The 57671-nt window shown below is 57.5% G+C and carries 55 protein-coding genes and 2 pseudogenes (2 of these 57 only partly in view); 33 read left to right on the plus strand and 24 right to left on the minus strand.

Annotated features, from left to right (window positions below; all coding sequences use genetic code 11):
- A protein-coding gene (locus FEJ81_RS19485; RefSeq protein WP_138246942.1) for an RNA-guided endonuclease TnpB family protein crosses the window boundary here: on the minus strand, positions 1-198 show its 5' end (the start). It extends 1038 nt beyond the left edge of the window; the window shows 198 of its 1236 coding nt (coding positions 1-198); it begins with the start codon at positions 196-198; its stop codon lies beyond the left edge, outside the window.
- A gap of 58 nt (positions 199-256) precedes the next feature.
- On the opposite strand from FEJ81_RS19485, the gene FEJ81_RS24275 reads away from it, so the two are divergent.
- The 9 genes from FEJ81_RS24275 to FEJ81_RS19525 all read left to right on the plus strand — a co-directional run bounded on the left by FEJ81_RS24275 (position 257) and on the right by FEJ81_RS19525 (position 5387).
- A complete protein-coding gene (locus tag FEJ81_RS24275) occupies positions 257-391 on the plus strand; it encodes a hypothetical protein (protein WP_267877942.1) in 135 nt (44 codons plus the stop codon).
- Between the two features lie 70 nt (positions 392-461).
- Positions 462-956: a hypothetical protein gene (locus tag FEJ81_RS19490; RefSeq protein ID WP_138246943.1), complete on the plus strand. Its 495-nt coding sequence runs from the start codon at positions 462-464 to the stop codon at positions 954-956.
- A gap of 192 nt (positions 957-1148) precedes the next feature.
- Positions 1149-1508 (plus strand): winged helix-turn-helix domain-containing protein, encoded by a 360-nt coding sequence (locus tag FEJ81_RS19495; RefSeq protein ID WP_138246944.1) that lies wholly within the window; start codon positions 1149-1151, stop codon positions 1506-1508.
- Positions 1508-1771 carry a DUF7521 family protein gene (locus FEJ81_RS19500; protein ID WP_006111121.1) on the plus strand — a complete coding sequence of 88 codons (264 nt, stop codon included), beginning with the start codon at positions 1508-1510 and terminating at the stop codon, positions 1769-1771. The genes FEJ81_RS19495 and FEJ81_RS19500 overlap by 1 nt, the downstream gene beginning before the upstream one ends.
- Before the next feature lie 114 nt (positions 1772-1885).
- Positions 1886-2608 carry an SCO family protein gene (locus FEJ81_RS19505; protein WP_138246945.1) on the plus strand — a complete coding sequence of 241 codons (723 nt, stop codon included), beginning with the start codon at positions 1886-1888 and terminating at the stop codon, positions 2606-2608.
- A 1-nt stretch (position 2609) separates the two neighbouring features.
- Entirely contained in the window at positions 2610-3197 is a 588-nt protein-coding gene (locus FEJ81_RS19510; RefSeq protein ID WP_138246946.1) for a TlpA family protein disulfide reductase, read from the plus strand.
- On the plus strand, positions 3194-3856 hold the full coding sequence (locus tag FEJ81_RS19515; protein WP_138246947.1) for a cytochrome c biogenesis CcdA family protein: 663 nt from the start codon (positions 3194-3196) through the stop codon (positions 3854-3856). Before FEJ81_RS19510 ends, FEJ81_RS19515 begins: the two co-directional genes overlap by 4 nt.
- A gap of 117 nt (positions 3857-3973) precedes the next feature.
- The gene (locus FEJ81_RS19520; protein ID WP_049904808.1) at positions 3974-4732 is read left to right on the plus strand and encodes a TrkA C-terminal domain-containing protein; all 759 of its coding nucleotides are present in this window, start codon (positions 3974-3976) and stop codon (positions 4730-4732) included.
- Positions 4733-4847: 115 nt separating this feature from the next.
- Positions 4848-5387, plus strand: a complete 540-nt coding sequence (locus tag FEJ81_RS19525; protein WP_006111116.1) for a DUF2243 domain-containing protein — start codon at positions 4848-4850, stop codon at positions 5385-5387.
- Positions 5388-6351: 964 nt separating this feature from the next.
- Here the strand turns inward: FEJ81_RS19525 and FEJ81_RS19535 are convergent.
- The gene (locus tag FEJ81_RS19535; RefSeq protein ID WP_049904806.1) at positions 6352-7275 is read right to left on the minus strand and encodes a sulfite exporter TauE/SafE family protein; all 924 of its coding nucleotides are present in this window, start codon (positions 7273-7275) and stop codon (positions 6352-6354) included.
- A 331-nt stretch (positions 7276-7606) separates the two neighbouring features.
- Between FEJ81_RS19535 and FEJ81_RS19540 the strand changes: the two genes are divergently transcribed.
- A complete protein-coding gene (locus FEJ81_RS19540; protein WP_006111113.1) occupies positions 7607-7978 on the plus strand; it encodes a thioredoxin family protein in 372 nt (123 codons plus the stop codon).
- Positions 7979-8013: 35 nt separating this feature from the next.
- On the opposite strand, the pseudogene FEJ81_RS19545 reads toward FEJ81_RS19540, so the two are convergent.
- Positions 8014-9793: pseudogene (locus FEJ81_RS19545) on the minus strand (carbamoyltransferase family protein).
- Between the two features lie 63 nt (positions 9794-9856).
- Positions 9857-10078, minus strand: a complete 222-nt coding sequence (locus FEJ81_RS19550) for a hypothetical protein (RefSeq protein ID WP_138246949.1) — start codon at positions 10076-10078, stop codon at positions 9857-9859.
- Here FEJ81_RS19550 and FEJ81_RS19555 point away from each other — a divergent pair.
- Positions 10067-11917: a multicopper oxidase family protein gene (locus FEJ81_RS19555; protein ID WP_006111112.1), complete on the plus strand. Its 1851-nt coding sequence runs from the start codon at positions 10067-10069 to the stop codon at positions 11915-11917. The two genes, FEJ81_RS19550 and FEJ81_RS19555, sit on opposite strands and share 12 nt — an antisense overlap.
- A 105-nt stretch (positions 11918-12022) precedes the next feature.
- Here FEJ81_RS19555 and FEJ81_RS19560 read toward each other — a convergent pair whose 3' ends face one another.
- The 3 genes from FEJ81_RS19560 to FEJ81_RS23455 form a co-directional block, all read right to left on the minus strand.
- The gene (locus tag FEJ81_RS19560; protein WP_049904792.1) at positions 12023-12430 is read right to left on the minus strand and encodes a helix-turn-helix domain-containing protein; all 408 of its coding nucleotides are present in this window, start codon (positions 12428-12430) and stop codon (positions 12023-12025) included.
- A 101-nt stretch (positions 12431-12531) separates the two neighbouring features.
- Entirely contained in the window at positions 12532-13569 is a 1038-nt protein-coding gene (locus tag FEJ81_RS19565) for a sulfite exporter TauE/SafE family protein (RefSeq protein ID WP_006111110.1), read from the minus strand.
- Positions 13570-13716, minus strand: coding sequence for a DUF7512 family protein (locus FEJ81_RS23455; protein WP_175416495.1), 147 nt, complete (start codon positions 13714-13716; stop codon positions 13570-13572).
- Positions 13717-14053: 337 nt separating this feature from the next.
- Here FEJ81_RS23455 and FEJ81_RS19570 point away from each other — a divergent pair, with 337 nt between their 5' ends.
- Positions 14054-14899: a universal stress protein gene (locus FEJ81_RS19570; RefSeq protein WP_006111108.1), complete on the plus strand. Its 846-nt coding sequence runs from the start codon at positions 14054-14056 to the stop codon at positions 14897-14899.
- A gap of 40 nt (positions 14900-14939) precedes the next feature.
- On the opposite strand, the gene FEJ81_RS19575 is transcribed toward FEJ81_RS19570, so the two are convergent.
- Positions 14940-15596 carry a helix-turn-helix domain-containing protein gene (locus tag FEJ81_RS19575; protein ID WP_049904791.1) on the minus strand — a complete coding sequence of 219 codons (657 nt, stop codon included), beginning with the start codon at positions 15594-15596 and terminating at the stop codon, positions 14940-14942.
- 110 nt (positions 15597-15706) lie between these two features.
- Between FEJ81_RS19575 and FEJ81_RS19580 the strand changes: the two genes are divergently transcribed.
- From FEJ81_RS19580 to FEJ81_RS19600, 4 genes are all read left to right on the plus strand, one after another.
- Complete coding sequence (locus tag FEJ81_RS19580; protein ID WP_229504801.1) at positions 15707-17062, plus strand: heme-copper oxidase family protein; 1356 nt, start codon at positions 15707-15709, stop codon at positions 17060-17062.
- A 1129-nt stretch (positions 17063-18191) separates the two neighbouring features.
- Positions 18192-18626, plus strand: a complete 435-nt coding sequence (locus tag FEJ81_RS19590) for a thioredoxin family protein (protein WP_138246951.1) — start codon at positions 18192-18194, stop codon at positions 18624-18626.
- Between the two features lie 110 nt (positions 18627-18736).
- The gene (locus tag FEJ81_RS19595) at positions 18737-19276 is read left to right on the plus strand and encodes a DUF1684 domain-containing protein (protein ID WP_138246952.1); all 540 of its coding nucleotides are present in this window, start codon (positions 18737-18739) and stop codon (positions 19274-19276) included.
- Positions 19277-19421: 145 nt separating this feature from the next.
- Complete coding sequence (locus tag FEJ81_RS19600) at positions 19422-20576, plus strand: cobalamin-independent methionine synthase II family protein (RefSeq protein WP_138246953.1); 1155 nt, start codon at positions 19422-19424, stop codon at positions 20574-20576.
- A gap of 57 nt (positions 20577-20633) precedes the next feature.
- On the opposite strand, the gene FEJ81_RS19605 is transcribed toward FEJ81_RS19600, so the two are convergent.
- The 5 genes from FEJ81_RS19605 to FEJ81_RS19625 are packed head-to-tail and all read right to left on the minus strand — an operon-like array spanning position 20634 to position 27161.
- Positions 20634-23705, minus strand: coding sequence for a PAS domain S-box protein (locus FEJ81_RS19605; protein WP_138246954.1), 3072 nt, complete (start codon positions 23703-23705; stop codon positions 20634-20636).
- A gap of 58 nt (positions 23706-23763) precedes the next feature.
- Complete coding sequence (locus tag FEJ81_RS19610; RefSeq protein ID WP_138246955.1) at positions 23764-24933, minus strand: inorganic phosphate transporter; 1170 nt, start codon at positions 24931-24933, stop codon at positions 23764-23766.
- Positions 24934-24986: 53 nt separating this feature from the next.
- The gene (locus FEJ81_RS19615) at positions 24987-25448 is read right to left on the minus strand and encodes a DUF6691 family protein (protein WP_324618341.1); all 462 of its coding nucleotides are present in this window, start codon (positions 25446-25448) and stop codon (positions 24987-24989) included.
- 1 nt (position 25449) lies between these two features.
- Entirely contained in the window at positions 25450-25962 is a 513-nt protein-coding gene (locus FEJ81_RS19620; RefSeq protein WP_138246956.1) for a YeeE/YedE family protein, read from the minus strand.
- 5 nt (positions 25963-25967) lie between these two features.
- Entirely contained in the window at positions 25968-27161 is a 1194-nt protein-coding gene (locus tag FEJ81_RS19625; RefSeq protein WP_138246957.1) for an MBL fold metallo-hydrolase, read from the minus strand.
- Positions 27162-27405: 244 nt separating this feature from the next.
- On the opposite strand from FEJ81_RS19625, the gene FEJ81_RS19630 reads away from it, so the two are divergent.
- The 3 genes from FEJ81_RS19630 to FEJ81_RS19640 are packed head-to-tail and all read left to right on the plus strand — an operon-like array spanning position 27406 to position 28490.
- A complete protein-coding gene (locus FEJ81_RS19630) occupies positions 27406-27651 on the plus strand; it encodes a sulfurtransferase TusA family protein (protein ID WP_138246958.1) in 246 nt (81 codons plus the stop codon).
- Entirely contained in the window at positions 27651-28241 is a 591-nt protein-coding gene (locus FEJ81_RS19635) for a DsrE/DsrF/DrsH-like family protein (protein WP_138246959.1), read from the plus strand. The genes FEJ81_RS19630 and FEJ81_RS19635 overlap by 1 nt, the downstream gene beginning before the upstream one ends.
- A gap of 3 nt (positions 28242-28244) precedes the next feature.
- On the plus strand, positions 28245-28490 hold the full coding sequence (locus FEJ81_RS19640; RefSeq protein WP_138246960.1) for a HalOD1 output domain-containing protein: 246 nt from the start codon (positions 28245-28247) through the stop codon (positions 28488-28490).
- 386 nt (positions 28491-28876) lie between these two features.
- Here the strand turns inward: FEJ81_RS19640 and FEJ81_RS19645 are convergent, their stop codons facing one another.
- The 3 genes and pseudogenes from FEJ81_RS19645 to FEJ81_RS19655 form a co-directional block, all read right to left on the minus strand.
- Positions 28877-30550 (minus strand): transposase, encoded by a 1674-nt coding sequence (locus tag FEJ81_RS19645; protein ID WP_138246961.1) that lies wholly within the window; start codon positions 30548-30550, stop codon positions 28877-28879.
- Between the two features lie 270 nt (positions 30551-30820).
- Positions 30821-31108 carry a hypothetical protein gene (locus tag FEJ81_RS19650; RefSeq protein WP_138246962.1) on the minus strand — a complete coding sequence of 96 codons (288 nt, stop codon included), beginning with the start codon at positions 31106-31108 and terminating at the stop codon, positions 30821-30823.
- A 192-nt stretch (positions 31109-31300) separates the two neighbouring features.
- Positions 31301-31634: pseudogene (locus FEJ81_RS19655) on the minus strand (site-specific integrase); the annotation flags it as partial.
- 901 nt (positions 31635-32535) lie between these two features.
- Between FEJ81_RS19655 and FEJ81_RS19665 the strand changes: the two are divergent.
- A complete protein-coding gene (locus FEJ81_RS19665; protein WP_229504802.1) occupies positions 32536-33204 on the plus strand; it encodes a nucleotidyltransferase family protein in 669 nt (222 codons plus the stop codon).
- A 69-nt stretch (positions 33205-33273) separates the two neighbouring features.
- On the opposite strand, the gene FEJ81_RS19670 is transcribed toward FEJ81_RS19665, so the two are convergent.
- Positions 33274-33507, minus strand: a complete 234-nt coding sequence (locus tag FEJ81_RS19670) for a DUF2061 domain-containing protein (protein ID WP_138246963.1) — start codon at positions 33505-33507, stop codon at positions 33274-33276.
- A 367-nt stretch (positions 33508-33874) separates the two neighbouring features.
- On the opposite strand from FEJ81_RS19670, the gene FEJ81_RS19675 reads away from it, so the two are divergent.
- Complete coding sequence (locus FEJ81_RS19675; RefSeq protein WP_138246964.1) at positions 33875-34333, plus strand: CoxG family protein; 459 nt, start codon at positions 33875-33877, stop codon at positions 34331-34333.
- A 111-nt stretch (positions 34334-34444) separates the two neighbouring features.
- Here the strand turns inward: FEJ81_RS19675 and FEJ81_RS19680 are convergent, their stop codons facing one another.
- The 3 genes from FEJ81_RS19680 to FEJ81_RS19690 form a co-directional block, all read right to left on the minus strand.
- Positions 34445-35866 carry a UbiD family decarboxylase gene (locus tag FEJ81_RS19680; protein ID WP_175416497.1) on the minus strand — a complete coding sequence of 474 codons (1422 nt, stop codon included), beginning with the start codon at positions 35864-35866 and terminating at the stop codon, positions 34445-34447.
- Between the two features lie 167 nt (positions 35867-36033).
- Positions 36034-37032: a TAXI family TRAP transporter solute-binding subunit gene (locus tag FEJ81_RS19685; RefSeq protein ID WP_138246966.1), complete on the minus strand. Its 999-nt coding sequence runs from the start codon at positions 37030-37032 to the stop codon at positions 36034-36036.
- A gap of 116 nt (positions 37033-37148) precedes the next feature.
- Positions 37149-37706: a UbiX family flavin prenyltransferase gene (locus FEJ81_RS19690; protein ID WP_138246967.1), complete on the minus strand. Its 558-nt coding sequence runs from the start codon at positions 37704-37706 to the stop codon at positions 37149-37151.
- 343 nt (positions 37707-38049) lie between these two features.
- Between FEJ81_RS19690 and FEJ81_RS19695 the strand changes: the two genes are divergently transcribed.
- Positions 38050-39951, plus strand: a complete 1902-nt coding sequence (locus FEJ81_RS19695; RefSeq protein WP_138246968.1) for a TRAP transporter permease — start codon at positions 38050-38052, stop codon at positions 39949-39951.
- Positions 39952-40077: 126 nt separating this feature from the next.
- Here the strand turns inward: FEJ81_RS19695 and FEJ81_RS19700 are convergent, their stop codons facing one another.
- From FEJ81_RS19700 to rdfA, 3 genes are all read right to left on the minus strand, one after another.
- Positions 40078-40959 carry an amidohydrolase family protein gene (locus tag FEJ81_RS19700; RefSeq protein ID WP_138246969.1) on the minus strand — a complete coding sequence of 294 codons (882 nt, stop codon included), beginning with the start codon at positions 40957-40959 and terminating at the stop codon, positions 40078-40080.
- A gap of 3 nt (positions 40960-40962) precedes the next feature.
- The gene (locus tag FEJ81_RS19705) at positions 40963-42909 is read right to left on the minus strand and encodes an archaea-specific SMC-related protein (protein ID WP_138247170.1); all 1947 of its coding nucleotides are present in this window, start codon (positions 42907-42909) and stop codon (positions 40963-40965) included.
- A 64-nt stretch (positions 42910-42973) separates the two neighbouring features.
- Positions 42974-43588 carry a rod-determining factor RdfA gene (gene rdfA, locus FEJ81_RS19710; RefSeq protein WP_138246970.1) on the minus strand — a complete coding sequence of 205 codons (615 nt, stop codon included), beginning with the start codon at positions 43586-43588 and terminating at the stop codon, positions 42974-42976.
- 292 nt (positions 43589-43880) lie between these two features.
- Here rdfA and FEJ81_RS19715 point away from each other — a divergent pair, with 292 nt between their 5' ends.
- The 8 genes from FEJ81_RS19715 to FEJ81_RS19750 all read left to right on the plus strand — a co-directional run bounded on the left by FEJ81_RS19715 (position 43881) and on the right by FEJ81_RS19750 (position 53919).
- Positions 43881-45170 (plus strand): benzoate/H(+) symporter BenE family transporter, encoded by a 1290-nt coding sequence (locus FEJ81_RS19715; RefSeq protein ID WP_138246971.1) that lies wholly within the window; start codon positions 43881-43883, stop codon positions 45168-45170.
- A gap of 47 nt (positions 45171-45217) precedes the next feature.
- On the plus strand, positions 45218-46093 hold the full coding sequence (locus tag FEJ81_RS19720) for a DUF6282 family protein (RefSeq protein WP_175416498.1): 876 nt from the start codon (positions 45218-45220) through the stop codon (positions 46091-46093).
- Between the two features lie 70 nt (positions 46094-46163).
- Positions 46164-46577, plus strand: a complete 414-nt coding sequence (locus tag FEJ81_RS19725) for a PaaI family thioesterase (protein ID WP_138246973.1) — start codon at positions 46164-46166, stop codon at positions 46575-46577.
- A 70-nt stretch (positions 46578-46647) separates the two neighbouring features.
- Positions 46648-48222, plus strand: a complete 1575-nt coding sequence (locus FEJ81_RS19730) for a class I adenylate-forming enzyme family protein (RefSeq protein ID WP_175416499.1) — start codon at positions 46648-46650, stop codon at positions 48220-48222.
- A 24-nt stretch (positions 48223-48246) separates the two neighbouring features.
- Complete coding sequence (locus FEJ81_RS19735) at positions 48247-49131, plus strand: FAD binding domain-containing protein (RefSeq protein WP_138246975.1); 885 nt, start codon at positions 48247-48249, stop codon at positions 49129-49131.
- The gene (locus FEJ81_RS19740; protein ID WP_138246976.1) at positions 49128-49757 is read left to right on the plus strand and encodes a (2Fe-2S)-binding protein; all 630 of its coding nucleotides are present in this window, start codon (positions 49128-49130) and stop codon (positions 49755-49757) included. Before FEJ81_RS19735 ends, FEJ81_RS19740 begins: the two co-directional genes overlap by 4 nt.
- A complete protein-coding gene (locus FEJ81_RS19745; protein WP_138246977.1) occupies positions 49754-52204 on the plus strand; it encodes a xanthine dehydrogenase family protein molybdopterin-binding subunit in 2451 nt (816 codons plus the stop codon). Before FEJ81_RS19740 ends, FEJ81_RS19745 begins: the two co-directional genes overlap by 4 nt.
- 125 nt (positions 52205-52329) lie before the next feature.
- The gene (locus FEJ81_RS19750; protein ID WP_138246978.1) at positions 52330-53919 is read left to right on the plus strand and encodes an AMP-binding protein; all 1590 of its coding nucleotides are present in this window, start codon (positions 52330-52332) and stop codon (positions 53917-53919) included.
- Between the two features lie 25 nt (positions 53920-53944).
- Here the strand turns inward: FEJ81_RS19750 and FEJ81_RS19755 are convergent, their stop codons facing one another.
- Positions 53945-55012, minus strand: coding sequence for an XdhC family protein (locus tag FEJ81_RS19755; protein ID WP_229504803.1), 1068 nt, complete (start codon positions 55010-55012; stop codon positions 53945-53947).
- A 288-nt stretch (positions 55013-55300) separates the two neighbouring features.
- Here FEJ81_RS19755 and FEJ81_RS19760 point away from each other — a divergent pair, with 288 nt between their 5' ends.
- The 3 genes from FEJ81_RS19760 to FEJ81_RS19770 form a co-directional block, all read left to right on the plus strand.
- Positions 55301-56455 (plus strand): thiolase family protein, encoded by a 1155-nt coding sequence (locus FEJ81_RS19760; protein WP_138246980.1) that lies wholly within the window; start codon positions 55301-55303, stop codon positions 56453-56455.
- On the plus strand, positions 56452-56811 hold the full coding sequence (locus FEJ81_RS19765) for a Zn-ribbon domain-containing OB-fold protein (protein WP_138246981.1): 360 nt from the start codon (positions 56452-56454) through the stop codon (positions 56809-56811). Before FEJ81_RS19760 ends, FEJ81_RS19765 begins: the two co-directional genes overlap by 4 nt.
- Positions 56812-57199: 388 nt before the next feature.
- A protein-coding gene (locus tag FEJ81_RS19770) for an IS5 family transposase (RefSeq protein WP_138246982.1) crosses the window boundary here: on the plus strand, positions 57200-57671 show its 5' portion. 359 nt of this gene lie beyond the right edge of the window; 472 of the gene's 831 nt are visible here — the first part of the coding sequence; it begins with the start codon at positions 57200-57202; its stop codon lies off the right edge, out of view.

Consider the following 57671-nt stretch of genomic DNA (forward strand, 5'->3'; position numbering starts at 1 on the left):
GAGCGCGTCCTTAGCGTAGGACGTGAGTGTGTAGGGCGTAACGACGTCGTTGACCGCCGTCTGCGTATCTGCACCACTCTCGAAGGCGTCCGAGAGAGCGCGTCGATAGGTCGCCACGGTACGCTCGAGCCGTTGCTCTTTACCCGTTGTAGGCGGAGCGAGCGTGGCTTCGAGCGTTTTCGTGGCGGTCGCCGTCACGACTACGAGTACGGGAGAGTAATAGTTAAAGCTAACTAAAAACTAACCATGTGTGTAGATGCCCAACCTGAACATCGAAGTAGACCAAGACGAGTACGACCGCCTGAGAGAAATCAAAGACGCGCACGGCCTCACCTGGAAAGGGGTGCTTCTCCAAGGTGCGAAATCGTTGGACACCGAGGGGCCGTTGTAGGGCGAGTCGAGACACGAACGAACGCGATTCCTCCCCGTCCCAAGGGACGGGGTTTCCTCGCTACCGCCAGATGACGGCATACGACTTCGTCCGATCGATCCGGTCGGATCGGCGAGCGATGCTGTGGGGAACGGCCGCCGGAATCGGCGTGTTCCTGCTGTTCGGCCTCGTCACCGGCCTCGTCCCAAATCCGCTGTACGTTCGGATGGTCCCGCGGACGCCCGTCGATTACATGTTTCTGACGCTGACCGCACTGCTTGCGGGCGTCTACGCCGCACAGCGACTGGCGACCGAGGCGGCCGATCCCGACCTCGAGGGTAACGACGAGAGCGAGGCCGACGGCGCGAGTAGCGAGGACCGCTGGATGCTCGGCGGTCTCGTCGGCGGATTCCTGGCGGTCGGTTGTCCGATCTGTAACGTTGCCCTGCTCGCCCTGTTCAGTTCGTCCGCGCTCATGACGTACTTCGATCCGTTACGACCGGCCCTCGGCGCGCTCTCCGTGACGATTCTGGCGGGACTGATCTACGCTCGCCATAGGCGGGCGTGTCCGGCCTGCACACCGTGATGCGTTCGTCAACGTGGTCCGTGCGCTCGAGGCGTTCTGGTTCGACGTCGTCTGGTTACCGCCGGGAGACGAAGCGGACGACGACCGTCAGTAGTCACGACTGCTACCGGAGTGTGGGTACAAGACAGTGACGACGATTTGCTGAGTCGGGGAATCGTGGCCTATTTGGTACTGAACGACGGGGTCTATCGTGTGCAACACGGAGGCTCCTCGGACTCGGCGGAAATCTTCCAGATCCTCGCGGACGAGTACGCACGGAAGATACTCCTCGCCGCGGACCACGGGCCGAAGACCGCGAAAACGCTCAGCGAGGAGTGCGACGCCTCGCTCACGACGATCTATCGGCGAGTGTCGACGCTGCAGGACCAAGACCTCATCAAGGAACGGAACACCGTCGATTCGGACGGCTCCCATCGAAGCAAGTTCCAAACGTCGCTCGAGGAACTCCACGTCGATATCACCGACGGTCAGCTCTCGCTGACGCTGGAGACCCGCGACGAACTCGCTGACAACTTCACGTCCCTCTGGAGCGATCTCCGGGGTGACGACTGATGGAAGCGTCGTTCGTGATCGCCAAACTGTTCACGTTCGTGCTGAGTCTCGGCGTCGCGTATCTGGCGTATCACGGCTATCGGCGCAGCGGTCAGACGCCGATGCTGTACGTCTCCGGTGGATTCGTCTTCATCGGTGCCGGCGCGATCTGCGAGGGACTCATCTACCACGTGTTCGGAACGACGATCGCGTCCGCCGCCCTCGTGCAGGCGGCCATCGTCTCGAGCGGGATGGTGCTCGTTCTCATTTCGTTGACGAAGTGATCTCGCGAACTCCCGAGCGGCATTCGCGCTCCTCGTTCATCCTCGCCGCTGTCCCTTTTTCCGACTCGGGGAATCGTCGTACTGGATTTACGATTCCCACCGAAACGTGGACGTATGAATCGGCGTCTCTGGCTCCGATCGATCGCCGCCTCGAGTGTCGCTACCACCGCGGGCTGTCTGGATACCCTCTCGAGTGACGAGGGACAGGCAGACGACAGCGACGGTAGTGAACGGGAGCGTGCCGACGGAGCGGTTCTCGGCCCACCGGAGCAAGATCTGAGCGAGTCGTCGCATCCGAGCTACGGCGACGACGTTCCGTCGGTCGAACTCCCCAACCCACTGACCAGTGAAACCGTCTCGACGGACCAGTTCGAGAGCGACCGGGCCGTTTTGATGACCTTCTTTTATACGTCGTGTCCCGATGGGATGTGTCCGGCATTGATACTACGACTCCGCCGTGCACAGGAAGCCGCTGCTGCCAACGGGTACGGTGACGATGTCCAACTGCCCGCAATGACGTTCGACCCGGAACGAGACACGGAAGACGCGCTTCGAACGTTCGCCGGTCAGCAGGGAGTCGATCTCGAGGCCGGGAACTGGGACTTCCTCAGACCGGAGCGGTACGAAACAGCGAAGGAGATCTTAACAGACCAAATCGGATTGCCGCTCAAAAAGATCGATGCCGAGAAGTACGATTCGCTCGAGTATCAGTTCCCCCACTATAATTTGATCTTGCTCGCGAACGAGCGGGGGATCGTCGAGCGAGCGTATCCCCGGGGGGCAACGGTCGAGATCTCACGGGTAGTCGACGATCTCGAAACGGTGGTGTCAGCGTAAGATGCGCAGGCGAGATATCCTCGCCGGAGTCGGCAGTCTGGGTACGATCGGTGGCGCAGGAGCGCTGGCGATACGCGGTCCACCGTCGTTCGGAGATGGAACAGACGAAACCCAGAGCGAGAATTCGGATGGAACAGGATCTCCGGACACCGAACCGCTCACGATCGAGACGATCGATGCCCCGGGAAGCGAAGCCGGCGAGGTCCGTGTTCCGGCGTCCGACCGACCCACGTTCATCGATTTCTTCGGCACGTGGTGTCCGCCGTGTATCGAGCAGATGCCTGCACTTGCGGCGGCGAACGATCGCATCGGTGACGACGTGCTGTTCATCTCGATCACGAGCGAAGCGATCGGGCGATCAGTGACGAAAGCAGAACTAGTCGACTGGTGGGAGAAACACGACGGGAACTGGTCTCTCGGCCTCGATCCGACTGCGGAACTGACTGCACGGTATCTCGCGGGCGGCTATCCCTCTGCGGTTGCGATCGATACGTCCGGTCGCGTCCAGTGGTCGGACACCAGAGTCAAAACGGCGGACGAACTCGTGGCGGGGATCGAACAGGCGCTCAAGATGAGGACGGACGCGTGATCGACGCACCGCTCCTGTCGACGGTCGTCTTCGCACTCACTGCCGGCGTCGCGACCTTCTTTAGCCCCTGTGCGTATCCGCTGTTGCCCGGGTACGTCGGGTTCTACGTCAGCCGGACGGACGGCGACGCATCACTCGGTGGGGCGACGACCCGCGGTATCGCCGCAGGCGTTGGCGTTCTGGGAACGCTCGCAGCCCTCATCGGGGTGACGTTCGTAATCGGTCAGCAGACGCTATCGAACCTCACGATCTTCGAGTCGCTCGTCGGCGGACTACTGGTGATCTTCGGCGCGCTCGTTCTCGCCGGTCGCGCCCCCTCGCTGTCGATTCCGCTTCCGAAGCGGCGGTCGAGTATCTTCGGATTCGGACTCTTCGGTTCGGGGTACGCGCTCGCTGGGGCCGGTTGCGTCGCGCCCGTCTTCCTCGCGGTCGTCGCCCGCTCGCTATCGCTGCCGACCGAGGCGGCGGCGCTCGTCCTGATGACCTACGTCGGTAGCGTCGTCGCCCTGATGATCGCGGTGACGGTCGCGACCGGAATGGGGCTGGTTGCGAGTGCAGGTCGGTTCGCGGCCTACTCGGGACCCCTCAAGTGGCTCGCCGGAGGCCTGATGATCGTGGCTGGAGCCGGACAGCTTTATCTGGCGCTCGTTGTCTATTAGCACGATTTCATCATTTAGAACAACTCGTGTAACTCACGGTCAGTACAGTCTGCTAAGATGGCGATCCCGTTGAATGGAGACTGCGTATTTTTACAGTTCTCTGTAGGACACCATCTTATGGTAGCGACCAATCAAATCCTGTCCGTTTTCATCATCTTTGCCCTCGCACTACTGGTGGTTCGGATCGGAGCGATTGCGCTTCGAATGACTGGTCTCTCACCGGACGTGGCCACATTTCAGTCAGCATCGGCATTTTCGGGAGCGGGGTACACGACCGAAGAAGCAGAGTTTACGGTCTCAGAGCCGAGCAGACGAACTATTGTCATCTGGCTCATCCGAATCGGAAGTATCGGGGTTGTGAGTGCGCTTGCGTCGGTCCTTCTATCGTTCATCAACGCTGAGGGCGAGGACTTTCTTACCCTCATCTACGTTATCAGTGGGATTGTCGGGATTATTCTTCTCGCTCATAGCCAGCTATTAAATCGAGCAGTAACGCCAGTTATCGAATGGACACTTGACCAGACGACGGATCTTGCCATCCAAGATTACACGAAGGTACTTGGTCTTCAGAGTGAATATCGCATTGCTGAAGTTGAGGTCAACGATGATGAATGGTTGGCAAATGATACGGCCAGAGGATTGAATCTCTCTGACGAAGGCGTGATCCTGCTTGGGGTTGAGCGAAATGGTGACTATATCGGTGCCCCCGGTCCTGATACAGAGATCCAACCGGGAGATACCGTTGTCCTCTATGGGAAAGAAGATCGATTACAGGAACTTGCAGACCGAGATGGAGGGGATGTTAAAGCACACAAGGAGGCACGTGACGAACATGAGAACATCCTTGCTGAACAAGAACAAATCATCGATCAGTAAGCACACGTAGTTACCGTTCTGTACAGATGGTTACGAAAATGATCTCAAAGTACGAGGTTAAATTCACGTTCGCAATAACTCAGAACTTTCTGTGTTGGTAGTAAGCGCAAATACGATGAGCAATCATCCAGACACCACGCGTGATCAGACCCAGAATACGGTGACTCAACGCGCGCTAATCGCGGCAGGAGTATTCGGATTTGGATTCAGCGGGTTAATTGACGTACTCGTTTTGCACCATATCCTCCAGTGGCATCACTTGGTTTCTGGAATCTATCCAATGTACACGCTGGACGGCCTTGAGACAAACATCCTTGCAGATGGGCTGTTCTCACTTGCGATGTTAATTATTATGGGAGTCGGGGCCGGCCTTGTGTGGCAGTCTGAGCGACGAACTGTTGTTCCGTTGGCCGTCCAACCGCTGGCTGGTGCTGCTCTCATCGGTCTCGGCGTGTTCGATGTCTATGACGCCTTCATTGACCACGCTCTGTTAGGCCTTCATCAGCCAGTCGGTCCTGGCGGGAAATCCTTGTCTTGGGGTGGTCAGTATAACCCTCATTGGATAGTGGTCAGCCTCCTCTTCATCACTGCGGGGTACTACGTCTATAGAACGGGGATACAGAATCGTAGTGGCGAGCGGGAAGAAGCCACATAATTTGTCTGCAATTTCATACTCATGTTTGTTCTACGTATCCTCTCAATGCTTGGGCTTCTGTTATACGGAAGTCCGTTACATGGTCCTCCGCAAGCGCCACCGCCACCAGTCCCCCATTGGGTCGTACTGCTCGTTGTTGTTCCTATCCTTTGGCTTGTCATCGGTGGTACAGTACTAATGATCGATTGGCTGTTACGACAGTTCTGAAAAGTAGGGACGTGAACAGGACTCATTGAAATGTTACTGTTCCGGTCACGTCGAAGCACAGCAATATGTTCGTATACGTAATTGCTGTTCGTAGAGGGCAAGGACATACCGGTGTGAGTAGCTATTTCTCAAATTAGGGATTTAAGTTATGTTCACTACTTAACCGCTTCTCCTCCTACTTGTAATTCGCAACTGGCGCAATATTGTTGTTCATTATTTTGGACACCTACGTGTATGGGAATTGAGCCTATTAATAGGAAACTACTACCAGTAGCCGCGATGAACGCTTGTTGCCCCGAATGCGACAGTGGACTGGGTGAACTGGTCGAAAAATACGCTGTGGAAGAGGTTGCAAAAGCGAGTTTCCAGTGCCGAAGCTGCGAACACGAATGGTCGGTTATATTGTAGCTCCTTCTCAAACCCATTTTGTTTTTATTCCTCGTGCATGATTTCGGCGACCGCATCAATATCGAGGTTTTGGAGAGGCATGTCTCTGCCAATTGTGTATTCTGATATTTGCCCACAGTCGTAGCACTCAAGGACGAAATCTGTCTTATGAGCCATCATCCGTGCGTTTTCCTGTCTTTCACAGCTAGGGCATGAAAGCCAATCCCGAAACGTGTATCCCATATCTCTCTCAAACGTGTCTATCTATCATGGTTTTAGGGGGTGCATTCGATATACACACGTACTTACCGGATCAAGTGCTCCAGTTTCAGGTGCCGTATTGCACACTAAACCCGTATTCCAACGACTGTTAGAAGAACAGCGCCGGCACGGAGTTCCGGAAGATGTTGAGCGAGATAACGAACAGGAGTCCGACGACGAACCAGTTGAACGCGCGCTCGTCGAACTCGAGGCGTCGGAGATACGTCCCCACCAGCAGGCCGACGATCGTGACGACGGCGATCACCGACCCGAGCCAGAGCCGGTAGGTCGTCAGGAGATCGGTGAACAGCGCCATCTGTATGATACGAACCGTAAATATCGTTCCGAGAACCATTGCCAACCCGCCGATGTATCGCTCGGCATCCCGCTCGAAGGTATGGAAGTACGCCGGGAGCAGCGGCCCGAGATTCGCGAGAGCGAGCAGGAAGCCTTGGGAAAACCCAGCCATACCGAGGGCGACTGGGTGGTGTGCTTCCTCGACCGTGACGAAGTTCTGTACGACCTGAAAGACAACGTAACTGAGGAGGACGAGTCCGATAACGAAGGGGACGAGCGGTCCGGCGCTGTACGTTGCCAACGCTGCGACGCCGATAATAGTCCCAATAACGGCGAGCAATAGGAGCGACCACTCCTCGCGAACGAACGACCGCCCCGTTCCGGTTTCCGCGATCTGGAACATATTGAGCATCCACGGGGGAATCGCCAAGACGACGACGGCGACGGTCGGATCGATCACCGTCGCGAATATCGGTGTCATGATGAGCGAGTAGCCAAAGCCGGTCATTCCCTTGACGATGCCAGCGACAATCGCGACCATGCTCAGTACGGCGAGCAATCCGACTGAAAGTTCGGACTGAACGCCCCGTCCGGCGTTCTCGAAACCCGGGAAGAAGACGATCGAGGCGACGAGAACGGTCAGCGTCGCGCCGACCATCGTCACCTCGCGGTACTGAAACTCGAAGAGATTGGTGAAGAACTGTTCGACATCGACTGTATTTTCGGGAGCACTCATACTAGTTCGAAGGCGCATCTCGACCCTCGAGATCACCGTTTCGATGACATCGGTCGGCCATCCGTATTCCACTGTGCTATTCGGCGAGATTTATCGAAGCTCGAGTTACCGGTAATCTGGCAAATCGTCAGATTAGTCCTTCTCGAACTTGTCTCCAGGGATAACTCAAGAAATAGCTCTGTCGTCTATAGGGGCAATATTAGCCATCAATTTTCCGATCGTCGGTACGCAGTCATCACCATCTTCATCTGTGGATCGATCGACCGATTGCACAATAGTATTGTGCCCATTATGCAAAACACTGATACCCATTCGGACCCTAGCAGTCGTGATGAGCAAACCCACACCCTCAGAGCTGACCGGTGACGGCCGCGCGACCCACAAACCCGTCCAGTTACACGATATGGCGGACTACGACGACTTACTCACGGCACACGACCTCGTCTTGCTCGAGTTCGTCACGTCCGGCTGTGGAATCTGCGCGTCGATGGAGCCGGTGCTCACTGGAGTCGCGCGCAGCGCACCTGGCGTCGTGGCGACGGTGAACGCCGGTCTCGTTCCGGATCTCGCCACCGAGTTCGGCGTCCAGAGCGTCCCGACGCTCGTCGTCCTGCGCGACGGCGACGAAGTCGCCCGCCTCGACGACGGGTTCCAGAGCACTGAAACGCTCGTGGACGTCCTGGAGACACACGCGGCGCGCTAACGTCGCCGACGACTGTCCCAAGGACGGTCTCGCTGCTACTGCTGTATCGGGTCCAGCGCGTCTTCCGAACGGAGTGATAGGGCCGACCGCCGATCAGTTTTCGTCACGTCCTTTTCGACCACGAGGTCCTCGAGGACGAGCACGTCAAGTCCCATTCCGTAGAAGTCCTTGATCGCCTGTGTCGGCGTCTGGACGATCGGTTCGGCGTGATCGTTGAACGAGGTGTTGAGGACGACCGGCACGCCGGTGATGTCGGCGAACTCGGAGATGAGCCGGTGATAGCTCGGGTGATGGTCCTCGCGAACGGTCTGAGGGCGCGTCGAGTCGTCGGCCGGATGCAAAACGGCCTCAAGTTCGTCGGTTCTCTCAGGACGGATGTCGTAGGCATCGATCATGAACGGCGCCGAACCGCCGTCGATGAGGTACTCCTCGACGGCCGACTCGAGCAGCGAGGGAGCGAACGGGCGCCACTCCTCGCAATGTTTGACAAACCGATTCACTCGATCACGGGACTCGGCGGTGCGCGGATCGGCGAGGATGCTCCTGGCACCGAGTGCCCGCGGCCCCATCTCCATCCGGCCTTGGAACCAGCCAACGAGGTCGCCGTCGGCAAGCCGTTCGGCGACGTACCGCTCGAGGTCGTCCGGTTCCCCGTACTCAGTTTGTTCGTCTTGAGGGTCGAACGAATCTCCTCGGTTTCGTATTGGGGACCGAGGTAGACATCGGTCTGGCGGTCGACGGCCGACGGTGGCTGTCCCGTCCATCCCGCACCGAGCGCGAGCCCCGCATCGTTGGCGACCGGCTGGACGAAGACGTCGTCGACGTATGGTGACTCACGAACGCGCTTGTTCAGCTTGCAGTTCAGCGCGACACCACCGGCGAGTGCGACGTTCGCCGTGCCCAACTGATCGACGGCTGTCTCCGCGATGTCGACGACTGTCTCCTCGAGCAGATTCTGAGCAGTGTACGCGAGGTCTTTCTCCCACTGGTCGAACTCGCCGGGCGTTTCGTTTCGAGGACGGCCAAACGCGTCCTCGAGGGTTTCGATGCCGTGGCCGGTTCCCCAGCGCTTCGTCAGTTCGGTGACGTCGTAATCGGCGCCTGTGTCGATCAGCCCGCGTAGGACGCCTTCGATCTCTGGATTGTCCTCGCCATAGGGTGCCAGCCCCATCACTTTCCCCTCGCCGTTGAACATCCGGTAGCCGAGGAACTCCGTGACGACCGCGAAGAAGAGCCCGAGACTGTTCGGGTGTTCGTAAGTGTACGCGCGTGTCAGGCCCTCGTCGCCGCGCCAGACGACCGTCGAGTCGTACTCACCTTTCGCGTCGACCGTGAGGACAATCCCCTCGTCGAACCCGACGGATGGAACGCGCTCGCAGCGTGGCAGCGGTGATGCGGAATCGTCTCGATCGGCGGCACCGGCGAACCGATCGACTCGAGGCGGTTCTCGATCTGTCGGGTCGGAACGAACCGGCTCCGAACCTGCGTGACGAGCGTCTGTTCGAGTGCGGAGAATTTTCGTCCGATTCCGGGCGCTCGGATCGCGTCGGAAACGTAGTGTGAAGCGATCTCGCCCCGGAGCTGCGGCTCGTACGGGAGGAGGATCCGATTCAGGTCCGGAAGGGACAGGTTTCGATGGTCGAGACACGCCCGGATCGCGTGTTTGGGAAACGTATCCGTCGCGTGTTTGTCCCGCGTGTATCGCTCTTCCTCGACGCCGAAGACGGGCGTCCCATCATCGAAGAGAACGGCGCTCGGGTCGTGCTGGCCGTAAAGCCCGGTCGCCGGTTTGAACGCGAGTTGGTAGTCAGTCATGGCTCGTGAAAGTTGCGTACTGTAATCCAACCCTGGAGACGGCAAAACGACGCTGACGATTTGCTAACCTAGCAAATCGTCGACGACGTAGTCGTATTCGTCGTCACTCTGGTACTGGTCCACTCTCTCACGGATCTCGACGCGGTCGGGCACTCTGCTCGAGACCCCGCCCAGCACGATGCCCGCGAGGCTCTCGACGATGTCTCTTCTTCCGATTCCTACTGCATCGGAATCGACCGGTCCTGCATATACGGACCATTCATAGGCAGAGCTATGGGAAATCACACTGGACCGTCCAGACCGAGTGTCTCGCGCCGCGAGCTCTGCATCGCAGCCGGGGCCGCGGGTATCTCGGCTCTCGCAGGCTGTTCGACGGGGAATACGAATTCATCCCGAGCGGGGAACGCGACGACGATAACGGACCACTCGTCGCCGGACCTCGAGAAGTGGGTCGACGAGGTCCCCCGGCCGAGCGTCGCGGAACCGTCCGGAACGAAGGATGGACGCCCTCGCTACGAGATAGCAATGGGCGAGGTCGAACAGAAGCTACACCGCGATCTCCCGGCGACGACCGTCTGGGGCTACGACGGGCAGTTCCCAGGCCCAACGATCGAAGCCGAGCAGGGCGAACCGATCTACGTCCGCTGGACGAACGACCTTCCGGACGAGCATCTCCTGCCCGAAGACACGACGATTCATAGCGACCTCATTCCGTACGATACGCCGGGCGTACGGACCGTAACGCATCTTCACGGCGGAAACGTCGAGTCCGAGAGCGACGGTCATGCACAGGCGTGGTTCACTCGAGACTTTCAGGAGACGGGCCCCGAGTTCGAGAAGAAAGACTACTACTATGTAAACGACCAGCCGCCGGCGACGCTGTGGTATCACGACCACTCGCTCGGCATTACGCGATTAAACGTCTACGCCGGGCTCGCGGGGTTCTATCTCTTGCGGAGTGACCACGAACGGAGCCTCGGTCTGCCCGAGGGCGAGTACGAGATCCCGCTCGTCCTGCAGGATCGGAGTTTCGAGAGGGATGGATCGTTGTTCTATCCAACGGCCATCTCGGACGAGAAAGGCGGCAGCGACGAGTCACACCCCGATCCGAGTATCGTTCCGCAGTTCTATGGCGACACGTCGGTCGTCAACGGGAAGGCCTGGCCTCGGCTCTCCGTCGAACCCAGATCGTATCGGTTCCGGCTCCTCAATGGGTCGAATAGCCGATATTATTCCCTCCAATTCCGCCGGTACGACGAATCGCCGGGCGAGACTGATGGAGACGGACCGTCGTTCGTCCAGGTCGGGAACGACGGCGGCCTCCTCTCGACGCCGGTCGAGATCGGCGATCGCCTCGAGCTCGGCGCTGGCCAGCGCGCCGACGTCGTCGTCGACTTCTCCGAATCCGCCGGCGAGACGCTGCTGCTCCACAACGACGCGCCCGCTCAGTATCGCGGCAAGACGGGTTTGGGGGACGACGACATCGTTCCGCTCCCCGAGATCATGCTCGTGGACGTGAACGAGGCCGGAGATTCACAGGATGCTACTGAGCTCCCCGACGAACTCACTCGTGTTCCGGACATTTCCATCGATTCGGTCGACAACGAGCGATACCTCACGCTCAACGGCGGCGCGACCGACGACTACAGCCGACAGCTCTACTTGCTCGGAACTGCTGAAGAGCCGGACGGTCTCAAAATCGACGCCCCCGTGACCGAGGAACCTGCGCTCGGTGACACCGAGATTTGGAGTTTCGCTAACCGAAGTGGGATGTCCCATCCGATGCATCTCCACCTCGTGCACTTCCAGATGGTAGGACGACAGTCGATCGGAGACTACGATCCAGACGAGGACGAGCTCGACCTCGAGGCGCTCGAAGCACCCAAGCCGTACGAACGAGGGTGGAATGACGTGATCACCGTCGATCCCGGTGAAATAGTCCACGTAATCGTCCACTTCGGGGGGCACGACGGACTATTCAACGATCAGACGGGCACGTACATGTGGCACTGTCACATGCTCGAACACGAGGACCATGACATGATGCGGCCGTTCACCGTCTTACCGAACGATGGTAGGGGCGCCGATAGCGACGACGTCGACGATTCTACTACCCAGCGCTGAAGCGGTGGGCTCGTCGGGGGACTCCCGTCAGCGAAACGACCTAAAAGCGGTTCGAGGAGAATGAAAGTACGGACGAGAGCGAAGAGAGTAGCGGCCGGAAGACGATTAGCTCTGTGCGGGCATCTCGATGTCGGCCTCTGCGTGTTCGTACTTGTCCTCGAACTCTTGGATGAGCTGCCCCATCTTCGCGTACCAGTCATTGAGCTTTCGCTGCATGTCGTTCGCGATCTGGGTCGGATCCGTCGGGTAGTAGACGTGGTAGTAGCCGCCCTGCTCGTAGTTGATCTGCTCCTTCTGGATGAATCCGCTCTGGAGCAGGCGCTGGATCGATCGGTACGCGGTCGAGCGCTCGCGGTCGACCCGCTCGGCGACCTCGTCGATCGTCAGCGCTTCCTCGCTCTCGACCATCACGCGGAAACAGTCCTTATCGAGTTGCTTGAGTCCGTGAATGCACTCCAAGAGCCCTTCGCACTCCATGTCCTGCTGCAGTTGTTCCGCCATCGAATTAGCCATTGTACTACTAGCCGATAGGGACCGCGTCGGTATAAGGGTTGTGTGAATATTGTGCAATCTCGATGAGCCGATACCAAACGGGATGAGTGGCGTCTACAGCGTCAGTCTGCGGACGTCGCGGACGCGTTCGACTGGGCACGCATCGTCGTGATCGTGCTGTAGATCACGGCCCCGCTGACCATGAACGCCGAGAGCAGGATCAGCACGAAGCTGGCCGTATTCAGCACGTCCATCCCGAGGTAGTCGCCCGCCTGACGGAACGCGACGGCGATCGAACCACCGACCAGCATCAGCCCGAAGTAGATCTTGATGTCATCTTCGTCGACGATGCCGGTCGCGGCCGAGCCGATCCGGGCGCCGAGCGCGCTCCCCGCAAGTAGCGGTGCGACGATCGAAAGGTCGACGCCACCGTTGAGTCCGTAGGTGAACGCGCCGAAGCCGCCCGAGAAGACGATCTCGAAGAGGTCGGTCCCGACCGCGACGGGAACCGGGACGCCGATCAGGTAGACCATCGCGGGCATCTTGATGAAACCGCCACCGACACCCAGGAAACCCGACAGCAGACCCGTGGCGAACGCGACGACCAGAATCAACCAGAGCGAGACCTGGATCCCGCCGGCAACTGTCATCATCGGCGGGATACGGTAAGACTGAATCCGCTTCGCGAGGGGTGGAATCGCGTCCGGATCGATCTCCCCGTCGGACTCGTGGTGGCTCCCACTCGAATCGTCTCCGCCGTCGTTTACGAGCGCATTTCGGGTGACGAACAGCCCGACCGCACCCAACAGGACGACGTACGTGATGCCGATGGCACCGCTGGCGAGTCCCAATTCCTCGAGATAGTACACTATCCGACTCCCCACCTCGATACCGCTCGTCGTCCCGACGATCATCAGTCCGCCAAGTTTGTAGTCGACCTGGCCGAGGTCGCGGTGTTTCAGCGTCGCGATCATGGCCGTCCCGAAGACGAAGGCCATGCCGCTCCCGACGGCGACTCTGGCGGGATACCCCATCACGAGTAACGCGGGCGTGACGAGGAACGAGCCGCCCATTCCGAAGAAGCCGAATAGGACGCCGACCATGAAGCCGAAGCTTACGAACAGTGCGAGCGTCATCAGGGCGATTCCGAATAGCTCCATCTATGCGCGTGTGATTTTCTCGACGATCGGCGCTGCGACTCGCTCGAGCGCGCCGTACCCGACGTAGAGAACGAACGCCTCGAGGAGGACGACGCCAACGAGGACGCCTGACTGTACTGCTGACGAATACGCTGCGAGGTCGATCATCGATACCGACCTCCGTCGCCCGATTGTGTGCGGAGCATAGGTTTCTACTCGGTATCGTCTATCCGGAGGACGGATATAACACTTTTGGGAATTCCGCACAATATTACTGCAGTCTATCTCACGGCTATCCAACGAGAATATTCCAGTAAGTTATACGGAGCCGAGGAACGAACCGACGAAGACTCCTTCCGCTGGCGCGCGGTCGGAACGCGGTGTCAGCGGATTCGTGACGAGACGGAGTCGGCGTCGCGATACCTACGGATCGGTTACGACTGATAATTCGGAGTAGGTATTGGTTTGCACAAACAATATTATGCGTCCGAAGCCTACGACCGGTATGATAGCGATCTGTGCGACCGATCTCTCGGCCGCCAGCGAGGCGACGATCGAGAGCGAGACCTGTCTCGAGTGTCTCGGCCGAATCGGTGTCGAGGAGATCCACCTCGTGACCGTGATCCCGTCGAACGTCCACGCGGGGATGCCCGGTATCGACTTCGCAGCGCGACGCGAGCAAGCGCTCGATCGCTATCGCAGCGTTATCGAAGACGCGGACTTCGACGTCGAGGCACACGTCGTTCGCGGGACGCCTCATCGACGCATCAACGGGATCGCAGAGGCGGTCGGCGCTAGCCTTACAGTCATCGGCTCGCGCGGAAAGAGTCCGCTTGAGAACCGCGTTATCGGATCGACTGCACGCAATCTCGCGCGGACGACGATCGTCCCACTGCTGGTCAACCGGATCGAACGCGGGGCGGACGAGCCAGCCGTCGTTCGCGAACACCTGTTTCGGCGGATGCTGTTCGCGACGGACTTCTCGGAGAACGCCGAGCGGGCGTTCGAGGCGTTCTCGTACCTCCGTCACGCGACGCAGGAGGCGACGCTAGTCCACGTTGAAACGCCGAAGGATCCGGCGCTTCCAGAGGGCGCCGACCCCGAAGCGCGACTGGCGGAGTTGGCGACCAAACTCGAGGACTGGGAGATCGAGACGCGAACGGCGGTCCATCAAGGTGATCCGGCGGACGAGATTCTCGCTGCGGAAGTCGAATACGAACCGACGACGATTCTCGTCGGCTCGCGCGGTCACAGCAGGCTCCGCAGACTCTTGCTCGGGAGCGTCTCCGAAGATATCGTCGCACGGGCGGACGGCAACGTTATGCTCGTACCGCCGGATCGAACGGCGTAACACGAGGGCGAACCGTCGGCTCACTCGAGCGTGAACCGGTTCACCGATCGTGAGAGATGGAGTCGACGCGTTCGTCGGCAAACCAGTGTGCGATCGCGCTCTCCGCGCGATGCAGGACATCGCTACAGGTCGACTTGGTCACACCGAGCGCCGACGCGATGTCCGTCAGCGTCGCCTCGCGGGGAACGTCGTAGTACCCCGCCTCGAGAGCGGTGCGGAAGACCTCGAGCTGCCGATCCGTCAACAGATTCTCTGCGTCGCTCGCGGCGACGGCGTGTACGTACTCGATGTGGTATTCAATACCACGCTCATCGAACGCGTCGCCGAGCATCGATAACCGGTCCGCACTCGTCGTCAGTTCCCAAGTCACCACGCCGTCTTCGACCGCAAACGGCGTCTCCATTGGAACGCCGGCCTGCTGCATGGGAACGAGCAGTGACGGATTCGATGTCTCGACCTGCAGGAGTGCGGTCTCGTCGTGCTTCCAGAGCAACTCGAGGTCCCGGATATCGCTCCGCTCGTCGATCGCGGCGAGTATCGGGACTGGATTCGACGCCGCCAGTTCGATGACACCGATTGCGACGTCCGATCCCGGCAGCACTGAACTGACTCGAAACGTAGTGTCGGGATAGGCCGTCGAAATCTCGTGGATCCAGAGCGATTCGGGGAGTTGGACGGTGAGTTTCGCCCGTGGCATCAGTATTGATGGTTGGCAGTCGAACATCGTAGCATACGCTTCGAACATGTTCGAAGCAGCCTGCAATATTCGCGACAACGGATACACAGCGGCCGATCAAACGAACGTGTATGGCTGATACGGATCCGTGCGACCCACGTCCAAGCGACTCCGAACACCGATCCACCCGGCGGACGGCTGATGGACCGACGCTCACTCTGACGCCGTTTCACGTTGCTGGCATCGCCTTCCTGTTTGTCGGTTTCGCGCTCGCTCTCTATCAGGGCCTTCAAGCGTTCGAACTCGTTCCGCAGGTGTCGTGGATCACGTGGACGCACATCCACTTCGTTACGATCGGCGCGTTCACGCAGTTGCTCTTCGGCACGCTGCCACAACTGACGGCGCGGAAACTCGAGCAACCGGGACCGTCAGCAACGGCTATCAAAGCCGGTTTTCTCGGATTGAACGGCGCCGTACTACTCGCCTGGTACGGTCGTGCCTTTGGCGAGCCGCTGTGGTTCGACATCGGTCTTGGGACGATCTGGCTGCTCACGGGCTGGCTGTTCGCCGTCGTTCTCCTGATGGTACGCAGAAGCGACGGCGGGCGAGCGCGCGACCCGACCATTGGCTTTTACCTCCTCTCACCGTTCGTCTACCTGATCGGGCTCACGTTCGCGTTCGGACTGTACAGCCACGGCTGGGACGTCCCCGGCGGCTGGTACGGACTCCGGGAGGCACACGTCCACGCCAACGCGTGGGGGTTTCTGGGCCTCGCGGCGATCGGCACGCTGTACGATCTCTTTCCGCGGCTCGTGGACGCGGAGCTATACAGCGACCGCCTGAAACGATACTCGTTCCCGCTGTTTGCACTCGGTATCGTCCCGCTCGTCGTCGGACCGGTGCTCGGCATGGGGAAGACGGTGACCGCGATCGGACTAGTACTGTACGCCGCCGGCTATGTTCTCTATATTTACACGCTCGCTCAAACCTACCGGGCCGGCACGCCGAGCGGGACAGCGCTCTCGGTGCTCGTCGCCCAGCTGTGGATCCTCAGCCCAGCGAGTTTCGCCCCGTTCATCTTGTTCAGCATGCCACTCGGTATCCCCGACCCGTGGATCGAGACCGGCGCATTGCACTTCCTTTTCATCGGCTGGGCGCTTCCAATCGCGCTCGCGGGCTCGCTGCTCGTCGCCCGCACTCTCGAGTGGCCCCACGGAACCGCTCGAGGTGACGGCGGAGACAGCCGCGTCGACGGACTCGTCCCCGCGAAGCGTCTCCCGTCGGCCGTCGGACCGAAGTCCGTCCTCGCCTGGAACCTCGCGGTCCTCGCCGTCGGGATCGGCTTCTTCTATCAGGACCAGTCGTGGTCGGCGCTACTGTACGGCTCGGGATTCACTGTCCTCCTCTCACTCTGGGGGTACTATCTGCTGAAGATCGTCGAACAGCGGTGGTCAGCCCGCGCGCAGACGTCGTCAACTCGAGTGTGATTTCCGGACTCGACGAGAAAAGCGTTGTATACACCGTCGTCGGGATATCGCGTTCAAAGCCGCTCACAGTCAGCGGCCTGCGCTATTCTGAGTTCTCGCCGAGTGACCGTGTTTCATCAACATCGCTCGGCTGTAGTTGGCGAACGAGATTCAGGTGCATGAGATGTAGGTGCATCCCGATACCGTACAATATTAGTCCCAATCCGACGAAAATGAGCGGAAGGAGTATCGATTCAATTGCCTGAGAGACACTCTCAAGATTCGCCGGCAGAACGCCTATAATCGTCAAGAGAAATGCGCTCACGATCACAAGGTAGCCGACACGGACTGCGCGGGGAGTAGTTTCCTATCTGCTGAATCCGATTCTCGATCTCGTCATTAGTGGGAGTCGATTTCTCGGAAGTCATAGCCACGTGTGAGCGACTAGTGGGTTCGGTGGAATAATTGTTCAACTTGCAGCCATCGGTCGACCGTTTCACACGATCAGCAATCAGAGGGGCAGGTTGCGTACAGAAACGCTGGATTGCGATCACCTCAGCAATCACCGTCTGCCCAGCTCTGTCGCAGCATCCGCCAAACCTCCGTCTTCAAAAGTGGCGATTGTCACACAGCGATGGTCTCGTCTCAAACACCGGACCTCAGATCACTGCAAGAGACTTCTGATCGTTCCGGTTTTCTCGTGACGGACAGCATGTAATGCTAGTCCGCCGTGAATGTTTGCGTTCTCGTCTCTTCACTAGCCGGGTACACTTTCTATATCTCGGCCCGACTACGCTATGGCGATCGCCTCTCGAGTCGGAAACGGTCGCGGAGATGCACCGTCGGCAGTTCACCAACGACAAACGGAATGGGAGGTGGTGCGAGACGCGACGAAGCGGTCTTGGGTCACCGCAGCAGCCACGAGAGCGGTCGATACGGTACTTCACTACCCGATCAAACGGGCGGTGTCAACGCCGTGGTATGGTTCATTACTGGACTCGAGGACGATCTGTTCCCGGTCTGCTCAGCCCGAACGATGTGAGAGTCGGCCGGCGATCCGCGACGAGACCAGTGCGAGTCCAAACCGGCCATATTATATTGTAGTTGGTTCACAAAACCGTTATTGCTGTGGAAACCGTACCGTCGATCGATGAGCGACTCCGCAAACGACGAACGCCAACGGATCCGTGAACAGAAGAAGCGAGAGCTGCAGGAACGTCTCGAGAACGGCGGGGGCCTCGGTGCGGCCGACAGGGAGAGCACCGCACCCGACGAGCCAATCGCGATCACAGGCCAGGGTCACCTCGACGAGGTCGTCGGAGAGCACGACGTTGTCCTCGTGGACTGTTACGCCGACTGGTGTGGCCCCTGTCAGATGATGGAGCCGACGATCGAGGCTCTCGCCGCGGAGACCGACGCCGCCGTCGCGAAGGTCGACGTCGACGCTCACCAGCAGATCGCCCAGCAACTGGGCACTCGCGGCGTCCCGACGCTCGTCCTCTACGCCGACGGCCAGCCGGTCGAGCGGATGGTTGGCGTCCAGGACCGCGGAACGCTGGAGGGGCTAATCGAGCAACACGCGTAGTGACGCACCTGCCGAGGCCACGGCAGTCGATAGTGATTATCTGAACAGCGTCCTGGTCCGACCTAAATACGGGGACCGGCGACACGACCACGACACACTGACCTTCAGCCATGACCACCGATTGGCGGCGAGCGATCGAGACGCAACGGGAAAGGAAAGACCGGTACTTTGGCGGCGACCCGCACTCGCCGATTCAGTCGGACAAGCGCGAGTCGTTCGACGGCCTCGAGTATTACCCGATCGACGAGGCATACCGGTTCGAACTGCTGCTGCACGAGTACAACGACCCTGAACCGGTCACCGTCGGGACGAGCACCGACGGCGAGCGGAAGTATCTTCGGTGGGGCGAGTTCCGATTCACCGTCGACGGCGAAGACATCACACTGCAGGCCTACAAGGCGGATCCGGACGACGATCGGCTCTGGGTCCCGTTCCGAGACGCGACCAGCGGCGACGAGACCTATGGCGCCGGTCGGTACCTCGACCTCGAAGGCGACGCCCACCGAACGGGCGACGAAAACTGGATCCTCGACTTCAACGAGGCGTACAATCCGACGTGCGCGTACTCGGATCGGTACGAATGCCCGCTCCCGCCGACGGAAAACTGGCTCGAGGTCCCGATCGAGGCCGGCGAACAGGCGTACCACTGACGATGATTCCGGACTAATTCGGCGCCCTCGACGGAATTTCGCTGTTTTCGAACGTCGTAGGCGCTATCGAACCACCGTGACCGTCGATCGTGAGAATACCACCAGTTATATTATCTACTGAAACTATTACTCACAAGAGTACCCCATGACGACCACTGAAGACCGAATCCGAACGACGCACATCGGGAGCCTTCCCCGCCCGCCGGCGCTTCTCGACCTCCTCGAGGCGCGTCAGAACGACGAACCGGTCGACGAGGACGAGTGGAACGAAACCGTCGCAGAGGCCACGCGGGCCGTCGTCGAGCGACAGGACGATGTCGGGCTCGACGTCGTCAACAACGGCGAACAGTCACGGGTCTCGTTCAACTGGTACGTTGCGGACCGTCTGAGCGGGATTGACGGGAAGCGCGAGCAGGAGCTCTGGGCGGACCTCCAGGAGTTCCCCGAGTACGCCGAGGAGACGTTCAAGACGGATGTCATCGATCTCTCGATGCAGCCCGTCGTCGACGGTCCCATCGAGTACACCGGCCACGGGGAAGCCGAGGATGAACTCGAGGAGTTCCGAGACGCGCTCGAGACCGTCGACGCCGACTTCGAGGGGACGTTTATGACCTCGGCGTCGCCGAGCATCGTCGCAACCACGCACGTCAACGAGTACTACGACAGCTACGAGGAGTTCCTCTTCGCCGTCGCGGACGCGATGCAAGCGGAGTACGAACTGGTCGCCGAGACCGGAACGACCCTTCAGATCGACGCGCCCGAACTCCTCACCATCGGCCAGACGGCGGCCTACGCGGACGAACCGCTCGAAGAGATCAGAGCAGCCACGCGCCTCCACGTCGAGGCGCTCAACGAGGCCCTCGAGAACGTCCCCGCCGAGCAGGTCCGCCTCCACACCTGCTGGGGGAGCTACGAGGGCCCCCACCACCTCGACGCGGACCTCGTTGACCTCCTGCCGGAGATCTACGAGGCCGACATCACCGGACTGAGCGTCGAACAGGCCAACCCCCGTCACCAGCACGAGTACCGCGCGTTCGCCGAGCAGCCGCTTCCCGACGGCTGGACGCTGATGCCCGGCGTCGTCGACGTCAAGACGAACATCATCGACCACCCGGAGACGATCGCGGACCGCCTCGAGCGCGTCGCGGACGCGGTCGACGAGTCGACGCCGATCGTCGCCGCGCCCGACTGCGGCTTCGGCACGCAGGCCGGCCTCGGCATGGTCGACCCCGAGATCGCGTGGGCCAAACTCGAGGCGCTCGTCGAGGGCGCCGAGATCGCGACCGAGCGCGTCTACTGACGGCCGCCTCTTGGGCCGCCGGGTGGAAGCCCGTCCGGTGAGCGGTCCGCTCGCGTCTCACGCGAGCGGAAGCGTGAGCGAGAACGTCGATCCCTCACCGGGTTCCGACTCGACCCAGATGCGGCCGCCGTGCCGTTCGACGATCCGCCGAGCGAGGGTCAGTCCCATCCCGGTTCCCTCGTGTTCCTCGTGCGTGTGCAAGCGCCGGAAGATCTCGAAGATCCGGTCCTGATCGTCGGGGTCGATCCCGATTCCCTCGTCCCGAACCGAGAGTAAGCACTGCCGTCCGCGCCGTTCCGTCTCGATATCGATTCGGGGCCGCTCGTCGCCGCTATACGTGATCGCGTTGGTGACGAGATTCTGAAGTACCCGTCGCAACTGACTGGCGTCGCCGCGAACGGTCGGCAACGATTCCGCCGTGATCTCCGCGCCGGTCTCCTCGATCCGGAACTGCAGGTCGTCGAGGACCTCGTCGAGCAGTTCGTCGAGGTCGACCGACTCGAACGACTCCCCTTGCGTATCGACCCGGGAGTATTCGAGCAGCCCATCGATCATCTCCGTCATCCGTTCGGCGCCGTCGACGGCGAACTCGAGGAACTCTGTCGCCTCCCCGTCCAGGTCGTCGCCGTAACGGCTCTCGAGCAGTTGCAAGTAGCTCGAGACCATCCGCAGCGGCTCCTGTAGATCGTGGCTCGCCGCGTAGGCGAACTGCTCTAAGCGCTCGTTCGATTCCTCGAGTTTCCGTTTGTACTCGTCGCGCTCGGTGACGTCGACCGCGACGAGCATCCCCGCGAACACGTCGCCATCGTCGTCCCTGACAGGAACGATGTGGACGTTCCAGATGTGATCGCGAAACGAGACGTCCGTTTCGGTCGATTCACCGCCGAAGACGGACCGGAGCGCCGGCTCGAGTTCGGTGACGAGTTCGTCGGGGTAGACGTCGTGGATCGTCTTTCCCTCGAGTTCCTCGGGGGGAAGATCGATCTCGTCGAGGATTTGCCCGTCCGCGAAGGTATACCGGAGTTCCTCGTCGAACATCGTGATCACGCCGTTCGGGAAGCTCTCGACCAGCGTCCGGTAGCGCCGTTCGCTCTCCTCGAGCCTGCGTTGATACGCGAGCCGCTCGGTGACGTCCCTGACGACGCCGATCCGGCGGTACGTCCCGGATTCGGCGACGTGGGTCGTCACCGCCGTTTCGGTGGGGACCGCCTCGCCGTCGGCCGTCTGGATCGTTGCCTCCAGTTTCGTCGCGCTCGACTCGTCGGCGACGGCTTGAGCGCGTTCGAGTACCTCGTCGTCGACGACAAGCGACTCGCGTGCGCCGAGCAGTTCCTCGCGGTCGTAGCCGGTCAGTTCGGCGAACGCCCGATTGACGACGGTGAATCGGCCCTCGTCGTCGACCGTGTAAACGCCGTCGTCGATCGCCTCGATGATCGTTCGATACTTCTCCAGTTTCCGCTCCCGTTCTTTCTGCGCCGTGACGTCGGCGTCGATTCCGACGATGTGCTGGACCGTCCCGTCGTCGTCGGTGACTGGGACCGCCCGGGCGTGAATCCACCGCTGCTCGCCGTTCGGTCTGACGATCCGAAACTCCTCATCGAACCGCCCGTCCGGCAGTGCGGTGTAGGCCTCGCGGACCCGGTCTCGGTCCGCCGGGTGGACGAGTTCGAGCCACGAGAGCCCGTCGTCGTACAGGTTTTCGCGGTCGTGTCCGAAGACGTCCTCGTAGGCGGGGTTCGCGTAGACGTACTCCGCGGGGTCCGCGTCGGTCAACCAGATGACCTCCTCGAGGTGTTCGCTGAGCGTTCTGAATCGGCGTTCCTGCTCTCGAAGCGCCGCCTCCATCCGGTTGCGCTCGGTTACGTCCCGGACCACACCGATCCGCGTTTCGTCGCCGTCCTCGTCCAGAATAACGAATCGATTCTCGACCGTCCGGGTCTCGTCCGGACCGGCGTCGATCGTCTCCTCGAACATCGGTGGTTTCCCCTCGCTTCCGTCGCTCCACTGTTCGGCCTCGATGGAGGCGAACTCCTCGCCGAACACCGTCGAGGCGTGTCGCCCCTGCAGTTCCGCCCGCGAGAACGGGGTCAGGTCGGCGAACGAATCGTTGACCAGTTCGAACCGACGCTCCTCGTCGAGAACGTAGATGCCCTCGTGGGCCGTTTCGACGACCGTTTCGTACCGCTCGAGCTCTCGACTACGCTCGAACCGATCGGTGATGTCCTCAATCGCGAAGACGACGCCGTCGATTTCGTCGTTGTCACCGTCGGAGAGCGGCGCGCCGCTGATCGAGAGCCACACCCGCTGACCGTCCGGCCGCAAGACCCCGCTGACCTGATCGAACACCGGTTCGCCGGACTCGAGGATCCGGGAGAACGGCAACTCCGCCGACGAAAGGGAATGGCCGTCGGGACCGATCTCGTCCCACTCGGGATCGTCGAACCGCAACTCGTCGATCCGCTCTTTGCTACGACCGAAGATTTCTTCGGCGCGATCGTTTGCGAAGCGCATCTCGCCATCGGTATCGACGATCGTGATGCCGATCGGACTCGTTTCGACGATCTTGTCCTTGAGGGACGCCTCCGCGTCTCTGCGCCGGTTCGCTCGCTCCCGATCGACGACCGAACCGAGGACGTTCGCGACGCTCTGGACAAACGCCGCGTCCGAGTCGTCGAACGCGTCCGTCGTCGTGTAGATAGCGAGGACGCCCCACGGCCCCTCTGTCGAGCCGATACTGGCGCAGATGACGCTGCTGATCGTCCGGTCGGGGAGAAACGGCGGCCGGTCGAACTGATCGCTGGTTTCGAGGTCGACGACGACGGGGTCGTCCGCCGTCAGCGCCGTTCCGTGTGCGGTATTGCGACCGGATGCAGTCGTCTTCGTTCCGATGCGATCGTCGTCGATCCCGTTTCCGCCGCGGATCAGGAACCGATTGTCGCCCGGAGCCGATTCGAGAACGGTCGCGAACTCGGCCTCGAGTACGTCACTGACCGCCGTGACGGCGCTGTCGATCAACTCGTTCGGATCGTCCGTGTCGAACGCCCGGCGACCGAGGTCTGCAACGAGCCTCTGCTGTCGGATAGCAGCGTCCGCCGTCGAGTTCCCATCCGAACGAGGAGAGGGTGTCATTGTCCGTGCTAGAAAGGCGAAGCAGTATAAGGCCACCTTCTCGAACGGGACGGTGCCGTCACCGAACGACGAGCATCGATACGTAGCCGAGCCCGAACGCGAGGACGAACGATCCGATCCAAGCGGCGACGGTGAATCCCAGCTTTCGGGGGCTGACGCCGTCTCCACCGGCGACCGCGAGTCCGCTGCCGATGATCGCGCTCACGATGATCTCGTTGAACGAGACCGGTACCCCGAGCAGGACCGCGGTCTGTGCGATGAGAAACGAGGGGACGAGCGTCGAAATGGATCGTCGCGGTCCCAGCGACGCGTACTCCTGCGAGATTGACTTGATCATTCGGGGCGCACTCGTCCACGAACCGACGAGGATCCCGACGCCGCCGCCGAGCAACACCACGATCGGTGACACCGTCGGCAGCTCCTCGAGCAGCGGGAACAGTGGTCCAACGGCCAGTCCGACCTGACTCGCACCTGCCGAGAACGCTACGAGCGCACCGAGCGAGAGCAGGAACCGGCGCAGCCCGCCGGCCTCGTCGCGACCGACGTCCCAGCGAACGACAGTCGCGGCGATGGTCCCGAAGCCGAGGGAGATTACGATCGTGGCGGCGACGCCGTCGACGGGAACCAGCGTGGTCCCGGCGGCAGCGAGTGTTCCCCCGACCGACGCGAGGAACGAGAACTCGAGGTTCGCAACCACGACGCCGACGATCCCGGCGAGAATCGGAACGGTGACGTCCTCAGGAGCATCAGCTCGCGGGAGGATACTGGCGAGACCGTAGGCGATTCCCCCGCCCACGAACGGCGTGAGTATCCAGACCGCGCCGATTTCGGCGTACTTCCCCCAGGCCGGATCGCCGCCGAGCGCGAGGCCGACGCCGACGACCGACCCAGTCACGGTGAACGCAGTCGCGATCGGATATCCCGTGTAGATCCCGATCGCCATCAGCCCGGCGCCGATCAGCAAGACGACGATGACGCCGCTGACAGGAAGGCTGATTCCGTCGACGAGGCCGCTGCCGACGGCTTCGGAGACACTTCCGCCCTGTGTCACCGCGCCAGCGAAGCCGAGAATGCCGACGAAAAACGCCGCACGCATTGTGGAAATAGCGTTCGCACCGACAGCCGGGGCGAACGGGGTCGCGCCGCTCGAGCCGGCGCCGATGACCCACGCCATGAAGAGGCTCGCGACCGCGGCCGCTGCGAACAAGAGTATCGTTGTGGGTTCCATCAGTGCGCGAAAATCCTCCGTCTCAGTTCTCGAAACACGAAATTCGAACGGTGTTAGTCGGCACTCGCCGGGCTGGAGTCGGCCGCGGCACGCTTGCTGCGCCAGACCCCCTGCAGGTAGGCGCCGGCGAACATGCCGACGAGCGCCCACAGGATGGCGACGTTTCCGATCCCGAGGCTGGCGTAGGCCGCGCCGGGGCAGATCCCCGAGAGCCCCCAACCGACACCGAAGATCCCGCCGCCGATCAGGACGTTTCGATCGAACGATTTCAGCCGTCGACGGTACACGTCACCCGTCAGCGGTGCGCTGTCGCGAATCCGGGGCATGATCGCGAAGGCGATCCCGGAGACGATCGCGGCGCCAAACATGACGAACGGCAGGCCGAGGTCGTCGAACTGGAGGAAGTCCAGCACGACTTCCGGCCGGGCCATGTGGCTGTACGCCAGTCCGAAGCCGAAGATCAGGCCGCCGACGAGGATCAGCGGCATGAACAACGGATGACGATTCCGGGTCACGTTATGGACTCACCCCCACTGCCTGGACGATCTGAGCGGTGACTATCGCGACCGTCAGGAACGTGATCACGCCGACGATTGACGTTTTCGAGGCCGAGCCGACGCCGCAGACCCCGTGGCCCGACGTACAGCCCTTCCCGACGCGTGTCCCGATCCCAACGAGGACGCCACCGAGCAGGAGCCGCCAAGGCTGGACGTCGGTCGTCCACGTCCCGCCCTGCCAGAAGACGGCGTAGACCGCCGCTCCCAGAATGATTCCGAGCGTGAAGACGATGCGCCAGTCTCGAGAGGCGCGGTACTGCTTGAACCGCGACTGATCCGAGACGTACGACAGCGTCGACTCGAGGAACGTACTCGCGCCTGCGGCGATCCCCGTCCCGAGATAGATGACGACCGCGCCGAGGCCGACGAGCAGTCCACCGATAGCGTACCGGGAGATGCCGTTGGGGAACGGCTCGGCGGGCACTATCTGACCCGGGGCGGCAAGTTCGGCGAACAGTGCGATCTCGATCACGGTGATCAGTCACCCGCCAGCGACTCTTGGCTGGCCGCGCAGTTGTTCGGGCCGAGCTCGAGTTCGAACGCTTCCTTGTCGTTGGCCTCCTGCTGTCCGAGGTTCGTGAGGATGATATCCTCGTAGTTGGCCGGACGGGGCGGCATATCCGAGAGGATCAGCTCGACGAACTCGTCTTCGTCCATCGTTAGAGCGTCCATCTCTTCTTCGAGTTGGTTGATCGGTGCCGTATAGGTGCCATCGTCGGCGGGATCGGCGGAGTCACTGAAGTGAGCCCCGCCGACGAGCGTGTCGTTAGGCAGGGTCAGCACGCGCTCCTGCAGCGACTCGTAGAGCTGGCGTGCGGCGTCTTCTGCGCCCTCGTCGCCCTCCTCTAAGTCAGGGCGGGCAACACTCTCGACGAACAGGCCGTCGCCAGTCGCGAGGAGCGAGCCGTCGATCAGGTACGAGGTCATCCCGGAGGTATGTCCGGGCGTGTAGACGGTTTCGATCGTGGCAGCACCGACTTCGAACTCGTCGCCGTCTGCTGCGAGAGTCATCTCGTCGGCGTAGGTGATACCGCGGTCGACCGCCGCCTTGGGGATGACGCCCTCGACGCCCTCATCGGCGAGGTCGCGGATCCCCGAGATGTGATCCGCGTGGATGTGCGTGTCGATTGCGTACTTCAGGTCGGCGTCCAGTTCGTTCGCATCTTGGAGATAGCGGTCGGTGAATGCACGCAGTGGGTCAATCAAGGCCGCCTCGTCACCGTCAACGATGAGGTAGCCGAGACAGCCGCTCGAGGGACGCTGGTACTGGTAGAGCGTCCCCGCGCCGTCGTAGCGCTCGACCTCGACGCGCTCGTAGATTCGCGCCCAGCCGTTCATCCCGTTCTCGAGGTGGTCGACGTCGTAGCCGCGCTCTCTCAACTGTGCGGCGACGTACTCGCTCGAGCCGCCCTTCGCACAGAGAACCGTAATTTCGCGCTCATCGGGAATCTGTGCAAGGACATCGTCGTCAATTTCGTCGTCCAGGAACTCGAAGTACGGGATGTTGATCGATTCGACGGTCTCCCCGTCGATCCTCCACTCGTTGTACTCCGATTCCATGCGGGTATCGAGGAGTGTGACGTCCTCGCCCGCGTCGATTTTCCCCTTCAATTCGTCTGGACTGACCGATTCGATCTCGACGTCCGGCATTGGAAGATCCATATCGTCCATGTTGTACAGTTCCCAGTATCGGCTACTGGCACTTAAGAGTTTGTGTAGTAATTCCTATTATCTACAATACAGGCTGGCCAAGTATAGCCTCATGATTTCTATATACGCGTATGCAGGCGGTACTAACTAGTTATTTTATCCTCCTCAGGGCCAGGGGTGTTCGTGTATTGTGCAATAACCGGAGGCCTTATATGGGAGCGCCCAATATTGTATGATAGCTCCAATACGGGGCCAGAACGAAACTATGAGTTCGGAATACCAGACCACGGAGACGCTAGACGTGAAAGGACAGTCGTGCCCGATGCCCATCGTGAAGACCAAGCAATCGATCGACGATCTCGAGGCCGGCGACATCCTCGAGGTCGTCGCGACTGACTCGGGCAGCATGAGCGACATTCAGGGGTGGGCCGACGGCACCAACGGCGTCGAACTCCTCGAGCAGGTCGAGGAGGACGATTTGTACACTCACTACGTGAAGAAAACGGAATAATGAGCACGGATAACCCAACGACGGCAGTCGACGACGCCGATCCGGACGTCGACGCCGCCGAGTTACAGGCGCTGCGCGAGCGCGTCGAGGAATTGGAAGAATCGATGGCAGCGGTGGACACTGGCGACGATCAGAAGAAGATGACCATCGTCGCGACACAGGGGAGCTTCGACATGGCGTATCCACCGTTAATCCTCGCGAGCACTGCGGCCGCCTTCGGCTGGGAGGTTGTCGTCTTCCACACGTTTTGGGGGCTCGATATCCTCCACGAGGAGAAGTCGAAGGACCTCAAGTTGAGCGCCGTCGGCAACCCGAATATGCCGGTCCCGAACGCCGTCGCCGCGCTCCCCGGCATGGATACGATAGCCACGAAGATGATGCAGAAGAAGATCGACGATAACGGGACCGCCACCATCGAGGAACTGATCGACCTCTCGCTCGAGAGCGGCGTCGATCTGCAGGCCTGTCAGATGACGATCGAGCTGATGGACTACGACGAGGACGACTTCCACGACGGCGTCACCACCGGCGTCGGCGCGGCCACCGCGTTGCAGCACATGGCTGAATCCGACATCCAGCTCCTCGTCTGAGCCATGACCGACACCGAGTCCACGCGCTCAAAGCCGAGCCTGCGCGTCCTTGAAGCGATTGCCGACGCGGAAGATGTCTCGCCGATTATCCTCAAGCCACCGCTCAACGACGTTGTGGATCCTGCTGCGCTGGACCGATTATTTGAACCGACCGCTGCTGACGACTCGGTCCGAAGCGGACACGTTTCGTTCCGGTACCGGGGGTATGACGTAACAATCTCTTCGGATGGGGCCGTCAAACTGTCGTAAGAAGAGTTTGGGATTCGATTCTACGACCCTCGGCTATTGTCATTTTCATCCACTACTACACCCGTCGGTTGAATCATGTGACGCAGAGGTCTGGAATCGATTAATTACTGAGCAAGTCGTACTCTACTTGCTATCTGTTTCTCTTCTAGCTAGGGAGAAACAAAGCCACGCATCAAAATTATCCTCCGAGGTTGTGAAAGTTGAGACTACAAGGGGTTAGCGGGCCCGTGATGCGTTGTTTCAGTCGAATTTCGTCACGGAATCAGACTTAGGGAGTCTCTGAGAACACCATTCTTGTTCACTGCTCAACTGTTTCAGCGATTTTTTCGAGAATATACCCAGTGTTACCACTCAAGAACAGGTATTTGGCCGGCCTGAGCGGCTGTCTATCCGATTCCCGTCTCCTTCTTCAAGAGTGTAAGTTTATTATCCGCTGTCACAATCGGCAAATGCTCGTACTCGTCAGTCAACTCGACCTGCACGAGCAAATCGACGGCTCTCCAGATCGAGTACAGCAGGCAGGCGAACGCGAAGTAGAAGAATCGCAGCCCGAAATTCTTCGACGTCGTCGCGGCCATGAATCGCTTGATCGACCTGTAGCCGCTCTCGATTTCCCACCGACACCCGTACTCAGTGAGAAATCCGCTCACGGTATTGGTCATAAACACCGAGTACTGCCGGTGGTCGTCGTGCTCAGCGTTCTCTTTGCGCCGGTAGATCAGCGTCGTTGAGTGCCACTCGTTGTTTCCGAGGTGGAGCTTCCGGTCGGTCTCGTACCGATCTTGGCCGTGTTGGAGCAACCGCTTTGCCTGAGCTTTCTCGCTGGTCTGCATCCGTTTCGGGACGACATACGACAGCCTGCGCTGGCTGATCATCTCCAGGACGTGCTGGCTATCGAACTCCCGGTCCATCAGGACGTTATCGACGTGGACCAGTTCCTCGGTAGAGTCCAGCAAGTCTTCGACGATCTCTTTGCGTGACTCACCCCTCCGAACTGGACGAGCATCCAGCACAATTGGAACCGCATTGCCGACCAACTGGACAGTGGCCCACTGGTAGGCGTACTCGTCGGTGTTCTCCTTCGTGCCGATGATCTCATCCTCGTGGCCCGTTCGATCACCGGTGAAGGGGTCAGCTTCGGTAATGTCGATGGCAACGATCCCAGCTCGGAAGAACTGCTCTGTCTCCGCAACTTCGTTCAGGAGCCAATTGATGGCCTGCCGGTACATCTCTCGGACCTGTGGAATCGAGAGGTCGCGGATGTGCTCGCGATGGGCGTGCCCCAGCGGTGTCCGGTCACGCGTCGATTCATAGACGAAACTGCGAGCCCCTTCGTTCGCAGCCAGTCTCTCGCGAAGTCCGAGATACGTCTGTAAATCCCAGAAGGCGTTCTGGTGGATTTCACAGCCCTCACCACGATCCAACGAGAACGCTGGGAAGACGACGCGGCTGACGTGGTCCGTAATCGGTGCCGCTTCGTCGAGGACAGCTTGATCGTCTGGGTGTGGTTCGTCCTCTTTGTCGTGAGATGGAAGGTGCCGTTCTGGTTCGCGCGGAACAGCGACACCCGCGTTCTGGGCTTTGATGAGGATGGTCCGCGCAGCTGTCTCGACTGTACTGCGAAGCTCGGCAGTGAATCGGTTGTGCCAGCTGCGCCACAGCGTCGATTGGTCCGGTACTACCTCCAGGTCTAATTGTTCACAGAGTTCTGGACGACAATTGAAGTACTCAACGAGTGCCGTCTCGTTATCCCATCCGTAGAGTTCCTTCAGAACGAACACCCGAAAAAGCGCATCCATCTTGTAGCGTCTTGCATTCGCGTAGCGGTCGTGGGCCTCGAACCGGAAGTAGGCTAACGGGAGCGAGCAGACGAACTGCTCAACTGAGTCGTGAGTGTCGTGTTTGAACCAGATTCCCGAGACGATGCGAACGTCCGATTCCAACCCGGCAAGCGAGGTTCGGTCGTACAGTGGTGTTGAATCGTATACTGGCCAGTCAGCGTACGACCGTCGTGCGATTCGTCGGAAGACAGCTCGGCGAGACTCACGAACCGTAGTCACTACGAGATACTGGCCACGACACACTCAAGAATCCGTCCAACCGATCAGTACAGGTGAAGAACACGTCGCTCAGTATTAGTAACAGTCTTCCGTAATCGCAAATACTACGTCGGCGGAGTCAGTCGTCAGGTAGGTTCCGGGAGGATAGTCGGGATTATCATAAGAGGGAAGTGATTCAAACGCATCTCTAACTTCTTCTATTTCATCGTCTGATTTTGGAGAGATATTGAATTGCTCATATTCTCCGCTTTTCCTTGTTGTTGTCGTATATTACTTATTCGAAGTAGTTGCCTTCTCAAAAATACGCTTTATACTACCAATAGCCAGCAGGTGTTCCTCTTCGGCAGAGACTATTTGAGCGTCTTCTGGTGGCTCTTCAAGTATTTCGATATGAAGTGAACAGGAGAGTTGAGGAGTTTCTTCGGTTCCATTTGTTTCAGTTGAATTATTATTTTCTTCTCTGGTTGGCGTCTCTGTTTCATCGTTGGCAGTAAGACACCCTGCAAAAAAGGGCAAGAGGCCGACACCAGTAGACCCAAGAATCTGGCGGCGATTCATAGTAAAGTAATTATAATTTACTGTCATAAGTCTTCTCATAGGTTAAACAGCCGTTTTATTCTCTGGTACTTGTTCAGTGCGCAGACCTACCCAATAGCCGTTGCAGAATAGAGTGTAATCAAGAACCAAACAAAACTATCCTCCGAGACATGGCGAAACTCTATGCATTGAGATGACTGGTCTCAACTACTGGCACCATGCAGAGATATAGCGGTAATAGGTTTGTACAGTGTTCTGTTTGATCCCTCGGTCACCGGCGAGTACCGGTATACTCGCGGAACACGCGTTTGTCGAGGTCCTCAAAGGTGGATTCACGGTCGATATCGTCGGGAACAATCCCGGTCCAGTCGTCGTCGCCACGATCACCGGCGGCCCACTCAGCGAACCGCTCGAGTTCGCGCGCTGCGTTGTGTCGGTAACTCCCGCCGTCGCCCCCACGCCCCTTTCCCTTGTCTTGGAGGTAGCGCTCAAACGAGTCGGTGAGTGGGGTCAATTGTGTTCGTCCGGTGGGTATATTCCGGTCCATAGTGTTCTTTTGAAGTGTCCGACGTAGTCAGTCACACAGACAGACGCCCTTCCCGGATCTGACTCACAGCAAACGGATGGACTGCGATTGCGAGGTCAGTCATTGCTTCCGTCTGTTCTTCAGTTGGACGACCGCCGCCGTAATCGACCACGGTCGGTTCACTCGCGAATTGTATCAGGGTCTTGATGAGCTCAGGTGCTGCACCTGGATCGACGAACGAACAGAAGAACTACCGTTATCGGAGAAAAGTCGATAGCTCAACATCTTCGGCTGCTTAGCGTAGAACGCTCTCACCAAGCAATCTGGTATTTCAATCAACTGTCTTACAGCATCCCAGACCTGTGACAGTGGAACTATCTCGAGTCGCTATTGATGAGATTTCTGTCAAAAATTAACTTCGTCTAATCTTGGTCATATACTACAATATTCCAGATTCAGGTCTTATTATTGATGTCGCAGTGCTCGGACCACGAGATACCGACCAACCGCTGATCTCCTGCATAAATTGTCTAAAACACGATATTTCCAACACTGTGATTTTTGGCAATTGCCTCAACTATCTAAGCTCTTCTTCTGATTAAGGTTGAACAGTAATCTTAACTATATCGATCGGAGACTGATAGAAAAGCGATTTCGCACCTTGACGATGAGAATTGTCGTTTTACGACTCGTGGGTAGGTAGCTAGGCAGCGTTAGAGACTATATTGAATACTTTATGCACAACTATAACGCATTACAGTCGTACAAATAAGTAAATATATGTGTTCTAACAGAGGTACTAAACTATATAGTTCACTAAATTAGCGTCCAGTATAATATGTTTCTATTGGTGACAAGAACTGGTCTGTCTCGTCCCAAATTCGAAACGGGTATGCCTATTGCGGTTTTCACTAGTGAACGAATGAGTCCGGTTCAGGATAGAAACGAGTATACGGACTCACTTCCTGTGATGTCAGTTGTTGATTCAGACAGTGCACGGGATCGTGACTTAACCATCTGGGGCGTTCTCCTCGCAGCCGGCACCAGCAATCGATACGGAACGGAAAATAAGCTACTTGAGTCAATCAGCGGTGAACCGATCGTCCGGCATGCGACACGGACACTCGTTTCGTCCAGCGTGGATGGCGTCACGGTGGTTGCCGGATACCAAGCGGACGACATTCGAACTGCTGTCAGCGGGCTCGATGTGGAAATACGCGTCAATGACGACTACGAAAAGGGACAGAGCACAAGCGTGCAGACGGGAATAGAAACGGTATGCAAGCACGAGGCCGACGCGGCGGTAATCGCACTTGGTGATATGCCATGCGTTGCATCATCGACGGTCAATCAACTCATCGCCGCATACGTTACTGAAAAACGGCCAGCGCTTGCAGCTGCCTACAGGGGACAGCGTGGAAACCCAGTCCTATTCGATGCTCAGTTCTTCGGTGCACTCCTCAGCGTTACGGGAGACAGCGGTGGCCGACAACTTCTTCTCTCCGCTGACGACGGGGCTGCTGTGGAGACGGCCGATCCCGGGGTTCTCCGGGATATTGACCTCCCGTCTGACTTGCGTAATCTCGAATAATTCTACGACCTTCGACGACTACCGAGAATTGTAGTTTATCACATGTTTCGTATGGATGCCACAGCGGGATTAGGTAATTACTCCCCATGTGATTCGATCCCATATACGTTCATACAGATAGTACGTTCCTGTCTTTAATAAGTTGGTTATAATACCTATATTAATTGCATTACTTATATCACCAGTTATAATCCACGCAATGGTTACGGTAATCGTTAGCATAAACAGTCGATAACACAGCGTTTTGACGATAGCACGTTTTTGGGCTTGTAGCGTTGACTGTGAGATCACGTTCCGCACCATACGATGTCTTGGTGGTTGATCATATAAATAACCGATATTGGCAACACAGTTGCCGATTGATAACCATACTTGGTTTCTTTCATCGGAGTCCCCGCAGTGCTCGTAACGATAGATGCAATCTGTGGCGGACTATCGACTTCGATTTCCACATGTCCGTTACAAACGATCGTTTGTAACTGAGAGCTCTGATAACAATATCGAATCGGATGCGTTCCGCCACGGCAATCTGCGGGGATGCGACATCTGACCTCACCTCTCAGTACTGAACCTCGTATACCCTCGTGTTACACGCATACTTGTGTAACAACCTCCGTATTTTTCCCGAAGATTTATACGTATCTTCCCGGTATGGGAGAACGTCGCAACAATGGAGATCAACGGTGAGCAGACTATCGGACAGGAACCGGAACAGTTGTGGGAAACGCTTCTCGATGCCAAAACGCTCGAGGAGACAATCCCCGGTGCAAAGACCTTAGAGCGAAACGGTGACCATTACGAGGGTACCCTGGAGCGGGGACTCGCAGGCATCTCGTTGACGCTCTCCGCGGATGTCGAAATCGTGGACAAGGAGGAACCGAACTGGCTCGAATGCGAGATCGAGGCCATTGACAACACGATTAACAGTCGCGTCAACGGGACGGCACACGTCGACTTCGAGGCGACCAACGACGGTGAGACGAATCTCGTTTACAAGACGGAGTTCGATTTCTCCGGGAAACTCGCTTCGCTCGGATCACGAATCATCAAACGGAAAGTCAACAAGGACCTCAACACCTTCTTTACCAACGTCGAGGAGTACGTCGAGTCGCAGGAAGCCCACGCATAGTCAAACGGGTCCCATAGCACCCATTTCGTAGCTGGTAGTGACATTGGACACTGCTGGAACTACGTACGCAAAACGAATGCAAAGCGTGTTCAGTGATTCGAGCACCACGGTCTACCGGTCCGGCATGTCCAAGGTTTTCGTCGCGGAATCCAGGAACTCCTCAACGTCAATCCCGGCTGACTCGAGTCGATCGGGGTACTCCTCGTCCAGTTCCATCGTCGCGTCGATACCGCCACGGGCAGTGATCTCGTAATTTTCAGCGGAGGGATCAAGAGTTATCGAACTGAAACCGCCTTCAGCAATCAGATCCTTATCCCACTGAGATCGTGTCGCAATGGCCCAGAGAATATCTCTGTCATCGAATAGATTCACGTCCGAGTCAACTATAATTACGTGTTTGACAAGATCGTACGGCGCGAGTGCTGCGAGGATTGCGTTCCGTCCCTGTCCGGGTTTTTTCTTATCAATTTTCACGTAACAGTGTTGGCGGCAGTTACCCGACGGTGGTAGATATACGTTTTCGACGGACGAGACAGTTTCCTTGACGCTATCATAAATACGCCCTTCAATGGGAATGCCACCGAGATTCAAGTGATCTGGGTGACCGGCAAAGATATCGTGAAAAATCGCATCTGACCTGCAGTTCATTCCTGACACCCGGACTTTGTGTCTATCTGCCGCTTGGTCCCCATAATAGCCAGCATATTCACCGAATGGTCCCTCTTCAATCCGATCGCCTGCTTGTACTTCCCCCTCGAGAACGATCTCCGCGTCCGCTGGTATGAGAAGGTCGTCACCTAGGGTCGCCGACTCCACAACAGGTAATGCCGACTTCCGCATCCCGCCGATCACATTGTACTCATCGATGTCGATCGAATGGAGCGTCTGAGCACCGAAATGGAATGTCGGATGATGACCCAAGACGATCGCGATCGGCATGTCTTCGTCGTTCTCCTCGTATGCCTCGAAATAACTCGCGGTGTGACGACCTGGGATCATAAATAATCCAAGCTCGCGAGGCCCGCGGTACTCAAGTCGAATCGTCGCGGCGTTGTACCCCCAATCCTTGTCCGGCGGTGACGGAACGATACAGACACCGGCCGTGATATATGGTCCGGCATCGCCCTCGTGATGGGTGATGATTGGTAGCGTCGAGAGATCACAGTTTTGTCCTGTTACGACGTGATCCTTGACAGGAGCAGTCGCCGATTCCGTTCGTTGGGGTTTGATTTGCCGCTGCTGGCGCTCCCGTTCGTAATATTCGAGTCCAACATCTCTGACGGTCGAATTAAGCGCTTGCGCACAACGTTTTCGATCGGCGAAGAGGTTCGTGACGACTGGATACTCCGCTTCGGTTCCGTCGATCGCGTTAACGGAGTCGAACCAGACGGCCGGTTTCTCGTGAGCCTGTTCGAATGACCAGAGTACTTCCGTCACTGCAAGATCGGGTGAAATCGGGTTCGTAATCTCGGTTAGGCCCTCTGATTGAGCAATCTCCGAGAGGAACGTTCGTAAGTTTGAATTATCTGTCATTATTCGTCGAGTCCTCATCAGAGGTAATCCGATAATGATCCGTAAAGAGACGGGTTGCGGCACAACTTTCCCCCTGAGGAACTACGTACTCACGGTTGTCGGGTATTCGGTATCAATACAGCAACCTAGAAGCCCGATCAAGGATTGCTACTACCGGGCGTTCGAACTCAGCGGTGACCCTGCTCGGTGAGGAAGTCTTCCGCACCTTCATGGAATGGAATCTGAACCCATTCATCACTCGCGCCGCTTTCCGGTTCGAAGACTTCGAAGGCAGTGGTAGCAGCCTCAATCGAATCCTGTTCTTCGATGACGGCCTCGGTTATCGAACTGGCAATCTCGTTGTCCAGGCTCTCGGTAGTCATGAGCATCGATCGATACCCGACCTGGCGGATATCGTCGGAGGCGTTGAATTCGCCTTCTGGGAGATCGGGCATATCTAACCATCCCCGCTCGGTGAGATAGTCAGCAGTTGTCTCATCGTGGGGCAGGAACTTCATATCGACGCTATTGGTTATTTCCGTCCACGTGGGATGTCCTGGTGTGGCCACCTGGCCCATTCCTTCTAGATCACCACCTTCGATGGCTGAGACCATATCGCCGAAATCCATTCGCTCTATTCGACCGCCCCAGTTTTCGATATCCTCAAACGTGATGTCATGGGCATTAAGCGTCTGTTCGACACCAACTGCACCCAAACTCCCCGCAGTCGCGATCGCGAGTTCGAGTGGATACTCCTCCTCACGGAGTTCTGCGAAAGTGTCTATCGGGGTATCTTCGGTGACAGCTATCGGTAGCCAGTACGTGTCGAGATGGCCGACGAGTGCTCGTATCTCTTCGTACGAGCCGTCATCTTCGAAAACGAACTCTCCGTTTTGTGCCCACCTCGCACTTGTCGGTGCAGTAATTCCGAAGTCTGCGACTCCTTCGCGATGGAGATCAACGCTCCCAACTCCGCCTCCTTCGGGAACGACATCAACAGTTGACCCATCAGGGAGATAATCAGGAACGACATCCGCGATTGCCGAACCGAGGACATACCATCCCGTCCCCTCAACGAACGTCGACATACTCAGCGACTCTCCTACGTCTCCACCCATGCAACCGGCGAGTCCTGCGACGCCCGTTACTGATGCTGTACAGACTCCAAGATACTCTCTTCGGCGCATACCACTATGTCATATCATACCATCACATATATAATTATCGTACATACGGGAAGGTAGAAGTGGAATATTATCTTCTATAGATGGCCTCAGTAAGACTGGATCTCTAAACCGAGGAATTAGTGGCCTTCCCAGCGCGTTAATTCATCGGCTTCAACACCGATCCGGTCTAGCATCTTCGCTGCAAACTCGTCTATCAGTTCGTCAATCGATTCAGGATCAGTGTAAAATCCTGGTGCCGCGGGAGCGACAATCGCTCCTGCCTGACTGAGTTTTCCCATGTTTTCCACGTGGGTGTGTGATAGCGGTGATTCACGGAACACGACGAGAAGATCTCGCCCCTCTTTGAGGCAAACATCAGCAGCACGTGGAATAAGTCCCTCACCGATACCGTTGGCCATGTATCCTAACGTTTTCATCGAACAGGGACAAACGATCATTCCGTCGAAATTGAACGAACCGGACGCTATACAGGCTCCAATATCGTTCGGGTTATGAACAACATCAGCGCGTTCCTCGATCGTCGACGGTTGGAGATCAGTTTCAATGCTCATCACGTACCGGGCGTTTTTCGAAATTATCAGGTGGGACTCAACGTCTGTCTGTTCCAGTAATCGAACGAGAGCGGCCCCATACTGAATACCGCTCGCACCGGTGATACCGATTATCAGTTTCATATTAGCGGGAGGTCTTCCACTCCTGGAAGATTTCTGTATTTCAAATCGTATTCACTTCCCTTTAGACGGTATACCAATAGATACTGACTCTGTACTTATAATCGTTTCCCACAATCATCTCGGTCAGCAATAGCTTCGGAAATGATTCTATCTCGACTAACTATATTTTCAAATCAGCAAAGATATAGCATAGTGATGAGCCAAGAATTATATACCATTATAGTAGATGTGTTCCCATGGGGCACAAGCCACCGAACCACACACTAGCAGGTAGTGCTCAATGGTCAACTGATCGCGTTACAGCCAATAGAGAACGACAATACGACCAACACGATCTGAAATAATGATTGGAAAAACACGGGATATCGATCTGAACTTGAGCGACTGGCGAGACTACTACATCTGGCTTATCGGTGTTCCCTGGGCGATTTTCCATCTCTATGCCGGGTTGCGGTACGTGAATATATTGACGCTGACGTACGTCCACGTCATGGCGGCAACATCCGTCGCATTCGCACTTAATCCGACATCGATACCAAGGCTTAGCGAGCGGATCAATTCGATTATCGATATCGTTCTTGTTCTCTCACCAGTAATCATCATGGGATATCTTCTCATGATCCAAGAGCGGGTTATGACCCGTATTCCGCAAGCTCACGAGGTAACTACGTTGGATCTGTTTTTCGGAACGCTCACTGTGATTCTCCTGCTCGAGGCGACAAGACGCATTATCGGCGTTGCTCTCGCCGCGATAGCGGGAACGTTCATCGCGTACGGTTTCCTGGGACCGCTTCTGCCACCGATTTTCGCACACAGTGGACTCGATTATACGGGGATTATCGACATTCTCTTTCTCACTGAACAGTCATTTTTTGGAACACCAGCGAAAATGTCGGCCCGATACGTGTTCCTGTTTGTCCTCTTCGGATCGATCCTCCTTCAAAGCGGGGCTGACGATAATTTCCTTGACCTCGCGAAATCCATCGGCGGGGACCTGAAAGGAGGTGCAGCCAAGATCGCCGTCGCCGCCAGTGCCTTAATGGCGACGATCAACGGCAGCGCCGTGGCTAATACGGTTTCGACCGGGTCGATTACGATTCCGATGATGAATCGATCGGGATACGATGCCGAGAGCGCTGGTGCGACAGAGTCGCTCGCTTCAACAGGTGGGCAACTGATGCCACCCGTAATGGGTGCTGCGGCCTTCATTATGGCAGACATCTCCGGAATACCGTACTTCGAAATAGTTATTTATGCAATCATTCCATCAATCCTGTTTTACGTCGGCGTTTATTCGTCTGTCCACTTCGAGGCCACTCGGCAGAATATCGGAACGGTTGACACCGAGGATATTCCACCGCTAGCAACGTCCATCCGTCGGTCACTTCATCTCTCAATCCCTATTCTCGGGCTATTGTTCGTAATGTATACGACGATGAATGTCGAATACGCGGCATCGGTTACCGTTCTACTGACGTTCGTTACGGTCGCGTTCCACGAAACGACTCGCATGTCGTTCGTCGATTACCTCGGGGCATTCAAACGAGCGGCAGAGATGGTCGTTTCAGCGGCCATTCCGTGTGCAGTAGCGGGTATTATCATCGGCATCGTCTATTATACGGGCATCGCAGCGCGGATCACGTCCATTATTCTCTCTCTCACGGCCGGAATGCTCGTTCCTACGCTCATTCTGGTTGCGGTTATCTGTCTCGTTCTGGGTATGGGAATGCCGACGACTGCTGCGTACGTGACCGTCGCGGTCCTCGCCGTTCCAACGCTTATCGAACTCGGCATGCCGACGATTTCCGCACACCTCTTCGGCTTGTATTTCTCAGTCATCTCAATGGTCACACCGCCGATCGCGATTGCGGCCTTTGCCGCGTCGAGTATTTCCGGCGGGAGTTCATGGAAAACGGGAATACAAGCGTTCAAGATGGGACTAGCAATCTATATCGTCCCTTTCCTGTTTCTCCTTCACCCGTCATTATTAGGAATCGGTACGTCGATCGAGATCGGTCAGTGGTTCGCTATCGCAACGGTCGTCGTTGTCGTGATCTCCGCTGCGGGAGTCGGATATCTGTTCACAAAACTAACGCTTATTGAACGGGTCGTTCTCCTCGTTGGCGCCCTCGTCACGGTCTTCGCATCGTCGTTCTACTGGATCGGGCTCCTTCTGATCTTCCTCGGTCTACTCAGTCAGGTGAAGATCGGCGCCGATATCGTCGCGAGTTGGCGAACCAGCTAACAGACATCGGAATTCAGGCTGCTCAATCGGAATCCAGAAACAGATCGTGAGAAGAACCGGTTTACACTGATTTCGCTATCCGGCTTGTCTTCCACCTCTCGAGACGCATCCTACGGTAGCGGCGGTTCACTCCCCAAAATCGGCATCAACGCCGTAGAAGTCGATCGCATTTCGGTAGAATACGCGGTCGCGTGCTTGAGGGAACGCCGCCGCCGTCGCGTCGATCAGATCACCGTACACTACCGAGTCCGGATAGGTCGGATAGTCGGTACCGAACATGACGCGGTCCGTGTACCGACGAATCCGCTCGATCGGGTATTCCTCGTCACGAGTGCCGATTAATTCGTGTACCTGCTCGCCGACTGCGACTGCAGTATCGAACGCAACCCTGTCGTACCGGTCCGCGAGGTCGAGGAACGCGTCTGTTTCGAACAGCCCGAGGTGAGGAATGCATAGTCGAAGCCCGGGAAAGCGCTCGAGGACACGCTTCGTCGCTTCTGGGCCAACGAGGTCAGAGTCCCGATAGAAGGGATGAGAGGATGCGTGAACGATGACGGGGAGATCATGTTCAACAGCCAGTTCGTACACCGGATCGAGTCGAGAGTCCGAAGGCGGGAACTCCTGAACCGGACAGTGAAGTTTGACGCCTGCGAGGCCGGCATCAAGTCCTTCTTGGACGATATCCACAGGATTGTCGTCCCTTGCGTGGACGGTGGCCAGTCCGACGACATGATCAATTCCGACGACGACATCCGCGACCGTTCGATTCATCGAGCGAGCGACGCCGGGTTTGTGTGCGTACGGAAAACAGACTGCCCCATCGAGGGTGGTCAGGTACTCGAACACGTCGGCTTTCGTAACGGTAGGGAGCGTCCAAGAAACCTCCTGATGGAACCACTTCCGGATCGCCTTAAGAACGCGGTCGGGTAACAGGTGCACGTGTGCGTCGATGATCGGCCGATCAACCTGGTGAATCGCATCGAACGGCTCTGAGTCAGTACCACTCATCCGTTAGATCTCGGTCACACGGTGATACTGCTCGTCAACCGCCTGCGCATCCTCAGGGAGAAGTGCGACGACGAGGAACTCGGCATACTCCTCGAAGTAGTCAACAAGTGCGGCGATACGGTTGGAATCGATGGCTTCCAGCGAATCGAGCAGCATGAACGGCACTTCATCATACACCTCGTGCACAAGATATCCCGCGAGAGCGAAGACGAGACCGGTCACCTCGCGCTCGGATTCGCTGAGATGATCGACGGTGTCCTCGTAGGCAGTGCCGTCCGCTGTCGTCCGGACCACATGGAGGTCGAACTCGGTCTTTGGGATGCTCCGTCGCCCGTCGCGAACAGTCGTTTCCTGGCGTTCGATCCAGATCCGTTCGAGGTTATCATAATCGAGCCGTTGAATGAGGTTTTCCATATGGTCATTGAACGCCTCGACCGCGTCGGCCTCAATGTCGTTGATCCGGTTGCGAAGGTCCGTAAGTCGGTCGGCAACCGACTTACGCTCCTCTTCGATCTCCGGGATTTCAGTGACGTCAGCTTCGATGTCGTCAATTTTCGCGCCTATCGTCTCGAGATCAGATTCAAGTTCCTCGATGGTGAGTGCTAATTCGTTCTCGCGTTTGTTGAGTTCAAGGACGCGGTCGTCATCCCGTTCAGGTTTGGCTTCCTCGAGTTCACGTTCGAGTTCGCCGACCCGTTCGCGCAACGTCTCGCGCCGGTCGCGCAACTCCTCAATTCGCTGGGTCTGTTGCTCAATCCGATCGTCGATCTGCTGGAGTTGTTGGTCGATTTGCTCACGGCGCTGCTGTTTTTTTTCCGTTTCACGCTTTCGCTCACGGAGATCGTTCAGTTCGTCTGAGATATCCTTTCGCTCGGACATCTTCTCTTGGCGAAACTCCTGCAGGTCCTCAAGCGTGTCCTCGATTTCGCTCCGGTCAACGGTCGACCCACACGTCCAACAGACAAGGTCCTGCTCGGTCATCAGCCGATCGGTTAGGTCAGTGTCCTCGTCGGACGGTACCACTACTTCGCGAAGCTCGGAGTCCGCATTGTCGATGATCTCTTCGTTAAACTGGATGATGTTCTGAAGCCGATCGAGCAGGGAACCGAGCGCCCGTCGACGCTCCTGTAGTTCGCCGATGCGCTGTCCGAGTTCGTTGATCTCTTCAACCGATGTCGGGAGTTCCGAGCGTTCCTCTCGAAGATCAGATCGTTCGTTCTGGAGTGCCTCACGCTGGGTCTTCTTGTTGTCGAGTTTCCGGTCGATCTCATCGAGTTCTGCCTGTGTATCGTTTAACTCTGTGAGTGTCTCCTGATATGCTTCGCGCTGGGCCTGCATCTCATCGACTCCTGACTCCGCAGCTTCGAGTTCCTCGCGGAGATTTTCAAGATCCGCCCGTTTGTCCGTCAGTTCGTCGGCAATAGAGACCCGCTCGGACTGCAGCTCCGGGAGTCGCTCCTTGCTGGTGCGAAGTTCGGCGAGCTGATTGTCGAGTTCGTCCTTCCGCCGTTCGGCCTCGGAGATCTCCCGTTCGATCTCATCGGTATCAACGGGGCGCATGATGACATCATGAAGGTCATCACCCCGAGTGACGGTTCGACGCGCTTCGTTCGATTCAAGGAGAAATGCAAAGAGGTCAGCGAGCGTCGAGTCCTCGAGATACGGATCGTCGCTCATGGTCGTCGTGTTGCCGCTGCGTTCGAGGGTTCGGGTATACGTTACCCCTTGAATCGTGAGTTCAACGGAACCCTGGTCGGCGTCGCCTTTGAGCGCGACATCATTGCTACCAAGAGCAGCCATGATAGCGCGCAGTAGCGACGTACGGTTCGTTGCGTTTCGTCCTTGTAGAACGTTCACGCTGGGAACGAACTCAACCGACGTTTCTTCGATACCGCCGATCCGCTCTACGGAGAGAGCGGCCCTGGCGTCAGCCGACGTCTTTGGTTTCATGGTGTCTCCTATCGAGTACACAGCCAAAACTCTAACCCTATTATTAGCTGACCTAGGGAAGAAACTACATCTGACAGTCGCATCCACCAGCCTCGAGGAGATCGGTAACATCGTGAAGCGTTCCGCAGTGTTCACAGGAGATACGGAAGTTGATCAGGACTTCGAACTCATCGATATCGAGTTTGCCGCCGTCGCGGAGGCGGGCCACCGAATCGTCGACTACAGACTCGGCGCGGTGCTGGATCGAGTGAATTCGATCTCGTTCCTTCTCAGTGGTGAGTACGTTGCGTTCCTTTTCGACATCGAGACAGTTCCTGAAGTGCCGGTACATCGTCTGATGGGAAACGAATTGGTTCTGGAGGCGGTCGACATCGATACCATTTCTTTCGAGGGTCGACTGTGCTTCGAGTCGAACGGCCTCTAACCTATCCTCATCAGTGAGCAACTCATAGAGGTTCTCGACACGCCCCTCTACCAATTCGATATTTGCGTCGCGCATCTCGGCGCGGAGGAGACGCTGATTGAACCGGTCGGCCAGCGTCCGGACACTTTCTTCCTCACTGTGCGCGCCAGTCCAGCGTGCAACTAACTCCTCGTAGAGACTATCGAGTTCGTATGCGTCGGCGAGAGTGCCGATTTTGCACGTACACGTCGATTCGGGTTGATTGTGTTGGGTCATTGCCTATGTGTTACAGACTGCTTTTGTAACTTTTGCTTTTTCTTTGCGGCTATTCGGGGACAAGATTTGGATTTAATCACCGGTACGGCTCGGATCAGAGCAGATTATCGCTAATCGAGGCACTATTGTTCTGATAGTTCCATCCTGTAAAGATGTTGGCAAATCATTTAAGATGGGCATTATCCAATTCGAGGGGAACTGACGATGAGCGGTCACGGGAGATCACTGCCAAGACTGAAGTGCATATCAGAGAAAGGTTTATCACAATTGATTCAGAACTACACCACGGATTATGTCGAGACGATCGTTAGCAGACACCATAGAAAGTGGTCCAGGATTCCGAGAGAGCATCGCTGACTTCGGAAAATATCTCGACTTGAGCAAGGCTGGAGCGGGATTAACCGCGGCAATCTTCGGTTGCACCGGTCCAGCGCTAATCATTCTCAACGCTGCAAACGAGGGCGGGCTGTCGAATTCCCAGGCCGTATCGTGGCTCTTCAGCATTTATGTCTTGGGTGGGTTAATGACGCTCGGAATGGCGCTATACTACAAACAGCCGATCATGGGAGCATATACCATTCCCGGCGCGGTGATGGTCGGTGTCGTACTGGCCGATTTCAATCTCGCGGAGGCAGCCGGTGCCTATTTCGTATCCGGGGTACTCGTATTCTTGATCGGGATATCGGGATCGTTCCGAAAAGTCGTCGAGTTCCTTCCCCAACCGATCATCATGGGGATGATCGCTGGTGTCCTCATCGAGTTCACCATCGGCATTATAACCGCCGTCTCGGAGGCACCGATCGTTGCGGGAGCCGGCTTACTTGGATTTTTGCTGTTTTATCGATTCGTTCCACAGATTCCGGGTATCGTCGGCGCAATCGGACTCGGTGCTGGTGCCGCCGTCTGGGAGGGTGCGACTGCGCTCTCACAGGTGTCCATATCCATGGCCCAGCCGGTACTCGTCACGCCCGTCATCACTTTCGATTCAATCATCACTATCGCGATTCCGCTGACGGTGATGGTCATCGGGGCCGAGAACATGCAGGCAATCGGCGTTCTCCAAGCTGAAGATTACGATCCACCGATCAACTCGATGCTGATATTTAGCGGTCTCGGTGGGATAGTCGCGAGTCTTATGGGCGGACACAACGCGAACATCGCGGGACCGATGACCGCGATCACAAGCAGCGACGAGGCAGGCGACCAGAAGGATGGGCGATACGTCGCGTCGGTCATCGGCGGCATCCTCTTCAGCGGCTTCGGCTTCATCGCTGCAGCGGCGACCTCAATTGTCAACGCAATCCCGGGGACATTGATTTCGCTGCTCGCGGGTGTCGCGATGATTGGTGTCCTCATAAGCGCTTTCGAGGAGTCCTGGGCGACATCAGAGAAGTATCGGTACGGGACATTCTTCGCGCTCATTATTGGGATGTCGGGAATCTCACTGCTGGAGATCGGCGCACCATTCTGGTCGCTCATCGGCGGCGTCGGTGTTTCGCTCATCCTTGAGCCGGACGACTGGGAATTCCTCTTTGGTACCGATTCCGAACCAGCTGATCCGAGTCCGACAATCGACGACTGAAGGGGACAACCAGTAAGTATAAGGGCGCCTACGGACCACTCATGTCTATGACGTCGAGTGACCTCGAGTCCATCGACCACCTTGTAGAGGGTGCAGTTGACACACATATGCACACCGCGCCGGGAGCATTCCCCCGGCATGATACCGATTTCTCGGCCGCCCGGAAGGCCCAACAGCACGGGATGCGTGCCATCGTCACGAAGAACCACCACTTTGAGACCGCCTCTCGAGCACAGAACGTTCGGGACGAGCTCGGGTTCGATTTATTGGGCGGGATCACGCTCAACGAGTGGGTCGGTGGATTGAACCCATACGCCGTCGATGGCGTTGCGAACTTCGATGCCGACATCATCTGGATGCCAACGATCACCGCTGCGAACCACTTGGAAAACGCCGCAGTTCAGATGTTCGAGGCTGAAGAGGAAGAAAAAGCCGGGATCACAGTCCTCGACGACGGTGAGTTAACAGACACGACCCTCAACGTTCTCGATCGGATCGCCGAACAGGGGTTCGTCATCGGCCTCTCCCATCTCAGTCCCGAGGAATCGATCGCACTCGTCGACGAAGCGACCGATCGCGGCGTCGACGAGTTCCTAGTGCAGCATCCCCACGCGAACTTCTTGGACTACAGTCTCGATCAGATGCGAATGATAACCGATCTCGGAGCGACATTGGAGTTCCACTACATTTGCACCAGCGAGATGATGGGGAACGCCGCGACGGTAGACGATTATGTCACCGCGGTCGACGCCGTTGGGCCGGAGAACGCCGTAATGGCAACTGACGGCGGCGCAACGGCGAACCCGCCAGCAATGGAGCAGTTCAAACGGTTCATCCGAGCGATGTTGAGAGCAGGGGTTTCCGAATCGGAGATTGAGACGATGATCAAGGAGAACCCGAAACGTATCTTCGACTTGGACTGATCTCTTCAGCTGCCGAAGACAGACGGATCGATATCTATTTGGCACTAGGAAAAGAGATTTTCCTTGCTACATGTCCGAGAAAGTGGACCAAGAGATGGAGGACTACTTCGAAACAATGCCGTTTCTCGAACTGATCGGCATCGAGGAAGCCATCGTTGAGAACGGTACCGCTGAATTCCGTGTCCCCTACGACGAGAGTATCACGAATCACACCGTCGTTCACGGCGGTGTGATGGCGACGCTGGTCGACGCTGCTGTCGCCGGTGCTATCCATAGCGACGCTGAGGCGACCCTCGAAGAGATGGAACCACTCACTATCGATATGGACGTCAATTATCATGCGCCAGTTACGGACGGTGAGCTTGTCGCACGCGCCAACCTGATCCAGCGCGGCGGTACCATCGCTGTCGGCGAAGCCGAGGTATTCAATGACGACGATCTCGTCGTCTCGGGGAAGGCAACATACTTCCAGAAGTGGGAGTAGAACGGTACTGCAGTAACATCAGTCCAAACACTTTTACTACGACTCCACCATTTTACGACTGCCGATGAATATGGGACTGGTTCTCAATCGGGCGGTGGATCGGACGCCGGATACCGTCGGGATCGTCGATCCGATCGCTGACGTTCAGTACACGTATCAAACGCTATACGACCGGAGCATTGCGGTCGCAGCGGTTCTCAAATCCCGCGGAATCGGCGAAGGAGACCGCGTTGCCACGGCCATGCGGAACCGAGTCGAGTTAGTAACACTGTACTGTGCGACGCAGTTGCTCGGTGCCGTTTTTGTTCCGTACAACTTCCGGGTTTCGGCGGAAGAGTTGACACACCTCGTCGAGAATTCGACGCCCGACATTCTCTTTTTCTCGAGCGAAGTGGCCGACGCTGTCGCCGACGGTGAATGGAACACTAATCCGTCGCTTGTGTCGATCGATGCTGATTCAGAAAGTTCGGAGCGGTACGAAGCATTTCTCGAGGCCAGTGGTCCGGACTCATTCGAGCCGACGTTTGTCGACCCCGACAAGACGAGCGTCATCCTCCATACTGGCGGGACGAGCGGCAAACCAAAGGGAGTTCCGCGAACTCACCGAAACACGTATGCAGCGGCCACAGCCCACGCGCTCCAGAACTCGTGGTCGCAGGGCGAGTCGACGCTCGGGCTTATGTCACTGTCGCATACTATGGGCATTCACGCGCTCGCGTCGATCCTTGTTCTGGGCGGAAAGTGGGTTGCCCAGCGGGAGTTCTCGGCCACCGACACGGTCGATCTCATTGAGTCGGAGGAAATTACGAGCCTCTATCTCGTCCCGACGGTATACCACGACCTCCTGCGTTCGGATGCCGCTAACCAGGCCGATCTCTCGTCCGTTCAGCACGTCGCCTATGCTGGGTCGAACATGAATCCGTCCATCGTTCGCGAGATTGAATCACAGTTCAACCCCCAGACGTTCGTTAATCACTACGGCAGCACCGAAGTGTACACACACGCAGTCTGCAGTTGGGTCAGTGAAAAACCCAACTGCGTCGGCCGTGCCGGAATCAACACTGCCGTGCGCGTCGTTGAACCAAGCGACTTTGGCCAACTGGATCCGAATGATACCGTCGATCGGAACGATCTGGGAGAAATAATCGTCGACACGTCGTCGCCCGAGGCATTCGATGGGTATCTTTCCGAGACGACCGACGATCGGTCACTAACCGATGGCTGGTTTTTCACGGGCGATCTCGGCTATCGGGACGAAGACGGCGACCTCTACTTCGTTGGACGCGTCGACGACATGATTATCAGCGGTGGTGAGAACATCTATCCCGTTGAGGTCGAGTCAGTCCTCGAGCGACATGACCTTGTCACCGAAGCGGCGGTCGTAGGGAGACCGAGTGAGCGATGGAACCAGACTGTCGCTGCGTTCGTGACGCTAGCGGCGGATCCGTCTGGCACCGACTTCGAAACCGCTGCAACCACTCTCGACGACCACTGTCGCGAGAGCGAGGAGCTGGCGGACTTCAAGCGGCCACGACGATACTGCTTCATCGACGAATTTACAAAGAGCAACGTCGGAAAGATATTACGGAAGGAGTTACAGAAGCGAGATCTAAACATCGATGTACACGGCGAAATCGACGTGTAGCCCGCAAACGAGAGTTACAGAGATATGTATCCAAGCAAGTTCGAACACGTACCTGTTCAGAGTATCGACGACGCTATCACAGCGCTCAAGGAGTACGACGACGCGGAACTGATCGCTGGGGGACAGAGCCTTGTTCCCCTCCAAAAGACCCGGTTTGCATCTCCGGACCACCTGATCGACATCGGGAATATCGACGAACTTCAGTACGTCGAAGCGGAGGACGACGCAGTTCGTGTTGGAGCACTGGCAACGCACACGGAGATCCAGCAGGCACCGCCGATCAGGGACCACGTGCACTTGTTCAGCGAGTGCATCAGCCAGATTGCCGACTGGCCAGTCCGTAATCAGGGAACGTTCGGCGGAACGATAGCCGAAGCAGACCCCTCCGGGGATTATTTGCCAGTTATGCAGGTTCTCAACCCTGACATCGAGCTCGCTGGTCCAGAGGGGGAACGTATGGTCCCCTTCGACGAGTTTTATATCGGAATGTTCACCGTCGACATGGCTGAGACAGAACTCGTGATCGGTGCACGGATCCCAAAGATCGAAACCGCCGTACCTGATGCTGCTGCAGTCGGAAGCACCTACAAAAAGCACGCAGAACGGTCCGGGGACTACGCACTCGTTGGTATCGCCGCGATTGTCGCCATTGACGCCGACGGGATGGTGGCCGACGCGAAACTCAGCGTCGGAGCGGTCGGCCCGCTGACCCGGGCAACGGAGGCGGAAGCGGCCGTCGAAGGGACCGAACTTGACGAGAACGCGCTCAACGAGGCCGCGGCTGCCGTCCGCGAGGCAGTCCTCCCCGATGAGGAGGGGCCAGAGGGAGAGTACAAGGAAGCTATGGCCGGAGAGTTCGCCGAACGAGCGCTTCAGACAGCCTACGAACGCGCAACAGAGAACCTATGACAGAAACTAACACTAACACCGAATCGACGACGGTCAGCGTGACTGTTAACGGCGAAGAGTACACGAAAGAAACGGAAGACCGGACGCTACTGGTCCACTTCCTTCGCGAAGAATTGGGCCTGACCGGCACGCATCAGGGCTGTGTCGTCGGAAAGTGTGGCGCATGTACGGTCCTCCACGAGGGGACCCCCAAGAAGTCCTGTATGCTCTACGCCGCACAGGTCGACGGTGACGAGATAACGACTGTCGAAGGGCTTGCCGACGTGGCTGAGTCTGAGGGCGTCGACCTCGAGACGCGAGATGGAACGACGCTGCATCCGCTGCAGATGGGATTCAAGCAGAACCACGGTCTCCAGTGTGGCTTCTGCACGCCGGGCTTCCTAATGACTTCGTATGCGCTCCTCCAGGAGAACGAGAACCCGACCAGAGAGGATATCAAGTCGGCCATCTCTGGGAACATCTGTCGCTGTACGGGATATAATTCGATCGTCGACAGCGTCGAATGGGCGTCGAAGGTGCTGCAAGAAGGAGAGCCTACGGCGATGCCGGACGGCGGTCCCGAAACGGGCTGTGGCTGCGGCTGTACATGTGTTGACGACGAGTCCGTGAGAGGTGATCAACCATGAGCGAGATGGTCGATCAAGAAGAAGCGTCTGACACCGACAACGCCGGAATGGTTGGCGACGCCTTCGGCCGCCGGGAAGACGACCGGCTTGTCAGGGGCGAAGGAAAATATATGGATGACTTCGATCCCGTCAGCAACCTTCACCACCTCGCATTCCTTCGATCACCGCTGGCTCACGGAGAGATCGAATCGATCGACACCTCGGCGACCGAACAACGCGACGATGTCGTATGCGTTCTGACGGGTGCGGATCTGGTCGAACGGATGGATCCGTTCGCCGTCGGCGTTCAGAACCCGCCGGAGTACTACCCGCTGGCAGTTAACAAGGTCCGGTACGACGGTGAACCCGTCGCGGCCGTCGTGGCGACGAGCAAGTACGCCGCGAAGGATGCACTCGAAAGTATCGACGTCAAGTACAACCGCCTCGATCCCGTCACGGACGAACTTGAGGCCCTCAAGGATGAAGCGCCTCAGCTACATGAAGGCGGGAACCTTGCCAACGAGCGAACGCTCGAGTACGGCCCGATTGACGAGGCATTCGAGAAGGCGGATCACGTCGTTGAATCGGAGTTCGAGTTCCCACGATACACCAGTGCCCCGATGGAGACCTACGGCGTCATCGCGGATTACGATCACTCCGCTGACGCTGCGACGGTCTGGTCGAACTTCCAAGGTCCATTCACGATGCACCCGGTCGTCGCGGGTGCACTCGGGATGTCCCAGAATGACCTTCAGTTCAAGGTTCCCTCGGACAACGGAGGGAGTTTCGGTGTAAAGGCGCACATCTACCCCTACATTGCGGCGATCGTCGTCGCATCGGAGGAGGCTGGCGTCCCGGTGAAGTGGATCGAGAGCCGGCGTGAACATCTACAGGCGAGCGCCTGTCACACCGATCGCACGCAGCGAATGCGTGGCGCCGTCTCCGACGACGGTCAGATCCTGGGCGTGTGGGTCGAACTGTACGACAACTTCGGAGCGTATGTCCGTGCGCCGGAGCCCGGGAATACGTTCCGACCGCTCGCGAACTACGTTAACACCTACGACTTCAACGCGTTCGGCGGGGAGTTCTACGCTGTCGAGACAAACAAGTGTCCGGCCGGTCTCAACCGCGGGTACGGCTGTCACCAGTACTATTTCGGACTGGAGCGGCTTGTCGACCAAATGGCCGATGTCGTCGATATGGATCCGACCGAGTTCCGGAAGCGCAACTTCATCGATGCCGACGAGTTTCCCTACGAGACACCGACCGGCGGCGAATACGACAGTGGTCGGTACGCCGACGCCCTCGAACGTGCCAAGGAACTGTTCGACTACGAATCGTACCTCGAGCGGCGCGAACAGGCCCGCGAAGAGGGGAGGTACGTGGGGATCGGCTGTTCGGCCATCATCGATCCCTCGGCCTCGAACATGGGATACGTCTCGGTGGCGATACCACCAGAGGAACGCGAAAAGGGCTACCCCAAGTCCGGTGCGGTCAGTTCGGTTACGATGATGGTCCAGCCGGACGCTAGTATTGTCGTCGAACTCGACTCCGCGCCGAGCGGACAGGGCCACGAAACGACAGCTAGCCAGATTGCCGCCGACGAACTGGGTGTCAAACCCGAGGCGATCAACGTCATCTCGGGAATGGACACTAACGAGAAGGCCTGGAGTGTCTCATCGGGGAGCTACTCCTCGCGTTTCGCGAGCGTCGGTCACAGCGCCGTCAAGAAGGCTGGTGAGCAGATCTCCAGCCAGATGCAACGGATCGCTGGGGAGATCCTTGACGCTCCCGCTGACGAGATTGAACTCGCGGACGGCCGCGCGTACGGTCCTAACGAGGAGTCGATATCTATCCGGCAGATCGCCGGGACCGCACACTGGAACCCCGCTGTGCTACCCGACGATATCCAGCCGGGGCTACGGACCCAGTATACGTTTAGCATGGAGGACTCGACGCCAATCGACAAGAACGATCGGATCAACTCCTCGGGAACGTACGGTTACGGCGTCCAGTTGATTGCCGTCGAGGTTGACGCAACGACCGGCGAAATCGACGTTCTCGATTACGTAGCCGTCCACGACTGCGGGACGATTGTCAATCCACAGATCGTTGACGGCCAAGTTGAAGGCGGCATCTTCCATGGGTTCGCGGGCGCGCTCTACGAGGAACTGGAGTACGACTCAAGTGGAACGCTCCAGGCAGATACATTCATGGATTATGCGGTTCCGACTGCGAAAGAAGCACCCGACGTGACGATGGATCACCTCGAGACTCCGTCGCCAAAAACGCCGTTGGGATCGAAAGGCACTGGTGAGGCTGGGACCGAAGGCGCACCGGCAGTCATCGCCAACGCAGTCGACGATGCACTCGAACCGGCTGGCATCGAGATAACATCGCTCCCGCTGAAACCCGAACGGATCTGGACGTTACTCAACGAGTCTGCGACTGGTGGAAGTGCTGATTGATCCGCCACGCAATTTCTGATCGGCATTGTGTTACTGGCGTACGTCTGTAACAACCCCTCCACGGGAGCACAATGTTTTTAATGGTTGTTGTACAATCGAACGATAGCGTAGTGTGAGAGTCAATCATGAACATGGGTAGAGTCTTTCAACGGACTGTTGATCGGTATCCGAATCGGACAGCCATCGTCGATCAAGACGAGGGCATCGAATACAGTTACAAAGCGTGGGAAAACCGGGTCGATAGGCTCGCATCGGCACTCAAGAAGATGGGGATTGGACCGGGCAATAGAGTGGGCGTCGTGATGCAGCCCCGTGTGCAGGTCGGTACTGTCTACTGGGCAGTACAGAAATGTGGCGCCGCGTTTGTCCCGTACAACATCCGAGTCGCGGCCGACGAACTCCAGTTCCTAGTCAATAACACGGAACCGGACCTGTTGGTCTACTCATCGATCGCTCGAGAGGCGGTCGACGGCGCACACGAAGCGTTCTCATCAACGGATGAACTCGTTTACGTTGACGACAACGTTCCGTCATATGCTGAGTCGTTCGAGGACTTCCTTCCAGCCGATGCGGAGTCGGTCGAACCGGCAACGGTCGACCCTGACGATACAAGTCTCATTCTTCATACGAGCGGCACGACCGGTCGTCCGAAGGGTGTTCCGCGGAGTCATACGAATACATACACCGCTGCGAAGGCTCATGTCATCCAGTCGCAGTGGGTTGACGACGAGACGACGCTCGGGTTGATGCCCATCTATCATACAATGGGGATTCGGACGCTCGTCTCCGCGGCGATCGTCAGCGGCACTTGGGTTGCACAGAGGGCGTTCTCGCCAGACCAGACTGTCGAACTCATTGAATCCGAGGAGATAACTAGTCTCTATCTCGTACCGACCGTCTATCACGACCTCGTCAAGTCATCGGCGATTGACGGCGCTGACGTCTCGAGCGTCACGTGCCTAGGTTATGCGGGGACGTCAATGACCGCCCCGATCCAGGAGGAGGTCAGGGAAACATTCGATCCCGAAATCTTCGTCAACCACTACGGCAGTACCGAGGTATATACACACAGTATCTGTTCGTGGATTGATTCAAAGCCCGGTTCTGCAGGCCGTGCCGGTATTAATACGCGAATTCGGGTCGTCAACTCCAGCCGCGACGGAACGGTTCCGCCAAACGATACAGTCGAGCAAGGCGAGCTCGGTGAAATAGTCGTCGACGCGACATCGCCTGAGGCGTTCGACGGCTACCTCAATCGACCGGAAGCGACCGAGCAGTCCTTCGAAGACGGCTGGTATTTCACCGGGGACCTAGGTTACCGAGACGACGACGGCGATATCTTCGTCGTGGGACGAGTTGACGATATGATTATCAGCGGCGGTGAGAACATCTACCCCGTCGAGGTTGAGAACGTTCTCGACGGACACAAAGCAATCGACGAAGTCGCGGTCGTCGGTATCGACGACGAGCGCTGGAACCAGATCGTTACTGCGTTCGTCACGCTTCCGGACGGCCCTAAGAGCGTCGATCTCTCGAGTCTCGCCGATCGATTGGACACATTCTGCCGAGAGAGCGATGATCTCGCAGATTTCAAGCGTCCACGAAAGTACGTATTTGTCGACGAGATCGTTAAGAGCAATGTCGGGAAAGTACTTCGCCGGGAACTCGAGATTGACGACCTTGATGTGGAGGTATATGAAATCGTTAATGTCTGAATCGGTATCTGGTCGTTAAACGACGCTACGACGCTTGTTCAGAATCAAGTCGCGTGTGAATCGGTCCTTCGCGGTCGGACAGTTGCCCACCGCTGCGGTTGTTGTGGACTGCAAGCAGTTCGGAGACGATGCTAAAGCCGATTGCCGTCGGTTCATCGCCGCCAAGATCCAGTCCGACTGGGGTCGCAATACGATCCGCGTCCCGACCCTTGATGCCAACTCCTTCGCGCAACTCCTGAAACCGCTTTCGCGGTCCCATCAGACCTACGTACGGAATGTCGGTATCGAGAAGTGCGTCCAGCGCTAACTGATCGTCGATCAGATTATGAGACATAAGTACTGCGTAAGTTTGCTCGGGAACCGTTACTAGGTCAGAGAGTTCTGTTGGGTGTGTCGAGATGACCTCGTCGGCCGCGGGGAAACGATCTGGCTCTGCACGGGCGCCTCGTGCCGTTGCGACACGAACTCGAAATCCGGCCTGTCGGGCCAGGGAAGCGACGGGGTTGATGTCTTCCTGATCCCCGAACAGCAACAGTTCGGGACTTGGATCGATTCGATCGACGAACACCCGAACCTCACCGTCGTCCATCTCAACAATCACGCAAACAGCGCCGTCGTCCGGAAGGGGTTTGGTCCGTTCCAAAGCGTTGGTCACAGCGGAATCAGGCAGTCCTGACCGGCCGGCCGTCATGAACGTTTCATCGGCGACAACCGTTCGATCGCCGACACGAACAGCCGGGTTCGACGATTCGATGGCCGTGAGTACCGTCTGCGATCGTCGGCTGTTGAGTCCCTCAACGACGGGGCTGAAGCTCTCGTCGATCGGTTCGATCAGGACATCGATAACACCGTTACAACCAAGTCCGAGCCCCCAAGCGTCCGTATCGTCGTCTGTCAGATCGTATGTTTCGGTGCGTGTCTTCCCGTCGGCGATGACGTCTTGTGCCAGATCAGTCACCGATCCTTCGAGACAGCCGGCAGTTACTGACCCCTGCAGTTCACCATCGTCCGCTACAACCATCTTCGCTCCAGGGCGGCGATATCCGGATCCCTCAACGTTGACAACCGTCGCGAGCGCGGCGGTCTCCTCCACGACGAGCGCGTCACCGATGGCCGAATGAACGTCGCGTTTCGTCGTGCTCCAAGGACTCTCGAGTAGACGAGTCATGCTTCGTATACGCTTTCGGCTCGAGGAATAACTCACTGTCGGTCGCTGCCCAAAGGCGTTACTCGTCTCCAAGGTGGCACTCCGTCGACGGTGTCACACGGGAATTTACAGGTGCTTGATCACGCGCAGATTCAACCCTAGTCGGGACAGAGGGGCGTAGAATTAAACAGCTTCAAACCGAACCCTGAAGTTCTATCGCTGTGAGGAGAAGATATGGGCCGAGTAGCAATAATTAGTGCATCGATGACCCAGTTCGGACAGCGTGACGACTGGATTTGCGAGTTACTCACAGAGGCCGGCGAGTCCTGTCTCACCAATGTAGACGTCGACGCGAGCGAGTTAGATCACCTCTACGTCTCGAACATGGCAAGCGGCGAGTTCGAGGGCCAGACCGGCGTTCCGAATGCCCTCGCCCATGATATAGGAGCGCTCGGTGCCTATACCCAACGTATCGACCAGACAAGCTCGTCAGGCGGTGCAGGTATCTACGCCGCGTGGCAGTCTGTGGCGTCCGGCGCAAGCGAGTTAACGATGCTCGTCGGCGGCGAGAAGATGACACATCGCTCGACAGCCGAGGCGACGGACATCATCGCTTCCCTGACGCACCCTGTTGAGTATAAGCACGGCGTCACTCTCCCGAGTTTCGCCGGGCTCGTCTCCCGCCTTTACCTTGAATCGTACGATGCGCCTCGAAAGGCACTTGGCGCCGTCGCTGCCAAAAACCATGCGAACGGCATAGATAATCCCCACGCCCAATTCCAAAAAGAGGTTGACCAGGAGACGATCCTCGAATCCCCAATCATTGCCGACCCGCTACGCCTCTACGACTTCTGTCCAATCACGGACGGGAGTGCGGCCCTCCTCTTCTGTCCTGAAGAGAAGGCTGCCGAGTATACCGATGACTACACAGTGATTTCGGGTATCGGCGGTGCGACGGACACTCATGTCGTCCACGAACGCGTTGACCCCACCGTCATGAGCGGCGTTGTCGACTCTTCCCGCCAGGCCTACGAAATGGCCGATATCGACCCCGAAGACGTGGATATCGCCGAACTCCATGATATGTTTACAATCCTCGAAGTCCTTCAGTTGGAGGATCTTGGGTTCTTCGAGAAGGGTGAGGGGTGGCGTGCAGCCGTTGAGGGCACGACTGCACGAGATGGTGACCTCCCCGTAAACACCTCAGGGGGCCTTAAATCGAAGGGGCACCCGCTGGGCGCGAGCGGTGTCGCGCAGGTATACGAACTCCACCAGCAACTCACCCAAAGTGCAGACTCGCGACAAGTCGAGGCTGATACTGGTCTTGCATGTAATGTCGGAGGATTTGATAACTGCGTCACAACCACAATTTTGGAGGCCACGTCATGAACTTCGAAGCACACTCTTGTCCCAATGGACACGTCACGTATCCCAGACACACTGTCTGTCCAAAGTGCGGCGAAGAACAGACTGAGATCGTTGATCTGACCGACGAGGTTGGCACTGTTGTCACATGGACGACGAGCACGGCGACACCGCCTGGCGTCCGCGAACCTAATCACCTCGCCATTGTTGAATTCAACCTCGGCGAGACAAACGTGCGCGCACTTGGTCAGACTACTGACCCCGTCGAGACCGGGGATCAGGTAACACCTGTTTTCTGCAAAGAGCTACGCGACCCAGGCGCCGGTATCCGCGAGAAGGAGAGCCAGGACTGGGACGGCTACCGATTCAGTCCAGTCTAGAAGCAGACTAGGAGATCCTGATTTGATCATCACCTTGAACCAGTTCAGACTATTGGTACATTTTAGATGAACTTTACCACTAATCTGATAACTCCAACTGTAAGGCATTGTCGAGTTAGTGCGGTTTGGGAAGCGAGTAGGTCGTAGAATTGGTTTGGCATGCAGTTCGTAGATTTGCTCAACGAGTACTACGTGGCAGATGTTGAACGGTCTCATCAAGGAATCTGAAACAACTTTATAGGACAATAGTATCTTAGACCAGCCGATGGCAACGCCGTTACAGGCTGCTATTGAGAAAATACTGTCAAAACCAAGGTCGAGTGGTATTGGGTATATACTACAATGGCTCTGTTGAAATCCTTAGTGAGTTACAGATTCAGCCGGTAGTTTGAGTAGATGGAGACCCCTCCCAAAGTCTCGGTTGCTCCGATTTGTTGAGGAAGCATTTCAGTTAGCGCAACGTGCCGTGGCTCGATACTCCTCGAAGTTCTCGAAAAAACGCTATACGCTCCATCAGCACATCGTTCTCCTCTGTCTTAAAGTTCGGAAGGACACAACGTATCGAACACTCCTTGACGAACTCATCGAGATGCCCCGTATTCGGAGTGCCATCAATCTCACAGAACTGCCTGCCCCGTCAACGCTGTGCAAAGCGTTCGATAGGCTCGATATGGCTGTCTGGCGGGTGCTGCTCAATCTCTCTGTTTCACTGCTCCCGACAAATGGTGTTGCGGGGATCGACGCGTCGGAATTCGACCGAACTCATGCCTCAAAACATTATACGAAACGGGCAAAGCTGACGATTCAGCAGCTGAAAGTCACGCTCTTAGTCGATACGAGAACGAATGCTATAGTCGATC

It is taken from the genome of Natrinema versiforme (genome assembly GCF_005576615.1).
In the GTDB taxonomy this organism is placed as follows: Archaea; Halobacteriota; Halobacteria; order Halobacteriales; family Natrialbaceae; genus Natrinema; species Natrinema versiforme_A.

What these genes read in the sequence shown, in the direction of transcription:
- FEJ81_RS19520 (WP_049904808.1), top strand. Translation starts at nt 3,974, where the DNA reads ATGGTAGCGACCAATCAAATCCTGTCCGTTTTCATCATCTTTGCCCTC.
- FEJ81_RS19600 (WP_138246953.1), top strand. Translation starts at nt 19,422, where the DNA reads ATGACGACCACTGAAGACCGAATCCGAACGACGCACATCGGGAGCCTT.
- FEJ81_RS19500 (WP_006111121.1), top strand. Translation starts at nt 1,508, where the DNA reads ATGGAAGCGTCGTTCGTGATCGCCAAACTGTTCACGTTCGTGCTGAGT.
- FEJ81_RS19575 (WP_049904791.1), bottom strand. Translation starts at nt 15,596, where the DNA reads ATGCCACGGGCGAAACTCACCGTCCAACTCCCCGAATCGCTCTGGATC.
- FEJ81_RS19735 (WP_138246975.1), top strand. Translation starts at nt 48,247, where the DNA reads ATGTATCCAAGCAAGTTCGAACACGTACCTGTTCAGAGTATCGACGAC.
- FEJ81_RS19685 (WP_138246966.1), bottom strand. Translation starts at nt 37,032, where the DNA reads ATGCGCCGAAGAGAGTATCTTGGAGTCTGTACAGCATCAGTAACGGGC.
- FEJ81_RS19715 (WP_138246971.1), top strand. Translation starts at nt 43,881, where the DNA reads ATGTCGAGACGATCGTTAGCAGACACCATAGAAAGTGGTCCAGGATTC.
- FEJ81_RS19625 (WP_138246957.1), bottom strand. Translation starts at nt 27,161, where the DNA reads ATGGACGATATGGATCTTCCAATGCCGGACGTCGAGATCGAATCGGTC.
- FEJ81_RS19725 (WP_138246973.1), top strand. Translation starts at nt 46,164, where the DNA reads ATGTCCGAGAAAGTGGACCAAGAGATGGAGGACTACTTCGAAACAATG.
- FEJ81_RS19650 (WP_138246962.1), bottom strand. Translation starts at nt 31,108, where the DNA reads ATGAATCGCCGCCAGATTCTTGGGTCTACTGGTGTCGGCCTCTTGCCC.
- FEJ81_RS19745 (WP_138246977.1), top strand. Translation starts at nt 49,754, where the DNA reads ATGAGCGAGATGGTCGATCAAGAAGAAGCGTCTGACACCGACAACGCC.
- FEJ81_RS23455 (WP_175416495.1), bottom strand. Translation starts at nt 13,716, where the DNA reads ATGATCGACCTCGCAGCGTATTCGTCAGCAGTACAGTCAGGCGTCCTC.
- FEJ81_RS19525 (WP_006111116.1), top strand. Translation starts at nt 4,848, where the DNA reads ATGAGCAATCATCCAGACACCACGCGTGATCAGACCCAGAATACGGTG.
- FEJ81_RS19695 (WP_138246968.1), top strand. Translation starts at nt 38,050, where the DNA reads ATGATTGGAAAAACACGGGATATCGATCTGAACTTGAGCGACTGGCGA.
- FEJ81_RS19730 (WP_175416499.1), top strand. Translation starts at nt 46,648, where the DNA reads ATGGGACTGGTTCTCAATCGGGCGGTGGATCGGACGCCGGATACCGTC.
- FEJ81_RS19720 (WP_175416498.1), top strand. Translation starts at nt 45,218, where the DNA reads ATGACGTCGAGTGACCTCGAGTCCATCGACCACCTTGTAGAGGGTGCA.
- FEJ81_RS19670 (WP_138246963.1), bottom strand. Translation starts at nt 33,507, where the DNA reads ATGGTGCGGAACGTGATCTCACAGTCAACGCTACAAGCCCAAAAACGT.
- FEJ81_RS19675 (WP_138246964.1), top strand. Translation starts at nt 33,875, where the DNA reads ATGGAGATCAACGGTGAGCAGACTATCGGACAGGAACCGGAACAGTTG.
- FEJ81_RS19490 (WP_138246943.1), top strand. Translation starts at nt 462, where the DNA reads ATGACGGCATACGACTTCGTCCGATCGATCCGGTCGGATCGGCGAGCG.
- FEJ81_RS19535 (WP_049904806.1), bottom strand. Translation starts at nt 7,275, where the DNA reads ATGAGTGCTCCCGAAAATACAGTCGATGTCGAACAGTTCTTCACCAAT.
- FEJ81_RS19760 (WP_138246980.1), top strand. Translation starts at nt 55,301, where the DNA reads ATGGGCCGAGTAGCAATAATTAGTGCATCGATGACCCAGTTCGGACAG.
- FEJ81_RS19705 (WP_138247170.1), bottom strand. Translation starts at nt 42,909, where the DNA reads ATGAAACCAAAGACGTCGGCTGACGCCAGGGCCGCTCTCTCCGTAGAG.
- FEJ81_RS19740 (WP_138246976.1), top strand. Translation starts at nt 49,128, where the DNA reads ATGACAGAAACTAACACTAACACCGAATCGACGACGGTCAGCGTGACT.
- FEJ81_RS19680 (WP_175416497.1), bottom strand. Translation starts at nt 35,866, where the DNA reads ATGACAGATAATTCAAACTTACGAACGTTCCTCTCGGAGATTGCTCAA.
- FEJ81_RS19505 (WP_138246945.1), top strand. Translation starts at nt 1,886, where the DNA reads ATGAATCGGCGTCTCTGGCTCCGATCGATCGCCGCCTCGAGTGTCGCT.
- FEJ81_RS19540 (WP_006111113.1), top strand. Translation starts at nt 7,607, where the DNA reads ATGAGCAAACCCACACCCTCAGAGCTGACCGGTGACGGCCGCGCGACC.
- FEJ81_RS19590 (WP_138246951.1), top strand. Translation starts at nt 18,192, where the DNA reads ATGAGCGACTCCGCAAACGACGAACGCCAACGGATCCGTGAACAGAAG.
- FEJ81_RS19665 (WP_229504802.1), top strand. Translation starts at nt 32,536, where the DNA reads ATGAGTCCGGTTCAGGATAGAAACGAGTATACGGACTCACTTCCTGTG.
- FEJ81_RS19580 (WP_229504801.1), top strand. Translation starts at nt 15,707, where the DNA reads ATGGCTGATACGGATCCGTGCGACCCACGTCCAAGCGACTCCGAACAC.
- rdfA (WP_138246970.1), bottom strand. Translation starts at nt 43,588, where the DNA reads ATGACCCAACACAATCAACCCGAATCGACGTGTACGTGCAAAATCGGC.
- FEJ81_RS19570 (WP_006111108.1), top strand. Translation starts at nt 14,054, where the DNA reads ATGATAGCGATCTGTGCGACCGATCTCTCGGCCGCCAGCGAGGCGACG.
- FEJ81_RS19700 (WP_138246969.1), bottom strand. Translation starts at nt 40,959, where the DNA reads ATGAGTGGTACTGACTCAGAGCCGTTCGATGCGATTCACCAGGTTGAT.
- FEJ81_RS19630 (WP_138246958.1), top strand. Translation starts at nt 27,406, where the DNA reads ATGAGTTCGGAATACCAGACCACGGAGACGCTAGACGTGAAAGGACAG.
- FEJ81_RS19565 (WP_006111110.1), bottom strand. Translation starts at nt 13,569, where the DNA reads ATGGAGCTATTCGGAATCGCCCTGATGACGCTCGCACTGTTCGTAAGC.
- FEJ81_RS19555 (WP_006111112.1), top strand. Translation starts at nt 10,067, where the DNA reads ATGGGAAATCACACTGGACCGTCCAGACCGAGTGTCTCGCGCCGCGAG.
- FEJ81_RS19690 (WP_138246967.1), bottom strand. Translation starts at nt 37,706, where the DNA reads ATGAAACTGATAATCGGTATCACCGGTGCGAGCGGTATTCAGTATGGG.
- FEJ81_RS19510 (WP_138246946.1), top strand. Translation starts at nt 2,610, where the DNA reads ATGCGCAGGCGAGATATCCTCGCCGGAGTCGGCAGTCTGGGTACGATC.
- FEJ81_RS19640 (WP_138246960.1), top strand. Translation starts at nt 28,245, where the DNA reads ATGACCGACACCGAGTCCACGCGCTCAAAGCCGAGCCTGCGCGTCCTT.
- FEJ81_RS19750 (WP_138246978.1), top strand. Translation starts at nt 52,330, where the DNA reads ATGAACATGGGTAGAGTCTTTCAACGGACTGTTGATCGGTATCCGAAT.
- FEJ81_RS19605 (WP_138246954.1), bottom strand. Translation starts at nt 23,705, where the DNA reads ATGACACCCTCTCCTCGTTCGGATGGGAACTCGACGGCGGACGCTGCT.
- FEJ81_RS19595 (WP_138246952.1), top strand. Translation starts at nt 18,737, where the DNA reads ATGACCACCGATTGGCGGCGAGCGATCGAGACGCAACGGGAAAGGAAA.
- FEJ81_RS19560 (WP_049904792.1), bottom strand. Translation starts at nt 12,430, where the DNA reads ATGGCTAATTCGATGGCGGAACAACTGCAGCAGGACATGGAGTGCGAA.
- FEJ81_RS24275 (WP_267877942.1), top strand. Translation starts at nt 257, where the DNA reads ATGCCCAACCTGAACATCGAAGTAGACCAAGACGAGTACGACCGCCTG.
- FEJ81_RS19635 (WP_138246959.1), top strand. Translation starts at nt 27,651, where the DNA reads ATGAGCACGGATAACCCAACGACGGCAGTCGACGACGCCGATCCGGAC.
- FEJ81_RS19765 (WP_138246981.1), top strand. Translation starts at nt 56,452, where the DNA reads ATGAACTTCGAAGCACACTCTTGTCCCAATGGACACGTCACGTATCCC.
- FEJ81_RS19610 (WP_138246955.1), bottom strand. Translation starts at nt 24,933, where the DNA reads ATGGAACCCACAACGATACTCTTGTTCGCAGCGGCCGCGGTCGCGAGC.